At 54.4% G+C, this 57,671-nt stretch carries 51 protein-coding genes and 1 pseudogene (2 of these 52 running past the window's edge); 33 read left to right on the top strand and 19 right to left on the bottom strand.

From position 1 onward, the window contains the following. Together mrcB and hrpB are read right to left on the bottom strand one after the other, a co-directional pair. Window positions 1–740, bottom strand: partial view of a bifunctional glycosyl transferase/transpeptidase gene (mrcB, locus tag SK47_RS03640; RefSeq protein ID WP_003856245.1) — the start only. Its footprint begins 1,786 nt before the window's first position; only the first 740 of its 2,526 coding nucleotides appear in the window; its start codon is at window positions 738–740; its stop codon lies off the left edge, out of view. 144 nt (window positions 741–884) lie between these two features. Then, window positions 885–3,314, bottom strand: coding sequence for an ATP-dependent helicase HrpB (gene hrpB / locus SK47_RS03635; protein WP_048243518.1), 2,430 nt, complete (start codon window positions 3,312–3,314; stop codon window positions 885–887). Window positions 3,315–3,387: 73 nt separating this feature from the next. On the opposite strand from hrpB, the gene thpR reads away from it, so the two are divergent. From thpR to SK47_RS03555, 16 genes are all read left to right on the top strand, one after another. Beyond that, complete coding sequence (gene thpR / locus SK47_RS03630) at window positions 3,388–3,942, top strand: RNA 2',3'-cyclic phosphodiesterase (protein ID WP_003856249.1); 555 nt, start codon at window positions 3,388–3,390, stop codon at window positions 3,940–3,942. Further along, window positions 3,932–4,636: a DNA/RNA nuclease SfsA gene (sfsA, locus tag SK47_RS03625; RefSeq protein WP_003856251.1), complete on the top strand. Its 705-nt coding sequence runs from the start codon at window positions 3,932–3,934 to the stop codon at window positions 4,634–4,636. The genes thpR and sfsA overlap by 11 nt, the downstream gene beginning before the upstream one ends. A 176-nt stretch (window positions 4,637–4,812) precedes the next feature. Further along, entirely contained in the window at window positions 4,813–5,268 is a 456-nt protein-coding gene (gene dksA / locus SK47_RS03620) for an RNA polymerase-binding protein DksA (RefSeq protein ID WP_001155232.1), read from the top strand. A 59-nt stretch (window positions 5,269–5,327) separates the two neighbouring features. Further along, entirely contained in the window at window positions 5,328–6,218 is an 891-nt protein-coding gene (gene gluQRS / locus SK47_RS03615; RefSeq protein ID WP_048243517.1) for a tRNA glutamyl-Q(34) synthetase GluQRS, read from the top strand. A 42-nt stretch (window positions 6,219–6,260) separates the two neighbouring features. Beyond that, window positions 6,261–7,658 (top strand): polynucleotide adenylyltransferase PcnB, encoded by a 1,398-nt coding sequence (pcnB, locus tag SK47_RS03610; protein ID WP_071785222.1) that lies wholly within the window; start codon window positions 6,261–6,263, stop codon window positions 7,656–7,658. Further along, window positions 7,655–8,134, top strand: coding sequence for a 2-amino-4-hydroxy-6-hydroxymethyldihydropteridine diphosphokinase (gene folK, locus SK47_RS03605; protein WP_023315424.1), 480 nt, complete (start codon window positions 7,655–7,657; stop codon window positions 8,132–8,134). The genes pcnB and folK overlap by 4 nt, the downstream gene beginning before the upstream one ends. Before the next feature lie 123 nt (window positions 8,135–8,257). Then, on the top strand, window positions 8,258–9,049 hold the full coding sequence (gene panB / locus SK47_RS03600) for a 3-methyl-2-oxobutanoate hydroxymethyltransferase (protein ID WP_003856280.1): 792 nt from the start codon (window positions 8,258–8,260) through the stop codon (window positions 9,047–9,049). A gap of 11 nt (window positions 9,050–9,060) precedes the next feature. Beyond that, the gene (panC, locus tag SK47_RS03595) at window positions 9,061–9,912 is read left to right on the top strand and encodes a pantoate--beta-alanine ligase (RefSeq protein WP_048243515.1); all 852 of its coding nucleotides are present in this window, start codon (window positions 9,061–9,063) and stop codon (window positions 9,910–9,912) included. Window positions 9,913–9,943: 31 nt separating this feature from the next. Then, window positions 9,944–10,324, top strand: a complete 381-nt coding sequence (panD, locus tag SK47_RS03590; protein WP_003856284.1) for an aspartate 1-decarboxylase — start codon at window positions 9,944–9,946, stop codon at window positions 10,322–10,324. Between the two features lie 276 nt (window positions 10,325–10,600). Then, window positions 10,601–11,209 carry a fimbrial protein gene (locus tag SK47_RS03585; RefSeq protein WP_022650409.1) on the top strand — a complete coding sequence of 203 codons (609 nt, stop codon included), beginning with the start codon at window positions 10,601–10,603 and terminating at the stop codon, window positions 11,207–11,209. A gap of 80 nt (window positions 11,210–11,289) precedes the next feature. Then, window positions 11,290–12,033, top strand: a complete 744-nt coding sequence (locus SK47_RS03580; protein WP_003856286.1) for a fimbrial chaperone — start codon at window positions 11,290–11,292, stop codon at window positions 12,031–12,033. Window positions 12,034–12,112: 79 nt separating this feature from the next. After that, window positions 12,113–14,704 (top strand): outer membrane usher protein, encoded by a 2,592-nt coding sequence (locus tag SK47_RS03575; protein ID WP_048243514.1) that lies wholly within the window; start codon window positions 12,113–12,115, stop codon window positions 14,702–14,704. Between the two features lie 28 nt (window positions 14,705–14,732). Then, entirely contained in the window at window positions 14,733–15,305 is a 573-nt protein-coding gene (locus tag SK47_RS03570; protein WP_003856288.1) for a fimbrial protein, read from the top strand. Between the two features lie 26 nt (window positions 15,306–15,331). Continuing rightward, a complete protein-coding gene (locus tag SK47_RS03565) occupies window positions 15,332–15,895 on the top strand; it encodes a fimbrial protein (protein ID WP_045330980.1) in 564 nt (187 codons plus the stop codon). 14 nt (window positions 15,896–15,909) lie between these two features. Continuing rightward, complete coding sequence (locus SK47_RS03560; protein WP_022650406.1) at window positions 15,910–16,518, top strand: fimbrial-like protein; 609 nt, start codon at window positions 15,910–15,912, stop codon at window positions 16,516–16,518. A gap of 11 nt (window positions 16,519–16,529) precedes the next feature. Next, on the top strand, window positions 16,530–17,603 hold the full coding sequence (locus SK47_RS03555) for a fimbrial protein StkG (RefSeq protein WP_048243513.1): 1,074 nt from the start codon (window positions 16,530–16,532) through the stop codon (window positions 17,601–17,603). Between the two features lies 1 nt (window position 17,604). Here SK47_RS03555 and SK47_RS03550 read toward each other — a convergent pair whose 3' ends face one another. From SK47_RS03550 to SK47_RS03535, 4 genes are all read right to left on the bottom strand, one after another. Beyond that, entirely contained in the window at window positions 17,605–18,852 is a 1,248-nt protein-coding gene (locus SK47_RS03550; RefSeq protein ID WP_048243511.1) for a polysaccharide deacetylase family protein, read from the bottom strand. Between the two features lie 63 nt (window positions 18,853–18,915). Beyond that, complete coding sequence (locus tag SK47_RS03545) at window positions 18,916–19,356, bottom strand: PTS sugar transporter subunit IIA (RefSeq protein WP_048243510.1); 441 nt, start codon at window positions 19,354–19,356, stop codon at window positions 18,916–18,918. A gap of 112 nt (window positions 19,357–19,468) precedes the next feature. Continuing rightward, window positions 19,469–20,239, bottom strand: a complete 771-nt coding sequence (locus SK47_RS03540) for an ABC transporter permease (RefSeq protein ID WP_023324161.1) — start codon at window positions 20,237–20,239, stop codon at window positions 19,469–19,471. Continuing rightward, window positions 20,236–21,162 carry an ABC transporter ATP-binding protein gene (locus SK47_RS03535; RefSeq protein WP_003856300.1) on the bottom strand — a complete coding sequence of 309 codons (927 nt, stop codon included), beginning with the start codon at window positions 21,160–21,162 and terminating at the stop codon, window positions 20,236–20,238. Before SK47_RS03535 ends, SK47_RS03540 begins: the two co-directional genes overlap by 4 nt. A 107-nt stretch (window positions 21,163–21,269) precedes the next feature. Here SK47_RS03535 and can point away from each other — a divergent pair, with 107 nt between their 5' ends. After that, complete coding sequence (gene can / locus SK47_RS03530; protein ID WP_003856301.1) at window positions 21,270–21,932, top strand: carbonate dehydratase; 663 nt, start codon at window positions 21,270–21,272, stop codon at window positions 21,930–21,932. Between the two features lie 64 nt (window positions 21,933–21,996). On the opposite strand, the gene hpt is transcribed toward can, so the two are convergent. Then, a complete protein-coding gene (hpt, locus tag SK47_RS03525; RefSeq protein ID WP_003856303.1) occupies window positions 21,997–22,533 on the bottom strand; it encodes a hypoxanthine phosphoribosyltransferase in 537 nt (178 codons plus the stop codon). 206 nt (window positions 22,534–22,739) lie between these two features. Between hpt and SK47_RS03520 the strand changes: the two genes are divergently transcribed. Next, window positions 22,740–25,130 (top strand): glucose/quinate/shikimate family membrane-bound PQQ-dependent dehydrogenase, encoded by a 2,391-nt coding sequence (locus SK47_RS03520; RefSeq protein WP_003856304.1) that lies wholly within the window; start codon window positions 22,740–22,742, stop codon window positions 25,128–25,130. Between the two features lie 86 nt (window positions 25,131–25,216). On the opposite strand, the gene cueO is transcribed toward SK47_RS03520, so the two are convergent. Beyond that, window positions 25,217–26,776, bottom strand: a complete 1,560-nt coding sequence (gene cueO, locus SK47_RS03515) for a multicopper oxidase CueO (protein ID WP_048243508.1) — start codon at window positions 26,774–26,776, stop codon at window positions 25,217–25,219. A gap of 145 nt (window positions 26,777–26,921) precedes the next feature. Between cueO and SK47_RS03510 the strand changes: the two genes are divergently transcribed. The 3 genes from SK47_RS03510 to speD all read left to right on the top strand — a co-directional run bounded on the left by SK47_RS03510 (window position 26,922) and on the right by speD (window position 29,035). Next, window positions 26,922–27,269 carry a YacC family pilotin-like protein gene (locus SK47_RS03510; protein ID WP_003856306.1) on the top strand — a complete coding sequence of 116 codons (348 nt, stop codon included), beginning with the start codon at window positions 26,922–26,924 and terminating at the stop codon, window positions 27,267–27,269. Window positions 27,270–27,370: 101 nt separating this feature from the next. After that, window positions 27,371–28,240, top strand: a complete 870-nt coding sequence (gene speE / locus SK47_RS03505) for a polyamine aminopropyltransferase (protein ID WP_045330972.1) — start codon at window positions 27,371–27,373, stop codon at window positions 28,238–28,240. Further along, window positions 28,241–29,035 carry an adenosylmethionine decarboxylase gene (gene speD / locus SK47_RS03500; protein ID WP_003856308.1) on the top strand — a complete coding sequence of 265 codons (795 nt, stop codon included), beginning with the start codon at window positions 28,241–28,243 and terminating at the stop codon, window positions 29,033–29,035. A gap of 31 nt (window positions 29,036–29,066) precedes the next feature. Here the strand turns inward: speD and yacL are convergent, their stop codons facing one another. Then, entirely contained in the window at window positions 29,067–29,429 is a 363-nt protein-coding gene (gene yacL, locus SK47_RS03495; protein WP_032608514.1) for a protein YacL, read from the bottom strand. 189 nt (window positions 29,430–29,618) lie between these two features. Then, window positions 29,619–32,216, bottom strand: coding sequence for a bifunctional aconitate hydratase 2/2-methylisocitrate dehydratase (acnB, locus tag SK47_RS03490; protein ID WP_023315407.1), 2,598 nt, complete (start codon window positions 32,214–32,216; stop codon window positions 29,619–29,621). A 449-nt stretch (window positions 32,217–32,665) separates the two neighbouring features. Between acnB and SK47_RS03485 the strand changes: the two genes are divergently transcribed. Continuing rightward, window positions 32,666–34,162: a DUF3300 domain-containing protein gene (locus tag SK47_RS03485; protein ID WP_045346599.1), complete on the top strand. Its 1,497-nt coding sequence runs from the start codon at window positions 32,666–32,668 to the stop codon at window positions 34,160–34,162. Between the two features lie 10 nt (window positions 34,163–34,172). Continuing rightward, entirely contained in the window at window positions 34,173–34,964 is a 792-nt protein-coding gene (locus SK47_RS03480; RefSeq protein WP_022650403.1) for a DUF2950 family protein, read from the top strand. A 52-nt stretch (window positions 34,965–35,016) separates the two neighbouring features. Here the strand turns inward: SK47_RS03480 and lpdA are convergent, their stop codons facing one another. From lpdA to pdhR, 4 genes are all read right to left on the bottom strand, one after another. After that, entirely contained in the window at window positions 35,017–36,441 is a 1,425-nt protein-coding gene (gene lpdA, locus SK47_RS03475; RefSeq protein WP_003856313.1) for a dihydrolipoyl dehydrogenase, read from the bottom strand. Window positions 36,442–36,616: 175 nt separating this feature from the next. Next, window positions 36,617–38,509, bottom strand: a complete 1,893-nt coding sequence (aceF, locus tag SK47_RS03470) for a pyruvate dehydrogenase complex dihydrolipoyllysine-residue acetyltransferase (RefSeq protein ID WP_003856314.1) — start codon at window positions 38,507–38,509, stop codon at window positions 36,617–36,619. A gap of 14 nt (window positions 38,510–38,523) precedes the next feature. Continuing rightward, window positions 38,524–41,187, bottom strand: coding sequence for a pyruvate dehydrogenase (acetyl-transferring), homodimeric type (aceE, locus tag SK47_RS03465; RefSeq protein WP_003856315.1), 2,664 nt, complete (start codon window positions 41,185–41,187; stop codon window positions 38,524–38,526). 123 nt (window positions 41,188–41,310) lie between these two features. After that, the gene (gene pdhR, locus SK47_RS03460; protein WP_023315403.1) at window positions 41,311–42,075 is read right to left on the bottom strand and encodes a pyruvate dehydrogenase complex transcriptional repressor PdhR; all 765 of its coding nucleotides are present in this window, start codon (window positions 42,073–42,075) and stop codon (window positions 41,311–41,313) included. Between the two features lie 537 nt (window positions 42,076–42,612). On the opposite strand from pdhR, the gene aroP reads away from it, so the two are divergent. The 3 genes from aroP (at window position 42,613) to SK47_RS03440 (ending at window position 46,506) form a co-directional block, all read left to right on the top strand. Continuing rightward, entirely contained in the window at window positions 42,613–43,983 is a 1,371-nt protein-coding gene (gene aroP, locus SK47_RS03450) for an aromatic amino acid transporter AroP (protein ID WP_003856317.1), read from the top strand. 164 nt (window positions 43,984–44,147) lie between these two features. Continuing rightward, entirely contained in the window at window positions 44,148–45,545 is a 1,398-nt protein-coding gene (locus SK47_RS03445; RefSeq protein ID WP_047051305.1) for a glycoside-pentoside-hexuronide (GPH):cation symporter, read from the top strand. A gap of 10 nt (window positions 45,546–45,555) precedes the next feature. Then, complete coding sequence (locus SK47_RS03440) at window positions 45,556–46,506, top strand: glycoside hydrolase family 43 protein (protein WP_048243507.1); 951 nt, start codon at window positions 45,556–45,558, stop codon at window positions 46,504–46,506. 18 nt (window positions 46,507–46,524) lie between these two features. Here the strand turns inward: SK47_RS03440 and ampE are convergent, their stop codons facing one another. Then, entirely contained in the window at window positions 46,525–47,379 is an 855-nt protein-coding gene (ampE, locus tag SK47_RS03435; protein WP_003856320.1) for a beta-lactamase regulator AmpE, read from the bottom strand. After that, window positions 47,376–47,940, bottom strand: a pseudogene (ampD, locus tag SK47_RS03430) (1,6-anhydro-N-acetylmuramyl-L-alanine amidase AmpD). The gene ampE and the pseudogene ampD overlap by 4 nt, the downstream one beginning before the upstream one ends. A gap of 87 nt (window positions 47,941–48,027) precedes the next feature. Here ampD and nadC point away from each other — a divergent pair. The 4 genes from nadC to hofC all read left to right on the top strand — a co-directional run bounded on the left by nadC (window position 48,028) and on the right by hofC (window position 52,098). Beyond that, window positions 48,028–48,921, top strand: a complete 894-nt coding sequence (gene nadC / locus SK47_RS03425; protein WP_048243506.1) for a carboxylating nicotinate-nucleotide diphosphorylase — start codon at window positions 48,028–48,030, stop codon at window positions 48,919–48,921. Window positions 48,922–49,094: 173 nt separating this feature from the next. Then, on the top strand, window positions 49,095–49,532 hold the full coding sequence (ppdD, locus tag SK47_RS03420; protein ID WP_003856324.1) for a prepilin peptidase-dependent pilin: 438 nt from the start codon (window positions 49,095–49,097) through the stop codon (window positions 49,530–49,532). A gap of 12 nt (window positions 49,533–49,544) precedes the next feature. Further along, complete coding sequence (gene gspE, locus SK47_RS03415) at window positions 49,545–50,924, top strand: type II secretion system protein GspE (RefSeq protein WP_045342614.1); 1,380 nt, start codon at window positions 49,545–49,547, stop codon at window positions 50,922–50,924. Further along, the gene (gene hofC / locus SK47_RS03410) at window positions 50,914–52,098 is read left to right on the top strand and encodes a protein transport protein HofC (RefSeq protein ID WP_048243505.1); all 1,185 of its coding nucleotides are present in this window, start codon (window positions 50,914–50,916) and stop codon (window positions 52,096–52,098) included. Before gspE ends, hofC begins: the two co-directional genes overlap by 11 nt. A 33-nt stretch (window positions 52,099–52,131) precedes the next feature. Here the strand turns inward: hofC and SK47_RS03405 are convergent, their stop codons facing one another. Beyond that, a complete protein-coding gene (locus SK47_RS03405) occupies window positions 52,132–53,175 on the bottom strand; it encodes a GMP reductase (protein ID WP_003856327.1) in 1,044 nt (347 codons plus the stop codon). A gap of 228 nt (window positions 53,176–53,403) precedes the next feature. Between SK47_RS03405 and coaE the strand changes: the two genes are divergently transcribed. From coaE to yacG, 3 genes are read left to right on the top strand one after another with little or no spacing between them, the layout of a single operon-like run. Further along, window positions 53,404–54,024, top strand: a complete 621-nt coding sequence (gene coaE, locus SK47_RS03400; RefSeq protein ID WP_048243504.1) for a dephospho-CoA kinase — start codon at window positions 53,404–53,406, stop codon at window positions 54,022–54,024. Then, window positions 54,024–54,767, top strand: coding sequence for a cell division protein ZapD (zapD, locus tag SK47_RS03395; protein WP_045342610.1), 744 nt, complete (start codon window positions 54,024–54,026; stop codon window positions 54,765–54,767). The genes coaE and zapD overlap by 1 nt, the downstream gene beginning before the upstream one ends. A gap of 9 nt (window positions 54,768–54,776) precedes the next feature. Continuing rightward, window positions 54,777–54,971 carry a DNA gyrase inhibitor YacG gene (gene yacG / locus SK47_RS03390; RefSeq protein ID WP_003856332.1) on the top strand — a complete coding sequence of 65 codons (195 nt, stop codon included), beginning with the start codon at window positions 54,777–54,779 and terminating at the stop codon, window positions 54,969–54,971. Between the two features lie 34 nt (window positions 54,972–55,005). On the opposite strand, the gene mutT is transcribed toward yacG, so the two are convergent. Both mutT and secA read right to left on the bottom strand, forming a co-directional pair. Beyond that, a complete protein-coding gene (gene mutT, locus SK47_RS03385; protein WP_003856333.1) occupies window positions 55,006–55,398 on the bottom strand; it encodes an 8-oxo-dGTP diphosphatase MutT in 393 nt (130 codons plus the stop codon). A 57-nt stretch (window positions 55,399–55,455) separates the two neighbouring features. Beyond that, a protein-coding gene (gene secA, locus SK47_RS03380; protein ID WP_003856335.1) for a preprotein translocase subunit SecA crosses the window boundary here: on the bottom strand, window positions 55,456–57,671 show its 3' portion. It continues 490 nt past the right edge of the window; only the last 2,216 of its 2,706 coding nucleotides appear in the window; its start codon lies off the right edge, out of view; its stop codon occupies window positions 55,456–55,458.

Raw genomic sequence — 57,671 nt, 5'->3', positions numbered from 1 at the left:
ATGGAGTAAAGGCTAATACCGTCGTGCTCGTAGAAGTGGCGATCTTCGGTTGCCAGCAGGGTATCCACCAGCAAATCCGGGAAGCCGTTACGCGCCACGAACAGCCGCTGTTCGCCGTTTGCGGACGACAGCATGGTGATGAGACGCGGATCGAGACGGAAGAAACCGAACTGGCGATCGTTATCCATGTTCTCAATGGTTTCCAGACGATCGCCGTCAAAGGTCAGACGCGCGCGAACCTGCCCTTCTTTACTGTCCGGGAAGTCGAACGGACGGCGGATCATCTCAATACTTTTCGCCTGGACGGTAAATTCGCCTGGACGGGTCATTTTCGTGACCTGACGATACTGCGTGGCTTGCAGCAGCTTCACCATCTCGTTCTTGCTGATGGACATGTCCGGCTCAAGGTTCACCATGCGGCCGTATACTGCCGCAGGCAATTGCCAGACTTTCCCGTCAATACGGCTGCGGATCTTCTGATCCAGATAAACGCCGTAAATCGCGATCAGGACAACAAAAACAATGAACAGCTTCAGCAGCAGCCAGAACCAGCCGCGCTTACCACGAGGCTTACGCCCTTTGCCTTTCCCTTTACGCGGCATCGGTTCTTCATCCTCATAATCGTCTTCATAGTCATCGTCATACTCCTCATCTCTGAGGCGACGACGGCTTACCTTTTCTTTCGCCGGACGCGTCGGCTTTCCCTTACGTCCTATTGGCTCGCGGTCATTCCCCGCCATGCTTTTTCTCCGCAACATTCAGGCGCAAAGGCCAGATTTTCTTATCTTGCACAGGTCAGTGAAAGAAGAAATCTCTCAAAGTTTGTTTCTCCCTCTCCCTGTGGGAGAGGGCCGGGGTGAGGGCATCAGCCCGCACTTTCCCCATTACGAATATTTTTTCGTGCGCCGTGTCGGCGCGGTATTCGCCGGATCGTCCGGCCAGACGTGTTTGGGATATCGCCCTTTCATCTCTTTCTGCACTTCACGATAGCTCCCCGCCCAGAACGCTCCCAAGTCGCGGGTGATCTGCAAGGGACGATGCGCAGGCGAAAGCAGCTCAAGCACTAACGGCACACGGCCTTCAGCAATGGACGGCGTGGTGGCCTCACCAAACATCTCCTGCATCCGAACCGCCAGCGCCGGCGGATTATCCTCATGATAACGAATGGCAATCCGGCTCCCGGTTGGCACAGTGTAATGCCCAGGCAGTTCACTATCCAGACGTTGACGTAACGACCAGTCCAGTAAATTCTGTAACGCAGCCTTAACATCAAGCGCCTTCAGGGCGCGCAGCGAGTGTACGCCGCTCATCTGCGGCAACAGCCACTGTTCAAGCGTCGCGAGCAGCGTCTCATCATCCACAGCTGGCCACCCCTGTTCCGGCAGCCACTTCGCGGCGCAGTGCAGACGTATACGATATTGTTCAGCCTCCGGCGTCCAGTTCAGTACGCTCAGCCCTTTTTCCCGAATGCCATTCAGCATCGCCTGGTGTAACTCTTCCTCCGACGGCTTCGCCAGCGGTTTCGTCCCAAGCGTCAGTTTGCCAATCTGGCTACGACGGAACGCCTTCAGCGTGCCCTGGGTATCATCCCATTCCACGATGTCAGATTGCTGAAGCAGCTGCGGGCAGGTACGCGTCAGGACGTCAATATCCACGGCAACCGCCTGTAAAATACGCGCGTCCGGGGAGTGGCTCCCCTGGAGTAAGAGCGGCGCGATCAGCCATTCATGACGCGTCAGGGCGTCATCGCTGTCCACCATCGCGCCCATCCCATTTGCCAGCTGATAGCGACCATCCAGCCCGCGACGGCGCGCGATTCTGTCCGGGAAGACCTGGGCCAGCAGAGGGATAACTTTATCGCTGTCAGGCGAACCGCCCCGGCAATTCAGGCGTTTACACAGCTGCTGCGCCCGCTGTTGCCAGTTTCCCTGATGGCGTGAAAAGGCCTGTCCCAGATCGCTGCCGCCACCGCGCGGCGGCTCCTCAAGAATAGCCGCCAGTTTTGCCGCCGTGGCAATTTCATCGTCGCCCTGTGCTGCCACCAGCATTGCCGCCAGACGTGGATCGTTGCCCAGCGCCGCCATTTTCTGGCCGCGCGCCGTCAGTCGCTCGCCTTCCAGCGCGCCAAGCTGGGTCAGCAGGCTGCGCGCGGCGGAAAGGTTGACGACAGGCGGAGGATTAAGCCAGGTGAGCTGGTCAGGGTCCGGACAGCCCCACTGCATCAGATCCATCACCAGTCCGGAGAGATCGCTTTGTAAAATCTCAGGCGTGCTCTGGAATGCCGCACGCTCCGCCTGCTCGGCGCTGGTTAAATGCAGGCAAATACCCGGCTCAAGACGCCCTGCTCGCCCTGCGCGCTGCAACATTGAGGCCTGGCTGATGCGCTGCGTCAGCAGCCTGGTCAGCCCGGAACGCGGATCAAAACTGGCCACCCTCTCCAGCGTACTGTCCACCACCAGGCGAATGCCTTCGATGGTCAAACTGGTTTCCGCGATATTGGTTGCCAGCACCACTTTGCGCTGCCCCGCCGGTGCGGGAAGGATCGCCTTGCGCTGGTCAGCCAACGGCAGCGCGCCGTAGAGCGGGCACAGCATAACGTCACTGTTCACCCGGGATGCCAGCTGCTCCTGTACGCGCTGGATTTCGCCTACGCCGGGTAAAAACAGCAGCAGCGAGCCGGGCTCCTGGCGGAGCAATTCAGCGGTGGCGATGGCAACCGCTTCGTCAAAACGCTGATGGGCAGGCAGCGGCTGATAGCGGCGCTCGACCGGGAACGCACGCCCTTCAGAGGAGATCATCGGCGCGTCAGGGAGCGTCTGCCGGAGCCGCTCGTTATCCAGCGTCGCCGACATAATCAGCAGCCGAAGGTCGTCGCGCAGCCCCTGCTGAACGTCGAGCAGCAGCGCAAGGGCCAGATCGGCCTGGAGGCTGCGCTCGTGAAATTCATCAAGGATCACCAGCCCGACGCCGGTCAGCTCCGGATCGTTTTGCAACATACGGGTAAGAATACCTTCGGTGACCACTTCCAGCCGCGTGGATGGTCCAACACAGGTTTCGGCGCGCATCCGGTACCCTACCGTCTCGCCCGGTTTTTCATTCAGCAGTTCCGCCAGGCGCTGCGCCACATTGCGCGCCGCCAGCCTGCGCGGCTCCAGCAGGATAATTTTCCCGCTGATGTTCCCATCGCGCAGAATTTGCAGGGGCAGCCAGGTGGATTTACCCGCTCCGGTGGGCGCGCTGAGCAAAACCTGTGGCGCATGTTCTAAGGCTGCGAGTAGCTCAGGAAGGACGACGGCGACGGGCAAAGAGGACACTTACGGCTCCAGAGGGTTAACATTAATCGGCGTACATTGTAGCATCGGCGCATATCATTACCGAGTCTTGCGCATGTCTGAGTCTAAACGGCTATTCTTCGCCATTGAATTACCCACCACGCTTCAACGGCAGATTGTTCGCTGGCGCGCCAGCCACTTCCCCGCGGAAGCGGGCCGCCCCGTCGTCGCCGCCAATATGCACCTGACGTTAGCCTTTCTTGGTGAAGTAAGCGCTGAAAAGCAGCGCGCGTTAAGCGCAATGGCCGGACGCATTTCGCAGCCGGGGTTTACGCTGCATCTTGACGATGCCGGGCAATGGCTGCGCTCTCGGGTGGTCTGGCTGGGGACGCGGCAGCCCCCTCGCGGACTGCTACAGCTCGCCAACATGCTGCGGGCGCAGGCCGCGCGCAGCGGCTGTTATCAGAGCCCGCAGCCGTTTCATCCCCACATTACCCTGCTGCGCGATGCGGGTCAGGCCGTTGCCATCCCGCCACCGGGCTTTCACTGGTCCTTTCAGGTGAATGAATTTGCGCTGTACGAATCTGCCTTTGTACAAGGACGCACCCGCTATACTCCGCTCCAGCGCTGGACGCTGGGCGACACGTTAAGGAATCCTGATGAAGTTTAGTCCTGCACTCCAGCCCGCCACGCTGATCCAGCGTTACAAACGCTTTCTCGCTGATGTGATCACCCCTGCGGGCGAAACGCTCACGCTGCACTGCCCTAACACCGGCGCCATGACCGGTTGCGCCACGCCGGGTGACACGGTCTGGTATTCCACATCAGAAAATACTAAACGCAAATATCCCCATACCTGGGAAATGACCGAGACGCAAAGCGGGGCATTTATTTGCGTTAATACCCTGCGCGCAAATCAGCTGGTTAAGGAAGCTCTGACAAATGGAATGCTTCCTGAACTGGTGGGTTACGGCACGCAAAAAAGCGAAGTGAAATATGGCGATGAAGGCAGCAGAATTGATTTTATGTTACAGGCGGAAGACCGCCCTGAGTGCTATATTGAAGTGAAATCAGTGACATTAGCGGAACAGGAAAACGGCTTCTTTCCGGATGCGGTAACGCTACGTGGCCAGAAGCATCTGCGAGAGCTAATGAGTGTAGCGGCGGCGGGCAAGCGCGCCGTGTTGCTGTTTGCGGTTCTGCATTCAGCCATTGAACGGTTTTCCCCGGCCCGTCATATTGATCCTAAATACGCGCAATTGTTGAATGAGGCACAAAAGCAGGGGGTAGAGATTTTCGCTTATAAAGCGGAACTTTCTGCCGATAATATGACTCTGAGATCCTCTCTTCCCATTGTCTTATAAGGGATTAGACGATTGACTAATAAGTGTTCTGGCCGCGTGCGCAAATACGCTTTTCCTCACAGGGTTGTCAAGTGTTACGTTTAGATAATTGCCATACGGAAAAGCATCTGCTATTTATAGCGACCTGATTTTTCCCCCAACACGGGGATCGATAGTGCGTGTTAAGGAGAAGCAACATGCAAGAAGGGCAAAACCGTAAAACATCGTCCCTGAGTATTCTCGCCATCGCTGGGGTGGAGCCGTATCAAGAGAAGCCGGGCGAAGAGTATATGAACGAAGCCCAGCTGTCGCACTTCAAGCGTATTCTTGAAGCATGGCGTAATCAACTCAGGGATGAAGTCGATCGCACCGTTACACATATGCAGGACGAAGCTGCTAACTTCCCGGACCCGGTCGACCGTGCCGCTCAGGAAGAAGAGTTCAGCCTCGAACTGCGTAACCGTGACCGCGAGCGCAAACTGATCAAAAAGATCGAAAAAACGCTGAAGAAGGTCGAGGACGAAGATTTTGGCTACTGCGAATCCTGCGGTGTTGAAATCGGTATTCGTCGCCTGGAAGCGCGTCCAACAGCCGATCTGTGCATCGACTGTAAAACGCTGGCAGAAATCCGCGAAAAACAGATGGCTGGCTAACGCCTGCCCTCTCACTACTCTGCTAAGGCGGGAGTCTCTCCCGCCTTGTTACCGTAGATATGTCTGAATCTCACTATATCGGGCGCTTTGCGCCATCTCCCTCCGGTGAATTACACTTCGGCTCATTAATTGCCGCGCTTGGCAGCTACTTACAGGCTCGCGCCCGTCAGGGTCAATGGCTGGTCCGCATTGAAGATATCGATCCTCCGCGTGAAGTTCCCGGTGCAGCAGAAACTATTCTGCGTCAGCTGGAACATTACGGTCTTCACTGGGACGGCGACGTACTCTGGCAGTCTCAACGCCATGATGCCTACCGTGAACGTCTGGCGTGGCTTGCTGAACAGGGCCTTTCCTATAACTGCACCTGCACGCGGGCGCGTATTCAGAGCGTGGGTGGCGTTTACGACGGCCACTGTCGTACGCGGCACAACGGTCCTGAGAATGCTGCCGTACGGCTGATACAGCGTTCTCCGGTGACGCAGTTTACCGACGTTCTCTCAGGAACCATTCAGGCGGATGAACGCCTGGCGCGTGAAGATTTTATTATTCACCGTCGTGATGGTTTGTTTGCCTATAACCTGGCGGTGGTTGTCGATGACCATTTCCAGGGCGTCACGGAAATCGTGCGCGGGGCGGATCTGGTTGAGCCTACCGTGCGGCAAATATCGCTTTACCGGCAGTTTGGCTGGACGGTGCCGGATTACATCCATCTGCCGCTGGCGGTCAATGAACAGGGAAATAAGCTGTCGAAACAGAATCATGCCCCGGCGCTGCCTGACGGCGATCCGCGCCCGGTTTTGATCGACGCGCTGCGATTTCTCAACCAGAATGTAACGCAGGAATGGCAGGATCTGAGTCTGGATGAATTGCTGAAAACGGCCATTGCTGACTGGGCGCTTATGGCCGTGCCAAAAATCCAGCATTCTCAAATGCGTTGCGCTGAGCTATGATTAGCCGCTTTTTTGATAACAAAACACACTACGAGGTGTACTATTTTTACCCGAGTCGCTAATTTTTGCCGTAAAGTGCTGAGCCGCGAAGAGAGCATGGCGAACGACGCTATTGCACAGCCACACATGTCGGTCATTCCGCGTGAGCAGCACAATATTTCCCGCAAAGATATCAGTGAAAATGCCCTCAAGGTGCTCTATCGTCTGAATAAAGCAGGCTACGAGGCCTATCTCGTCGGCGGCGGGGTGCGCGATTTACTGCTGGGCAAAAAACCAAAAGATTTCGACGTGACGACCAGCGCCACACCTGAGCAGGTGCGTAAATTATTCCGCAACTGCCGTCTGGTTGGCCGCCGTTTCCGTCTGGCGCACGTGATGTTTGGACCAGAAATCATTGAAGTGGCGACCTTCCGCGGTCACCACGAAGCGGGCGTCAACGATCGCACGACTTCCCAGCGCGGCCAAAACGGCATGCTGCTGCGCGACAACATCTTCGGCTCTATTGAAGAAGATGCTCAGCGTCGCGATTTCACCATCAACAGCCTTTACTACAGCGTGGCGGATTTTACCGTGCGCGATTACGTCGGCGGTATGCAGGATCTGAAAGACGGCCTGATTCGCCTGATCGGTACGCCGGAAACGCGCTATCGCGAAGACCCGGTCCGAATGCTGCGCGCCGTGCGTTTCGCCGCCAAGCTGAACATGCGTATCAGTCCGGAAACCGCAGAGCCGATCCCGCGCCTGGCGACGCTGATTAACGACGTCCCCCCTGCCCGTCTGTTTGAGGAGTCGTTAAAGCTGCTCCAGGCAGGCTACGGGTTTGAAACCTACAATTTGCTGCGTGAATACAACCTGTTCCAGCCGCTGTTCCCGACCATTACCCGCTACTTCACCGAAAACGGTGACAGCGCAATGGAGCGGATGATTGCACAGGTGCTGAAGAACACAGATACCCGTATTCATAACGATATGCGCGTGAATCCGGCGTTCCTGTTCGCGGCCATGTTCTGGTATCCGCTGCTGGAAACGGCGCAGCGCATCACTCAGGAGAGCGGTCTCGCCTATTATGATGCGTTCGCGCTGGCGGCAAACGACGTGCTGGACGAAGGCTGTCGCACGCTGGCGATCCCGAAACGTATTACCACGCTGGTGCGTGATATCTGGCAGCTTCAGCTGCGTATGTCCCGCCGTCAGGGTAAACGCGCCTGGAAGCTGATGGAGCATCCTAAGTTCCGCGCCGCGTTCGATTTGCTCTCTCTGCGTGCTGAAGTCGAAAGAAACCAGGAGCTACAGCGCCTGGCGCAGTGGTGGGGAGAATTTCAGGTCTCTGCACCACCAGAGCAGAAAGATATGCTTACGGATCTCGATGATGAGCCGGCACCGCGCCGTCGTCACCGTCGCCCGCGCAAACGCGCACCGCGTCGTGAAGGCACGGCATGACCCTTGCGTATATCGCCATCGGCAGCAATCTGGCCTCTCCGCTGGAGCAGGTTAACGCTGCCGTGCAGGCGCTGGGGGAGATCCCGCAAAGCCGCATCGTCGCGCTGTCCTCATTTTACCGTACGCCGCCGCTCGGCCCGCAGGATCAGCCTGATTATCTGAACGCCGCCGTGGTGCTGGAAACGACCCTTGACGCAGAAACGCTGCTGGATAATACCCAGCGTATTGAGCTACAGCAGGGTCGCGTCCGCAAAGCCGAACGCTGGGGACCGCGCACCCTCGATCTCGATATTATGCTTTTCGGCCACGAGGTGATTAACACCGAACGCCTCACCGTTCCGCATTACGACATGAAAAACCGCGGGTTTATGCTCTGGCCGCTGTTTGAAGTCGCGCCCGATCTCACCTTCCCTGACGGCGCCTCGCTGCAAGCCGTTCTGCAAAATCTCAACGCGGATAAACCGGCCCGCTGGTAATCCCGCCTCCGCATCGATTAACCATTCCTTATTTGCGGTTAATCGATTGCCTAAAATCATTGTTCCCTCGAATGTTACTGTTAGAATGCGCAAAGATTCGCTATTGGGCCATCAGGAAACAGTATGAAACCAACCACCATCTCCTTATTGCAGAAATGCAAACAGGAAAAAAAACGCTTCGCCACTATCACCGCGTATGATTACAGCTTCGCAAAACTGTTTGCCGAAGAAGGGATCAACGTCATGCTGGTCGGGGACTCGTTAGGGATGACGGTACAAGGACATGATTCCACGCTGCCGGTCACGGTCGAGGATATTGCTTACCATACCCGCGCCGTGCGCCGGGGTGCGCCCGCCTGCCTGCTGCTTTCCGATCTGCCGTTTATGGCGTATGCCACCCCGGAACAGGCCTTTGAAAATGCGGCGACAGTGATGCGTGCTGGCGCCAATATGGTCAAAATCGAAGGCGGCGCCTGGCTGGTCGATACGGTAAAAATGCTTACCGAACGCGCCGTGCCGGTTTGTGGTCATTTGGGGCTAACGCCGCAGTCTGTCAACATCTTTGGCGGATATAAGGTGCAGGGCCGAGGCGATGCGGCGCAGACGCTGTTTGATGATGCCGTGGCGCTGGAAGCCGCGGGCGCACAGCTGCTGGTGCTGGAGTGTGTGCCGGTTGAGCTGGCTAAGCGTATCACTGAGGCGCTGTCGATTCCGGTGATCGGCATCGGCGCGGGCAACGTCACCGATGGCCAGATTCTGGTCATGCACGACGCCTTCGGGATCACCGGCGGCCACATTCCAAAATTTGCTAAAAATTTCCTGACAGAAGCAGGCGACATGCGTGCTGCTGTGCGGCAGTATATTGCCGAGGTTGAGTCCGGCGTTTATCCGGGCGAAGAACACAGTTTCCATTAAGGAGTCCAGGTGTGCTAATCATAGAAACTCTGCCGCTGCTGCGCCAGCATATCCGCCGTGCACGTCAGGAAGGTAAACGTATCGCCCTTGTTCCAACCATGGGCAACCTGCACGACGGCCATATGAAGCTGGTCGATGAAGCGAGAGCCCGTGCAGATATTGTGGTAGTCAGTATCTTCGTTAACCCGATGCAGTTCGATCGCGAAGACGATCTGGCGCGCTACCCACGTACCTTGCAGGAAGATTGCGAGAAGCTCAAAAAACGTCATGCGGATATCGTCTTCGCTCCGGCCCCCGCAGATGTATATCCCCAGGGCACCACTGAATCGACCTACGTCGATGTGCCGGGTATTTCGACCATGCTGGAGGGCGCCAGCCGCCCGGGCCATTTCCGTGGCGTTTCTACCATCGTCAGCAAGCTGTTTAACCTGGTGCAGCCGGACATCGCCTGTTTTGGCGAGAAAGATTTCCAGCAGCTGGCGCTGATCCGCAAAATGGTTGCCGATATGGGCTACGACATTGAGATAGTCGGCGTACCGATTGTGCGTGCGAAAGATGGCCTGGCGCTCAGCTCCCGTAACGGCTATCTGACCGCCGAACAGCGTAAAATTGCGCCGGGTTTAAGCAAAGTCATGAATACCATGGCAGAGCAACTGCTGGCAAAAGAGTTAACCCCAGAAGAAATTATCGCTCTGGCTGAACAGGCGCTGAACGAGAAAGGTCTTCGTGCTGACGACGTTCAAATTCGGGATGCCGATACGCTTCTGGCGCTTACAGAGACCAGCAAACGTGCGGTAATTCTGGTGGCGGCATGGCTCGGCCAGGCCCGCCTTATCGATAACAAAGTGGTTGAACTGGCGTAGTTTTACTACCCGGAAGTGAAAGGTAAACGTAATGATTCGCAAAATGCTACAAGGTAAGCTTCACCGTGTGAAAGTCACCCAGGCCGACCTGCACTATGAAGGCTCCTGCGCGATCGACCAGGATTTTCTCGACGCGGCGGGTATTCTCGAAAACGAAGCTATTGATATCTGGAACGTTAATAACGGCAAACGCTTTTCAACGTACGCGATTGCCGCTGAACGCGGATCTAAAATCATCTCCGTTAATGGGGCAGCAGCGCACTGCGCGGACGTAGGCGATATCGTCATTATTGCCAGCTTTGTGATGATGTCTGACGAAGAAGCACGTCGCTGGCAGCCTAAAGTGGCCTACTTTGAAGGCGATAATGAGATGAAACGTACCGCGAAGGCGATTCCGGTGCAGGTTGCCTGATAATATTTATCCCACGACCCATTCTTGTGCATTTATTAAATGAATGGGTCTTTAAAAAGCATTTATTGAATTAATATCCAGCTCTTCCCGCTCCACCAGACAAACACATCATATTGATAACAAATAACTTTAAATTTACTAAACTATTCTTTTAGTTTAAATCACGCACAATATCTACATTTCATTGAGATTAACAATATAATTCGCCACGAAATTTAATTTCAAATAAAAGCTTTACGGGCACTTATTATTTACTCAACGAATATGGATATTGAAATGATTTCTAAAAAATATGGTTTGTCAATTGCACTAGCAAGCGTTCTGGCTGCGGGTTCAGCGGTAGCAGCAGATTCTGACACCGGGACTATTACTTTCCACGGCATGGTTTCTAACAATACTTGCCAGGTCTCCCTTGACCAGAAAATCGATCAAAACGGTAACGATTTTGACGTAACCCTGGACACTGTATTTGTACGTGATTTTTCAACCGCACTGGGTACCACCAGCACCTTGGGTGAAAAGAAATTCTCCCTTTCTCTGACCGGTTGTGATACCGAGACTGCGAAGAAAGCGTCTGCCCAGTTCTCTTCATGGGCGGGTTCTTCTTCTACAGAAGGCGGTCTGCTGGTGCCACCAAGCAATGCACAGGGTTCTGCTAAGAACGTTAACCTGGTGCTGTCAAACGACGGTAACTCAGCTACCGATCAGATTAAAATTGACCAGACCAACAACACTCAGAAAGCAACTATTGATGCGACTTCTGGCGCAGGAAACCTGTACTACCGCGTAGCATACACCCAGGGTCAGGGCTGGAATGCAACAAGCAACCCAGTATCTGCTGGTACCGTGCAGGCACAGGTTGCCTTCACCATGATTTACGAATAAGAGATTCGTAAACTTTAAATTAAGCAATCCTTCATGATAAATGAGGGATTGCTTGTGTAATTCCAAAAGGAAGTGGAAAAATGTCTCATTCAATCTTTATTAAAAATTTTAAAGCCGCATTGCTCGCAACTGCTTTTTTGGCCGCATCGAATGCAAGTGCGGACATTGTTATTTCCGGCACCCGTATTATCTACCCACAGTCATCGAAGGATGTCGTCGTTAATCTCGATAACCATGGAACCAAACCGCTTTTGGTTCAAACCTGGCTTGATGATGGGCGTGATGGCGTAAACCCGGAAGAGTTGAAGCTTCCTTTTATCATTACCCCTCCGGTATCCCGCATTGACCCGAAAAAAGGCCAATCCGTACGTATTACCTACACAGGTATACCTTTACCACAGGATCGTGAATCGCTTTTCTGGTTCAATGTCCTGGAGATTCCGCCAAAATCAAAAGCTGCGGATAAAGAGAATCTTAACCAGCTTCAGCTGGCATTCAGAACGCGTATTAAATTCTTTTACCGACCAGACGGGTTAAAAGGCTCGGCAGGTGAAGCCGCTGAGCATTTGACATGGACGCAGAAAAAAGAGGGGAACGCAGTTAAGCTTGTTGCCCATAATAACTCACCCTATAACGTCTCCGTTTCAGCGGTCACCATTAAAGCCAGTCAAAAAACATACGACGTTGATCATAAGGCCGTTCCACCGTTTAGTGATACCACAATGACGGTGAAAGGCTTAGCTTCTGCCGTAAATGGTAAAGTCGAGTTTGATACCATTAATGATTATGGCGGCACAGACCATCACGAAGCTGGACTTAAATAGAACACGCTTTAATACACATAATAATTGATAGCATTAACTCTGTAGAGAGTTCTCTCTACACTGATTAAGTGGATGTGCCATGTTATTTAAACGTTCTCTTTTATGTCTTGCGATAAGCGCAGCATTGCCTTTTTATGCTTGCGCAGAAAATATCACGCCAGCAAAAGATCTGCCTGATAATGAAGAAGAGGTCGAGTTTAACGATCAATTTCTTTTAAATGGCAGTGCTAGTATTGATATTAATCGTTTTTCACATGGCAACCCGGTTTTACCGGGGACCTATCGCACTAAGATCAACCTGAACGGTAAACTGAAGTCTACCGTGGAGGTCACGTTTAAAGATAACGGAACACCTCGTGCGACACCGTGCATAACAAAACTGCTGCTGTCACAATCGGGTGTCGACACCAGCACATTGCCTGACGGACCGGAAGACGATGAAACCTGCGTCGATATTAAAAAATCCTTCCCTGGCGCTACGGTTAGCTATGACAGTGGCAAGCAGGCAATGGATTTTAATTTTCCGCAGATTTATGTGCTGAAACGCCCGGCAGGCTATGTCGATCCATCGTTGTGGGATAATGGGATCCCTGCCGCTCTGCTCTCTTATGACATGAACGGGTGGCGTAGCGAGAACAACGGCAGTACATCAGAAAGTGCATATGTAGGATTACGCTATGGTCTGAATATGGGGCCATGGCGTCTGCGCTCGCGTGGCAATTTTAACTGGGACAAAGATAGTGGCACAAAATATTCCAGTCAGGATGTCTATTTGCAGCGCGATATTACACCGTTGAGCGCCCAGTTTGTCATCGGCGACTCTTACACGCGTGGCGAGGCATTTAACTCTATGAGCCTTCGCGGTGCACGCATGTACAGTGACGATCGCATGTTGCCAATGGGGTCCACAGGCTACGCTCCTGTCATCCGGGGTGTCGCGAACAGTAACGCGAAGGTCAGCGTCACGCAGAGCGGCAATAAGATCTATGAAACCTCGGTGCCACCAGGCGCGTTTGAAATAAACGACCTGAGTACCACAGGTTACGGTAATGATTTACTGGTAACGATTGAAGAAGCGGACGGCAGCAAACGCTCCTTTACCGTACCCTTTTCATCCGTTACTCAGATGCTCCGTCCGGGAGCCTCTCGCTGGGACGTCGGTTTAGGTGAATTAAATGACGATTCACTGATTGATGCGCCTAAAGTGGGTTACGGTACCCTTTACTATGGCCTGAATAATACGTTCACGGGTTATATTGGCGCACAATATACCGATATGGATTTTTATGCCGGTATTCTCGGCGTGGCAATGAATACCCCTGTTGGTGCGTTTGCATTCGACGTTACGCAATCATATGCAGATATTGAGGGGCTGGATAAATTAAGCGGTCAAAGTTATCGTTTAACGTACAGTAAAATGATTGAGTCGACGAATACTTCCTTTAACGTTGCGGCTTATCGTTTCTCGACGGAAGACTACCTGACGCTTAACGATGCGGCGCAACTTCAGGACAGTATTAAGCACCAGAAATACTCAAACCGTAGCTATGACTCAAACGAAGCGTTATATGCAGACTATCAGCGCACCAAAAATCAGGTGCAAATTAGTCTTAACCAACCGCTAACATCCGGAGAGGACAATTATGGCTCCCTGTATGTAAGCGGCACCTGGCAGGATTACTGGAACGCTACGGGCTCAACTTCCAATTATAATATTGGTTATAACAATAGCTTCACCTATGGCAGCTACAGCCTGTCATTACAGCGAACCTATGATCAGAACGGCAAGAAAGACGACAGCGTTTATTTAAGCCTGAGCATTCCATTAAGTGTATTCTCAAAAGATAGAGGGAATTCTGGTGGATTCTCGAACATTAACATGGGATTACGTTCCGACCTTAAAGGCGGCACAAGCTTTAACACGTCCGCGGGTGGAAATACGCAAGATAATAAGGTGAGTTATTCCGTTAGCGCCTCGTCAAACAGCGGTAATTATGGTGACCTGAATCAGATAAGCGGCTACGGGTCCTATAACAGTGAATATGGCCCGCTGGGTTTATCTGCCTCTTTTGGCGATGACAACAGTAAACAATATTCTGCCTCCTATAGCGGTGGCATGGTATTGCATTCAGAGGGCATCGCATTTGCGCCAGGGAGTATTGGTGACAACGATGCGCTGGCGCTGGTCAAAGCGAGTGGCGCGAAAGGTGCCGGTATCGGCTTTGGTAACAGTGAAATAGGCAGTTCCGGCTATGGCATTCTGCCTTATATGTCTGCCTACCGTGAAAACCGCGTATACCTTGATATCAGCACGCTGGAAAACGATGTTGAAATTAAAAACACCAGTGAAATTACGGTTCCCCGCAGTGGTTCCGTTGTGCTGGTTGATTTTGTAACCGATGAAGGTCGTTCATTAATTTTAGAACTTAAGCGCACCGATAACGGATTTATTCCTTTAGGCGCTGATGTTTTAAATGAAAAAAATGAATCAATTGGCACCGTAGGGCAGGCGGGGCAAGCCTATGTCCGCGGCGTTGAAGATGAAGGCACGCTTCATGTTGTCTGGGGAAGCGATAAAGACAGTAAGTGTGACGTGCATTATAACGTCTCATCACATGCTCAAAAAGTAGGACTTACAACGGTACTCAGCAATCAAGTGTGCCAGATGTAATTATTCGGGAAAATAGACGAGAGTTTGTATGAAAAAAAATCTTTATAGCCTGTCAGCCGTTGCCATGACGATGCTGGCGTTATCAGGTGCAGCGCTCGCCGAGGGCACGAATCTCGATGTTAACTTCACGGCTAATATCCGTGAAACCACTTGTGATATGAAACTGGTTGGTGGTGAGGGTTCCGATACTCAGCAAACGCTGAAAATCGGTGGCGGTCAGGTGCGCCTTGACGATGTCAAAGCTGGCACCGCAAATGCCAATTTCAAAATCGTGATCGTTGAGTGCCCGGCATCTCTGACCTCATTGAAAACCACAGTATCGGGAACACGCTCTGGTTATTTATTCTCCGGGCTTGTTAACTCAATATTAAAAACCGCCGGAGGCGCAGACTACTCTGCTGTTGAAATTGCCAGAGCCAGCACACCGGATGCCCCGTTTATCATTAACTCCAAAGACGATTCGGAGCGCCTGGTCTGGACCCCTACAGAAATCCAGAATAAAGAAGTTCAATTGGTAGCCACATTGCGTGAAACCAAAGCTAACAGCATGACAGTTGGTGATTTCCAGGCCGTGGCAACTTTCGAGTTTAGCTACGAGTAATTGGCGCAGGAAAACGGAGCAATATTATGAAATTTAAATCAACTTTAATCGCCCTGTCCGTTTCTACCCTTCTCTTCTCTGGAGTGGTAAGCGCTGCAATTACAGGCACCGATAGTGTCAGTATGACGATTCAAACAAAGGTAGTTTCAGGCACCTGTACAGCAAAAGTGCTCAACGGCGCAGGTACTGCATCCACTGAAATTGCATTTGGCGATGTATACAAATCGGATCTGGTGAATAAAACCCGCGTCGAGCCGCTCAAAATAAGCTTCACTAACTGTTCTGGGGTAACGAAGGCAACGGTCGCTGCCGCGAAAGGCGCTGGCGGAGAATGTAGTGGTATAGCCAAAAATGGTGACTCTTTCTCTGGCGGCTTAGCAACGGGCTTTGAAATCTGGTCCGGCACTGTCGATACAGGCTTGTTGATGAGCTGTAACACGCCTCCGGCGGCTCAGGAAGTCACCATTACTGACGGCGCGGGTGAATTCCCGATGAACTCTCGTATTGTCATAGGCCAAGGCATGGCGATTAGTGATGTTGGCACAGGTGCGGTTACCGCTCCGGTAACGTTTACCGTCACCTATCAATAATTCCAGGTACCATCATGCAACAATCACCGTTTAATTTACACCAGCCCGGTCTTGTGTTGCTTATCGGTCTGGCTGGTAGCACTCTGCCTGGCATATGCCAGGCAGGTTCAGGTGTGGATGTAAACCTGACAGCAAATATTGTTAATAATACCTGTCGGCTAAGCGTCGAAAACGGCGGAGAGATCACTTTGCCGACCGTGACACGAGACTGGTTTTATAACAGCGACAAGAGCGATCGTCTATCGCCAACCGATGATGAAGCAGGAACGCCTTTTACGATCCACGTAGATGACTGCTACGCGAGCAGTACAGAAGGCGCAACGATTAACAAACTGAAATTTAGTTTTGCTCCGCAAAATGGTTTCTGGAGTAATCACAACCAGGTCTTTAAAAACGATGCCACAGCCGGTGCGGCTGAAAATGTGGGTATCGTTATTTTTTCAGATGCGTTCAAAACTAACGTCCTGAACAGCGACGGGACATCAAACGTTATTTACGATGTCAGTGGAAGTAGCGAGAACTATATAAAGGATTATGGATTTTACGCGCGTTATCAGAACGTTGGAACTATCACCAGCGGCGCTGTGATGAGTAATGTTCTGGTTAACGTAAGCTATGAATAAAGGGATTTAGGATGAAAAAATATCTTACTATATTAGCGTTAGCGGCGTTCGGGCTGTCTGGCGCAGCGCATTCCGCGTTAGAATGTAAATTTAACAGTAATGATACGCTGCTCATTATGTCTCCGGGCACACAGCCGGTCATTACACCTCTGCCTGTTGGTACGGTAACGACACCCGTGCAGATCAGTAACACTATTATTATGGAAACAACCCCAGCATTAACATCAAGTTGCGAAGTGGGTGACGATGGTGAAAATGTTTACCAGATGACGAACAATGCAATGCTTTGGGGGGAGATCGATGGCAAAGCCACTTTTCGTACAAACATCCCCGGGATTGTTTACACGCTGGCATTCTATCCTGATGGCAATGGTGTAACGGCCTGGTTCCCACCCAATCCAAATGAGTTTTATCTCACGGGTAACGATCATGATAACGAAGATGCTGTAAAAGGAAAAACCTGGCACGTTCGTATGGAGTTCTGGCAGACAAACGGATTCACCGGTGTTCCCAACGACGAAGACTTCCTGACCGCAAGCAGTGGTCCAATCGGTCAAATTATCCTCGGTAATTCAAATGGAACGACAGTAGAAGATCACCCTCGCCCTCTGGTGAATATGTCTCAGATGTCGTTCAGTATTCCATTAAATCGCCCGACCTGTGCCTTACGTGCGCCCACAACGGTAAACCTTGGTGACTGGTATCCCGCGGAGGTCGAAAGCGGGAATACCAGCAAAGTCGAGTTCCATGTGACGGGTACATGCGTGAATACCATCGGCGTTTACTATACGCTATCCTCCACGCACACCACCGCAGATAAGAAATATTTTACCAATACCGTGGAGAGTTCAGGTGGTGTGACTGCGGCAGGTGGCGTTGGCGTTATGATTCTGGATAGCCAGAACGATAATTATCCTGTGCCAGCGAATGGCAGCAAGCACGTCATCGCGGTGGGTGAAGTGTACGGCGATCCCGTGAGTATTGTAGACAAATCAATTTGGGCCAAACTGGTTAAGATCGGCAGCGATCCGGTAACCGTCGGTGTTTTCGGCACCACCGTGACCATTCAGACCACGTACGAATAACCTACCCCTGCGGCTGATTACTGATCAGCCGCGACATGGTCTCCAGCGAATCCGTTCTTAATATATACAAACGCTTCAGCAGGAACGGATTATCCCCCGGCTTCACCTTCCCTTTCACCGTGGTCACCGCCAGATGAAACCCCGCATCGTTCGCCGCTTTAATCGCTTTATTGTCATAGCCGCCAAACGGATACGACACATACAACACGCGCGGGTTGAACTGCGCCAGTGCACGACGTGATCGTTCAAAATCAAACAGGATCACGTGATAGCTACGGCTCAACAGGATGGGGTGTTTATAGCCATCCACGCGATGCAGGAAATGGGTGTGAGACTGAATGTCGAACACATCCTGGATGCCCTTGATTTCCTGAACGCTCATAAACTGTAGCGATTTTGGATCCCACTTCTGCGGATGGCCTTTGATACGTGATGAAATTATAAACGCCGTCGCGTTGAAGCCATATTCTTTCAGAACAGGGTACGCGTAGCGGCTCACCGATTTGAGACCATCATCAAAGGTGATCACCACTGCTTTCGCGGGTAGGTTCATCTTGTTACGCACGTACCCTTCAAGCTGGTACATCGTCAGCGTGGTATAGCCTTGATCGCGTAACCAGGCCATCTGATTATTAAACGCACGTACGCTGGTCGTCGTGGAGGTATGTCGAAAACGGGTGTTCTCTTCATCACGCAAAATATGATGGTAAGTCAGAACCGGTAGCCCGTTATCTTCCTGTGCATCGAGGCTGCTGATCCACGCCAGACGATTACCGATACGGATCTGAAACCATGTCTGGTTCAGGCGGTCTTTCAGCTTATTCAGAATCGGATAGCGAAGATTGGCGCTTAAGGTGCCAAAAGGCGCGCTTCCGCTGCTGGGGGCGTTATACACCGTCGTGTCTTTCCAGGTGATGAGGTTTTGATTACTGAGCGGCTTATTCAAGTCACCCAGGCTATCCTCAACGCGTTGTTTGCCCTGCACTTTTTCAAGGTGGTCTTTATCAATAAACCCCGTGCCGAATCCGAAACGAAATTCATAGTAATCCGCCGCGGCCGGAAAGACAGCGAGGATCTGCCCGGCGCGGACATTCCCCACATTCACAACGGCATTTCCCACCTGCGCCCAGATGGCCGCATCTTCGGTGGTTTGCATATATTGGGCAGGAAGGCCTTGCTGACTGGTCAGGCTGGCAGACGCACCACCGGAAACCAGCACCAGAAGGATAAAGATAACGCGCATGAGCATGGGATATAAATCGATACGGAAAATCAGTCGCCATTGTAGCAAAAGCGACATCAATACCAATGTTTAATGCTTATACAGATCGTGAAGCAGAACGAAAGGCGGGTTCTTCTGCTGCTGGTGCCACAGGCTGCTCACGCCCGGGGAGCCCTGCGCCACAATGGCGTGGCGAAACTCAGCGCTGCTCAACGTTGCGCGCAGCGGATACATCGCTTCGAGTAAAGGCAGGCTGATACCGGAGATCACTTCACAATTATCATGCTTATGGCTCATTAACGCTGCTGAACGGTAAGGCGCCGCGCCCGATTTGTCGGTGAGAAAAATCACGCCATCACCGGTGTCGGTTTCATGCAGCGCGTCGCACATCATCCGGCTGAGCATATTGGTGCTCAGCCCTCGCCAGTAATTTACCGCACGACATTGCGTCAGAGGGCCAAATCGGGCCTCCAGCTTCAGCAGCATTTCCTGCGCCACTTCATCGTGGCAGGTGATCACCCATCCCAGCATAACGTCTCTCCTTAGCAGGCGAGTAGTTTACCGAAGTGAAGGTTAGTTTACGGTGATAACTGTCAAAGAAAGCGCCCGGCAGACGGTACGTCGCCGGGCAGAAGGCAGAAGGTTAGCTACGCAGCCCACGTCCACGCTGGATCAGATACCAGCACAGCAGGTAGAAGGCGATAATGAACACCACCAGCACCACCACCGTGGTAAACAGCGGGACATCGGTAATGCCGAGGAAACCAAAGCGGAAGCCGCTGATCATGTAGACAATCGGGTTCAGGTGCGAGAGTGCCTGCCAGAACGGCGGCAGCAGCGTCAGGGAGTAAAACACCCCGCCGAGGTAGGTCAGCGGCGTCAGCACAAAGGTCGGGATCAGGCTGATGTCGTCAAAGGTTTTAGCGAACACCGCATTCAGCAAGCCGGCCAGCGAGAACAGAATCGCGGTGAGCAGCAGCGTCAGCGCCACGAAAAGCCAGGAGTGAACCTGAAACGGCACGAAGAACAGCGAAATGGCCGTTACCAGGATACCCACGCACAGCCCGCGCGCCACGCCGCCGCCCACGTAACCGGCGATGATGACGTGCGTTGGCACCGGCGCCACCAGCAGCTCTTCAATGTTGCGCTGGAACTTGGCGCTGAAGAATGAGGACGCCACGTTCGCGTAGGCGTTGGTGATCACCGCCATCATGATCAGGCCCGGCACGATAAACTGCATATAGGTGAAGCCGTGCATCTCACCAATGCGGGAGCCAATAAGGTTGCCGAAAATGATGAAGTAGAGCGTCATGGTGATCACCGGCGGCACCAGGGTTTGCACCCAGATACGCATAAAGCGGTTAATCTCTTTCGCCCAGATGCTTTTCAGCGCGACCCAGTAAAGATGCGTCATGCCTTGTCTCCTTGTTTGTCGTGCACCAGAGAGACAAACAGCTCTTCCAGTCGGTTTGCTTTGTTACGCATGCTTAATACCTGAATGCCCTGCGCACTCAACTGTGAGAACACGCTGTTAATACCCTGCTCGCGCAGCACTTCTACCTCCAGCGTCGAGGTATCGACCAGGCGATAGTTGTAGCCCTCCAGTTTCGGCAGCGCGCTTTTCGCCGCCAGATCGAGGATAAAGGTCTCTGATTTGAGCTTGGAGAGCAGATTCTTCATCGAGGTGTTTTCCACCAGCTCACCGTGCTGAATGATGCCGATATTGCGGCACAGCATTTCCGCCTCTTCCAGGTAGTGCGTGGTCAGAATGATGGTGGTGCCTTTGTCGTTCAGATCTTTCAGGAAACCCCACATGGAGCGACGCAGTTCAATATCCACACCAGCGGTCGGCTCATCAAGGATAAGCAGCTTTGGCTCGTGCATCAGCGCGCGGGCAATCATCAGGCGGCGCTTCATCCCTCCGGACAACATCCGCGCGCGCTCGTTACGTTTCTCCCACAGATCAAGCTGTTTCAGGTACTTTTCGCTGCGCTCAAGCGCCTCTTTGCGCTCCACGCCATAGTAACCCGCCTGGTTAACAACAATCTGCTGTACCGTCTCAAACGGGTTAAAGTTGAACTCCTGCGGCACCAGCCCCAGCTGGCGCTTGGCGTTGACCACATCTTTTTGCAGATCGTAGCCAAACACGCTGACGCGGCCCGAGGTTTTATTGACCAGTGAACTGATGATCCCGATGGTGGTGGATTTCCCTGCCCCGTTCGGCCCCAGAAGCGCGTAGAAATCTCCCGCTTCGACTTTAAGATCTATCCCGCGCAGCGCCTGAACGCCCCCCGGGTAGGTTTTTTTGAGCTGTTCAAGCTCCAGTGCAATCGCCATGAATTCAACTTACCTTAAGTTCTGACACACGTTGTGTGGTTTCATTAAAAGTCGGGTTACCCTATAGTAGCGCAACGCAATCACTTGGTTACAGGTCGCTAACCTCCATGAACGACATAGATACACTCATCAGCAACAATGCACTATGGTCAAAAATGCTGGTGGAGGAAGACCCCGGATTTTTTGGAAAACTCGCGCAAGCGCAGAACCCACGCTTTCTCTGGATTGGATGTTCTGACAGCCGCGTCCCCGCCGAACGTCTGACTGGTCTTGAACCTGGCGAACTGTTTGTTCACCGCAATGTGGCTAACCTGGTTATTCATACCGATCTCAACTGCCTTTCGGTTGTTCAGTATGCCGTCGACGTTCTTGAGGTTGAGCACATCATTATTTGTGGTCACTACGGCTGCGGCGGCGTGCAGGCGGCGGTCGAAAATACAGAGCTGGGGTTAATCGATAACTGGCTGCTGCACATTCGTGATATCTGGTTCAAACATAGCTCACTGCTGGGCGAAATGCCGCAGGAGCGCCGTCTCGACACGCTGTGTGAGCTGAACGTGATGGAGCAGGTGTATAACCTGGGCCATTCGACGATTATGCAGTCTGCCTGGAAACGCGGGCAGAAGGTCTCCATCCACGGCTGGGCGTACGGTATTCACGACGGCCTGCTGCGCAATCTGGAAGTGACCGCCACCAACCGCGAAACGCTGGAACAGCGTTACCGCTCGGGAATTGCCAACCTCAAGCTTAAGCACGTTAACCATAAATAACAAAGCCGGGGGTTTTCACCCTCTCCCTGTGGGAGAGGGCTGGGGTGAGGGCATCAGCCCGAAATTATTCGTCAAGAATCACCACTTTCCCAACATACGGCAGATGGCGATAACGCTGTGCGTAATCAATGCCGTAACCCACCACGAATTCGTCCGGGATGGAGAAACCAACGAACTCCACCGGCACCTGCACTTCACGGCGCTCAGGCTTATCCAGCAGGGTACAAATCGCCAGTGATTTTGGTTCACGCAGGCTCAGGATCTCACGCACTTTAGAGAGCGTGTTGCCGGAGTCGATGATGTCCTCAACAATCAACACATCTTTGCCACGAATATCTTCATCCAGATCTTTCAGGATTTTCACATCACGGGTTGTGGACATGCCGCTGCCGTAACTGGAGGCGGTCATAAAATCGACCTCGTGCGGCACCTGCACTTCACGACACAGGTCTGCCATGAACATGAAAGAGCCACGCAACAAACCGACCAGCACCATTTCGCTGCCGCTGTCCTTGTAATGTTCGGTGATTTGACGACCCAGTTCGGCGATACGCGCTTTGATCTCGGCTTCCGGGATCATCACTTCAACAGTATGTTTCATATTACTAACCAAATGATTTTAGTGAAAATCTCTCAATGCGGATGACTCTCGCTCCGGCATCGATACGCAAGCCAGCCATTATACCAGTAAATGGATAAGCCTGGCGTATGAGTTATAAAAAGCAATATTTGTGATTCCGATCACAGTTGTTAATACCTATAATTAATTGCTAGCAAATAATTAACAAAACTGACGAGTACTTTTCTATGGCTGAAACAAAAACTAAACAGCCGCGTCTACTGGTGACATTAACAGCCGCGTTTGCCGCATTCTGCGCGCTGTATTTGTTAATCGGTGGCGTATGGCTGGTCGCGATTGGCGGCTCCTGGTACTACCCGATTGCGGGTCTGGTTATGGTTGGCGTAACCGTCCTGCTTTTACGCAGAAAACAATCTGCTCTGTGGTTGTACGCAGCGTTACTGCTCGCAACCATGATCTGGGGCGTCTGGGAAGTCGGGTTCGACTTCTGGGCGCTGACGCCGCGCAGCGACATTCTGGTCTTCTTCGGTATCTGGCTGATCCTGCCGTTTGTCTGGCGTCGTCTGATTGTCCCTTCCAGTGGCGCCGTGGCCGGTCTGGTCGTTGCTCTGCTGATTAGTGGCGGCATCCTGACCTGGGCCGGTTTTAACGACCCGCAGGAGATCAATGGCACGCTGAACGCGGAATCCACGCCGGCTGCGGCTATTTCGCAGGTGGCGGACGGTGACTGGCCTGCTTATGGTCGTAACCAGGAAGGTCAACGCTACTCCCCGCTGAAGCAGATCAACGCGGACAACGTGAAAAACCTGAAGGAAGCCTGGGTATTCCGTACCGGCGACCTGAAGATGCCAAACGATCCGGGTGAGCTGACCAACGAAGTGACCCCGATTAAAGTGGGCAACATGCTCTACCTGTGTACGGCGCACCAGCGCCTGTTCGCGCTCGACGCGGCCACCGGTAAAGAGAAATGGCACTTTGATCCACAGCTGAACTCCAACCCGTCGTTCCAGCACATCACCTGCCGCGGCGTCTCTTACCACGAAGCGCGCGCAGATAATGCCAGCCCGGAAGTCATTGCCGACTGTCCTCGCCGCATTATGCTGCCGGTGAACGATGGCCGCCTGTTTGCCATCAACGCTGAGACCGGTAAGCTGTGCGAAACCTTCGCTAACAAAGGCATTCTGAATCTTCAGACCAACATGCCGGACACTACGCCGGGTCTGTATGAGCCGACCTCCCCGCCAATCATCACTGATAAAACCATCGTGATTGCCGGTTCGGTAACGGATAACTTCTCTACCCGCGAAACCTCCGGCGTTATCCGTGGTTTCGACGTGAACACCGGTAAACTGCTGTGGGCCTTCGACCCGGGCGCGAAAGATCCTAACGCGATCCCATCCGATGAACACACCTTTACCTTTAACTCACCGAACTCCTGGGCACCGGCAGCTTATGACGCGAAGCTGGACCTGGTTTACCTGCCGATGGGCGTGACCACGCCGGATATCTGGGGCGGTAACCGCACGCCGGAGCAGGAACGTTACGCCAGCTCCATCGTGGCGCTGAACGCAACGACCGGTAAACTGGCATGGAGCTACCAGACCGTTCACCACGATCTGTGGGATATGGATATGCCGTCCCAGCCGACGCTGGCGGACATTACCGTTAACGGTAAAACCGTTCCGGTGATTTACGCCCCGGCCAAAACCGGCAACATCTTCGTGCTGGATCGCAGCAACGGTAAGCTGGTTGTTCCTGCGCCAGAAAAACCGGTTCCGCAGGGCGCGGCCAAAGGCGACTACGTCACCAAAACGCAGCCGTTCTCTGACCTGAGCTTCCGTCCGAAGAAAGATCTCAGCGGTGCAGACATGTGGGGTGCCACCATGTTTGACCAGCTGGTGTGCCGCGTGATGTTCCATCAACTGCGCTATGAAGGCATCTTCACGCCGCCTTCAGAGCAGGGCACGCTGGTCTTCCCGGGTAACCTGGGGATGTTCGAGTGGGGTGGGATCTCCGTTGACCCTAACCGTCAGGTCGCCATCGCTAACCCAATGGCGCTGCCGTTCGTTTCCCGTCTGATCCCACGCGGTCCGGGTAACCCAATGGAGCAGCCGAAAGATGCGAAAGGCAGCGGTACCGAAGCCGGTATCCAGCCGCAGTATGGCGTTCCTTATGGTGTGACTCTGAATCCGTTCCTTTCTCCGTTCGGTCTGCCGTGTAAACAGCCTGCCTGGGGTTATATCTCCGGTCTGGATCTGAAGACCAATAAGATCGTCTGGAAAAAACGTATTGGTACGCCACAGGACAGCATGCCGTTCCCGATGCCTGTTCCAGTGCCGTTCAATATGGGTATGCCAATGCTGGGTGGCCCAATCTCCACCGCCGGTAACGTGCTGTTTATCGCGGCAACCGCAGATAACTACCTGCGCGCGTACAACATGACCAACGGTGAAAAACTGTGGCAAGGCCGTCTGCCAGCCGGTGGACAGGCAACGCCGATGACCTATGAAGTGAATGGCAAACAGTATGTTGTCATCTCCGCGGGTGGTCACGGTTCGTTTGGCACGAAGATGGGCGACTATATTGTCGCGTATGCACTGCCTGACGACGCTAAGTAACGAAAAAGCCCGGTGGCGCTAACGCTTACCGGGCCTACGATTTCCATATGTAGGCCGGGTAAGGCGAAGCCGCCACCCGGCTTTTTTTATACGGTAAAACCGAGCATCATCCCCGTATCTTCATGCTCCAGCAGATGACAGTGGGCCATATAGGCAAACTCTTTCGGTGCCTCGTGGTCGAACTTCACCAGTACCTCGCTGACGCCGCCTTCCACCCTCACCGTATCTTTCCAGCCCGCGCGATGCGGCTCCGGCGCTTTACCATTTTCAGACAGAATACGGAACTGCGTGCCGTGGATATGGAACGGGTGCAGCATCATGTCCCCTTCGCCTGAAATCATCCAGCGTTCAAACTGCCCTTTCGTGGCGGCGAACATGGGCGTATTCATATCGAACGCTTTGCCGTTGATGCGGTTGGCATTGTGGAAATCGAAACCATGGCCGCCGTGATTCATGCCGCCCATATTGCCGTGGTCCATATTCATATGGCCCATCATCTGGCCGTGATGCATTCCCGCCATGGCCTGATTGCCGTACTTCTTCATCAGCGCCTGCATGCCCATCATGTCGAGCATCGGGTCCATGGAGAGCTGAAGTTTACGCTGCGTAAGCCCATCCAGCGACGGGAGTGCTGGCAGAGTGGTGAGGGTCTCCGGCAGCGTACCGGAGGCGGTGATCTGTAGTGGCTGAATGCGCAGGACCGGATGCGGCTTATCAAACGGCGCAACGGCCATCCCCATCTGGCTGACCGGCAGGGTCACCAGGTCAAACGCTTTGCCATCGCTGATATCCACCAACACCTCGAAGCGCTCGCCCATCAGCATCGGCAGCTCGCTCACCTTCACCGGCTCCGGCAGCAGGCCGCCGTCGCTTGCCACTACGTAAAGCGGGCGTTTATCGCTGGTGGCGAAGTTCAGCGAGCGGGCGTTACAGCCGTTAAGCAGACGTAAGCGCAGCCAGCCTTTTGGCGCGGCATGCTGCGGGTAGATCGCGCCGTTGGTCAGCAGCGTATCGCCAAACCAGCCTACCGCCGCGCTCATTACGTCCAGCTGATAGTCAATTTGCCCGTCAGCGCTGAATTTTTTGTCCTGCACAATCACCGGGACATCGTCGATACCCCACTGTTTCGGCAGGCGCAGCAGGCGGCTTTCATCGTCTTCAATCAGCACCAGCCCGGCCAGCCCCATCGCCACCTGATGGCCCGTTTTGCCATGCTGATGCGGGTGGAACCAGCAGGTCGCCGCGCGTTGTTCCGGGGTAAAGGTTACGCTGCGTTTACCACCAGGCCTGATGACGCCCTGAGGCCCCCCATCCACTTCGCCCGGGACTTCCAGCCCGTGCCAGTGCAGCGTGGTCTCTTCCGCAAGCGTGTTATGAATGTCTACCGTCACCGCCTTCCCTTTGCGTAACTGCAACGCCGGGCCGAGCAGATTGCCGTTATACCCCCACGTCGTGGCGGCGTGCTGACCGAACGTGGTTTTACCGGCCTGCACCACAAGCTGAATGCGGCTGCGGGCATCTGGGGCGAGTAATTCAGGAATGGGTAAAGCCGGTCTGTCGGCGGCAAAAACGGCGCGGCTCCAGAGAGGTATCGCGCTGGCAACCCCCAGCGCGGCAGAAAATTTTAAAAAATCACGACGTTGCATGTGCATTTCCTTATTTTCAGCAGGCGATCTTTTGAGCATAAACCCTCCCCTTACCGGAAGGTCAAGCACGGCGGCAATAATAAAGATCGTCGGCCTGGCATCAAGTATGCTAACGTTAATTTTCCGTGATGCAGTGGTAAAGGCAATGAAGACGTTTTTCAGAACAATTTTGTTCGCCAGCCTGATGGCGATGTGTGCGAACAGTTACGCGCTAAGTGAAAACGAAGCGGAAGATATGGCCGATCTGACGGCAGTTTTTGTTTTTCTGAAAAACGATTGTGGTTACCAGAATTTACCCAATGGGCAAATTCGTCGCGCACTGGTCTTTTTTGCCCAGCAGAATCAATGGGACCTCAGCAACTACGACAGCTTCGACATGAAGGCGCTCGGTGAAGACAGCTACCGTGATTTAAGCGGTATTGGCATTCCCACTGCTAAAAAATGCAAAGCGCTGGCTCGCGATTCACTCAGCCTGCTCGCCTACGTGAAGTAACCTTCCCGACGCCCCTTGTTGACCCGCTAACCGCCTCACGGTGGTGTTGTGTTGCGCCCATCTGCCGGATGTAATGGATGTTAACGAAGGAGGTGCTCCCCATGACCGAAAAAACGGTATGGCAAGAAACGCTGCACGACCATTTTGGTCAGTATTTTGCCGTGGATAACGTGCTCTATCATGAGAAAACCGATCATCAGGATTTGATAATATTCGAAAACGCCGCTTTTGGCCGCGTGATGGCGCTGGACGGCGTGGTGCAAACCACCGAGCGCGACGAGTTTATCTATCACGAAATGATGACCCACGTCCCGCTGCTGGCCCACGGCCACGCGAAGGACGTGCTGATTATCGGCGGCGGCGACGGCGCGATGCTGCGTGAAGTCTCTCGCCATCAGAATGTCGAAACCATCACCATGGTGGAAATTGACGCCGGGGTCGTGTCGTTCTGCCGCCAGTATCTGCCCAACCATAATGCCGGCAGCTATGACGATCCGCGGTTTAATCTGGTTATCGACGATGGTGTCAATTTTGTTAACCAGACCACGCAAACGTTTGATGTCATTATCTCTGACTGTACCGACCCTATCGGTCCGGGCGCGTCGCTGTTTACCTCGTCGTTTTACGAAGGCTGCAAGCGCTGCCTGAAGCCTGGCGGAATTTTTGTGGCGCAAAACGGCGTTTGCTTCCTGCAACAGGATGAAGCGCTTGATAGCCACCGTAAGCTGAGCACCTATTTTGCTGACGTCAGCTTCTATCAGGCGGCCATTCCGACGTACTACGGCGGTATCATGACCTTTGCCTGGGCGACGGATAACGACGTATTACGTCATCTCTCCACCGAAATTATTCAGGCCCGCTTCCATCAGGCAGGTCTACAGTGCCGATACTACAATCCGGCTATTCATACCGCAGCCTTTGCGTTGCCTCAATATCTGCAAGACGCGCTGTCCTCAAAGGAGGTGAACTAATTGAAAAAGCTTAAACTGCATGGCTTTAACAATCTGACCAAAAGCCTGAGTTTTTGTATTTACGATATCTGCTACGCCAAAACAGCAGAAGAGCGCGATGGTTACATCGCCTATATCGATGAACTCTACAACGCCAACCGTCTGACCGAGATCCTGACAGAGACCTGCTCGATTATCGGCGCGAACATCCTCAATATCGCGCGCCAGGATTATGAGCCTCAGGGTGCGAGCGTCACCATTCTGGTGAGTGAAGAGCCGGTTGACCCACAGCTTATCGACAAAACCGAACACCCCGGCCCGCTGCCGGAAGTGGTGGTTGCTCACCTGGATAAAAGCCACATCTGCGTGCACACCTACCCGGAAAGCCACCCGGAAGGCGGGCTGTGTACCTTCCGCGCGGATATTGAAGTGTCCACCTGCGGCGTGATTTCACCGCTGAATGCGTTGAATTATTTAATCCACCAGCTGGAATCGGACATCGTCACCATTGATTATCGCGTACGCGGTTTTACCCGTGATATCAACGGCATGAAGCACTTCATTGATCATGAGATCAACTCCATTCAGAACTTCATGTCCGAGGACATGAAGTCGCTGTACGACATGATGGATGTGAACGTCTATCAGGAGAATATCTTCCACACCAAAATGTTACTTAAGGAATTCGACCTTAAGCACTACATGTTCCACACGAAGCCGGAAGATTTAAGTGAGGAAGAGCGAAAGGTCATTACCGACCTGCTCTGGAAAGAGATGCGCGAAATTTACTACGGCCGTAACATTCCGACCGTGTAAACGTGACCCGGAGCAGGGACGCTTCGGGAAGTTACTTCTGTTTCATAAAGTCGCGGTAGGCATTCACCACACTCAGGAAGTCTTCCACGCCGCACAGCGACAGGCTCTCTTCGTCGTAGTAGCTCATCCCCTCTTCAATTTCATCACCCGAGAACTCAAGCTGGTTGGCGCGCACCATCACCTCTTCGCCATCCATCCACAGGGTGTATTCGTGCCCGGCGCGTTGCCAGGAGCGTTCACTGCCTTTCACCGTTTCCGCCGCCTGCTCAACTTCATCCAGCAGCGCGAGGTTCTCTTTCACCTCTTCGTTAAACCAGTGTCCAACGGCTTCGTGCCCCATCGACATTCGCACTTTCACCACGCCGGTGATGTCGCGCAGAAATTCGTAATCCATAGTGTTTTCCTCTGCAAAGCCATTAAGGTAATTATCGCAGCAGCGAGGAAGAAAAAAAGCGTGGGAGGTGGGAGAAATGAAAATAAAAAGGTGAGAGCAAGACCTGCGGCCTGATGCCCTCACCCCGTCCCTCTCCCACGGGAGAGGGTGCAAACACTAAAAACCGTCTCGTAGAGACGGTTTTGCTGTTTATACCGCCGTCTGGAAGATCACCCCGTCTGCCTTCTCGGTGTACTGAGAGAGCTGGTCGAAGTTCAGGTAGCGATAGGTATCCACCGCCGTCTTATCCACCTGAGCCACAAAGGTCTGGTACTCTTCCGGCGTTGGCAGTTTGCCAATCAGCGCCGCAACCGCCGCCAGTTCCGCAGAGGCCAGGAAGACGTTCGCACCGGTACCTAAACGGTTCGGGAAGTTACGGGTCGAGGTGGAGACCACCGTCGCGCCGTCGGCTACGCGCGCCTGGTTGCCCATACACAGGGAACAGCCAGGAATTTCGATACGCGCACCGCTCTTACCAAACACGCTGTAGTAGCCCTCTTCGGTCAGTTGAGCCGCGTCCATACGGGTTGGCGGCGCCACCCACAGACGGGTTGGCAGCTGGCCTTTGTGGGTATCCAGCAGCTTGCCGGCTGCACGGAAGTGGCCGATGTTGGTCATGCACGAACCGATGAACACTTCGTCGATCTTCTCGCCCTGAACTTCGGACAGCGGACGCGCGTCGTCCGGATCGTTCGGTGCACACAGGATTGGCTCTTTGATATCCGCCAGATCGATGTCGATCACCGCCGCGTACTCTGCGTCAGCATCGGCTTCCAGCAGCTGCGGATCGGCCAGCCATTTTTCCATGCCCTGGATACGACGCTCCAGCGTACGACGGTCGCCGTAGCCTTCTGCAATCATCCACTTCAGCAGCACGATGTTAGAGTTCAGATACTCAATAATCGGCTCTTTGTTCAGCTTGATGGTACAGCCCGCAGCCGAACGCTCAGCGGAGGCATCGGTCAGCTCGAAAGCCTGCTCAACTTTCAGATCCGGCAGACCTTCAATTTCCAGAATGCGGCCAGAGAAGATGTTTTTCTTCCCTTTTTTCTCAACGGTCAGCAGACCCTGTTTGATGGCATACAGCGGGATCGCGTGAACCAGGTCGCGCAGGGTAATACCCGGCTGCATTTTACCTTTGAAGCGCACCAGCACCGATTCCGGCATATCCAGCGGCATCACGCCGGTCGCGGCAGCAAACGCCACCAGACCGGAACCCGCCGGGAAGGAGATACCGATTGGGAAACGGGTATGGGAGTCACCGCCGGTACCGACGGTATCCGGCAGCAGCATGCGGTTCAGCCAGGAGTGGATAACGCCGTCGCCCGGACGCAGAGACACGCCACCGCGGTTCATGATGAAATCTGGCAGCGTGTGGTGCGTGGTCACGTCAACCGGCTTCGGATACGCCGCAGTGTGGCAGAAGGACTGCATCACCAGATCGGAAGAGAAGCCCAGGCACGCCAGGTCTTTCAGCTCATCACGGGTCATCGGACCGGTGGTGTCCTGAGAGCCGACGGAGGTCATCTTCGGCTCGCAGTACGCGCCAGGACGGATACCAGCGACGCCGCAGGCGCGACCGACCATTTTTTGTGCCAGCGAGAAGCCACGGTTGCTTTCCGCCACGTCTTTCGCCTGACGGAACACGTCGCTGTGCGGCAGACCCAGCGCTTCACGCGCTTTGGTGGTCAGGCCACGGCCGATGATCAGCGGAATGCGGCCACCAGCACGTACTTCGTCGATCAGCACGTCGGTTTTCAGCTCAAAGCTTGCCAGCAGCTCATTAGTTTCGTGATTACGCACTTCACCTTTGTACGGGTAAACGTCAATCACGTCGCCCATGTTCAGGTTAGAGACATCCACTTCGATCGGCAGCGCGCCAGCATCTTCCATGGTGTTAAAGAAGATTGGTGCAATTTTGCCGCCGAGGCACAGGCCGCCGCCGCGCTTGTTTGGCACGTGCGGAATGTCGTCGCCCATGAACCACAGGACGGAGTTGGTGGCGGACTTACGGGAAGAGCCGGTACCCACAACGTCACCCACGTAAGCCAGCGGGAAACCTTTTTGTTGCAGGGCTTCGATCTGTTTGATCGGGCCAACGCTGCCCGGCTGGTCCGGCTCAATGCCTTCACGGGCGTTTTTCAGCATCGCCAGGGCGTGCAGAGGGATATCAGGACGAGACCACGCGTCCGGTGCCGGGGAGAGGTCATCGGTGTTGGTTTCACCGGTCACTTTGAAGACGGTAACGGTAATTTTTTCAGCAAGCTGAGGGCGGTTCAGGAACCATTCGGCATCGGCCCAGGACTGCATCACCTGCTTCGCATAGACGTTGCCTGCTTTGGCTTTTTCTTCCACATCGTAGAAGTTATCGAACATCAGCAGCGTTGAAGAGAGCGCTTTAGCGGCAATCGGTGCCAGCTTGTCGTTATCCAGCGCGTCAATCAGCGGATGAATGTTATAGCCACCCTGCATGGTGCCGAGCAGTTCAATCGCTTTTTCAGGAGTAACCAGTGGGGAGGTGGCTTCGCCTTTGGCAACGGCGGCAAGGAATCCGGCTTTTACGTAGGCAGCTTCATCTACGCCAGGCGGTACACGGTTGATCAGCAGATCTAACAGGAATTCTTCTTCGCCCTCAGGCGGGTTCTTCAGCAGCTCGACGAGCGCGGCCATTTGGGTTGCATCTAACGGTTTGGGTACAATTCCCTCGGCGGCACGTTCTGCTACGTGCTTACGGTATTCTTCTAGCACGACGGTTCTCCTCGCTCTCATTGTCATATGCGGCGGGCGTTCTCTTCACGCTCCTGTGAGACAGCAGTTTGTAGGGTAAATGCCCGATACCGCGTCGGGCAGCATAGCAGGATTTCTGCACAGTGTTAATCTGTTTACAAAAAAGCAACATTAAAAAATTTGCTGAATCGTTAAGCATGATGTAGCACCCCGTCACCGGGCCCGGAAGCAGTTCCGTAAGTCTGTCGTCCCCCCGGCAACGCGCTGCTGGTCGCTCGCAAGAGCGGCCTTCTGAATTTCCGTCGCCTGCTCAGCCATCCGATATAATTGTGTAATAAATACTCACACTCTTTATCCGGATGCTTCAGAGTTTTTCCCAACAAAAGTCAAAACTGTAAAACACGGGTGAATGATACTCGCGGCAACAGCAACGCCTCACGGCACTGCACTCGTCTCGTTGGAGTCAATCTATGAAGTTGCCTTTTAAACCACATCTTCTTGTTCTGCTTTGCAGTGCGGGGCTGTTTGCCGCCTCGGGCGTCATGTTCGTTAAAAGCCGCGCAACGGAACCCGCTCCCGCACCTGCGCCGGTAGCCCCGCAGCTCCCCGACCCGGCAGCACAGCCTGCCCCGGTGGCCACCCCTGCCTATACCGCCGCGCAGATCGATCAGTGGACCGCGCCCATTGCGCTCTACCCCGACGCGCTGCTGTCGCAAATTCTGATGGCCTCAACCTATCCGGCGAGCGTGATTCAGGCCGCCCAGTGGTCAAAGGACAACCCTAAAATGCAGGGCGATGCCGCCATTCAGGCGGTCAGCGGGCAGCCATGGGATGCCAGCGTGAAATCGCTGGTCGCCTTTCCGCAGTTAATGTCGCTGATGGGGGAAAACCCGTCGTGGGTACAAAGCCTCGGCGACGCCTTTCTGGCCCAGCCAAAGGATGTGATGGATTCCGTGCAGCGTCTGCGCCTGCTGGCGAAGCAGACAGGCACATTGCAATCCACCCCGCAGCAGACCGTCACCACCGTGAAAAAATCTGCGCCAGCCTCCGCCAGTACAGCCGCGACGTCAACGTCGGCTAGTCCGACGGTGATTAAAATTGAGCCAGCCGATCCACAGGTGGTTTATGTCCCTACCTACAACCCTTCCACCGTTTACGGCACGTGGCCAAATGCCAGCTATCCGCCGGTGTATCTGCCTCCGTCTCCCGGCCAGCAGTTTACCAATAGTTTTGTCAGAGGCTTTGGCTATAGCCTCGGCGTAGCCACCACCTATGCGCTGTTCAGTAACATCGACTGGGACGATGACGACGATCATCATCACGATCATGATGACGATCACCACGGCGGTTATTCGCATAACGGCGATAACATTAATATTAATGTTAATAACTTCAATAAGATCACCGGCGAGCACCGTACCGATAATCACCAGGTCTGGCAGCATAATCCGGCCTACCGCAACGGCGTGCCCTACGCCAATAGCCAGCTTGCCAGCCGCTATCATCAGACTTCAGTGCCGGGCGGGTTGAGCGCTACCCGGCAGCAGCCGGTCAACCGCGATAGCCAGCGGCAGGCCGCGATGGCGCAGGTACAGCAGTCGACGGGCAAAACTCTCACACAGCTACAGCATGGCGACGCGCATTTCCCGCAACATTCAGCGTCCGCGCAGCAACTGAAGCAGCTCTCTCAGCGCAGCAACTATCGCGGCTACGACAGCGCGCGGCCCCACGCACAACAGATGAATAATACTCTTGCGCAAACCAGACGCCCGACGCAGGTTCAGCATCAGCCGCTGCGGGCAAACGCCCTGAGCGGCAACGACAGCCGTTCGGCCAGCTGGCAGGCCCAGCACCAGCGCGGGCTGCAAAGCCGCCAGCACGCGTCGCTGAACAGTGAGCAGCGTGCCAGCTTCCGCCAGCAGCTGTCCGAACACCATACCGAACACCATGAATTCCACCGTCGTTAAGGGAGCCGCTATGAACATGAAACCGATCGGTGGAATGCTGTTGTTGATGGTATCCACCTTCGCCTTCGCCCAGCAATCTTTCTCCACACCTGAGCAGGCGGCCAATGCCCTGACGAAGGCCATCAGCGAGCAGAATGAGAGCGCGATGGCCGACCTGCTGGGGGATAACTGGCGCGACTATCTGCCACCTGAAGGGGTTGATCCGGAGGCGGTGGCTCGATTCCTGCGTGACTGGAAGATAAACCATCGTACCGAAATCAGCGGCGATATTGCCCATCTGTCAGTTGGCGATAACGGCTGGCAACTCCCCATACCGGTAGTGAAGAAAAAAGAGGGCTGGCAATTTGATATGCAGAAAGCGGCTGATGAGATCCTGACCCGCGAAATCGGCCGCAACGAACTCGCGGCTATCGAAGCGCTGCACGCCTACGTCGACGCACAGCGGAGCTACTACGCCATGAACCACCGCTATGCGCAGAAGATTGTCAGCACGCCAGGGCTAAAAGACGGCCTGTACTGGCCCATCTCGCCGGGCGAAGCGCCAAGCCCGCTGGGTCCCGCCTTTAGCCCGCCGGAGCCTGGTATGGGCTATCACGGCTATCGGTTCCGCATTCTGTCGGATAAAAATGGCTTTGCGATGGTTGCCTGGCCCGTAAGCTATGGTCAGACGGGGGTAATGAGCTTTGTCGTTAACCAGGAAGACAAGGTTTATCAGGCAAATCTCGGCAACGATTCGGCGCAGAAAGCGCAGGCGCTCGCTGCATACCACCCGGATAAAACCTGGCAGCCTGTCATCCCCTGAACGCAGTGCATAAAAAAAGCGGCCTGAGGCCGCTTTTTTCATCTGAAGAAACTTATTTCTTCTTCGCTTTCGCGTTTGGCAGGTCGGTGATGCTACCTTCAAACACTTCTGCCGCCAGGCCCACGGACTCGTGCAGAGTCGGGTGAGCGTGGATGGTCAGCGCGATGTCTTCCGCGTCACAGCCCATTTCGATAGCCAGACCGATTTCACCCAGCAGCTCGCCGCCGTTGGTACCGACAATCGCACCACCGATTACACGGTGAGTTTCTTTGTCGAAGATCAGTTTGGTCATACCGTCTGCGCAGTCGGACGCGATAGCACGGCCAGAAGCAGCCCACGGGAAGGTGGCGGTTTCGTAGCTGATGCCTTTCTCTTTCGCTTCTTTCTCAGTCAGACCAACCCATGCAACTTCTGGCTCGGTGTAGGCGATAGATGGGATCACTTTCGGATCGAAGTAGTGCTTCATGCCGGCGATAACTTCAGCGGCAACGTGACCTTCGTGAACACCTTTGTGCGCCAGCATTGGCTGACCGACGATATCGCCGATAGCAAAGATGTGCGGCACGTTGGTACGCAGCTGTTTGTCAACGCGGATGAAGCCACGGTCGTCCACTTCCACGCCAGCTTTGCCCGCGTCGAGGTTTTTACCGTTCGGCACACGGCCGATAGCCACCAGTACGGCGTCGTAACGCTGTGGTTCGGATGGGGCTTTTTTGCCTTCCATGGAAACGTAAATACCGTCTTCTTTCGCTTCAACGGCAGTCACTTTGGTTTCCAGCATCAGGTTGAATTTCTTGCTGATGCGTTTGGTGAAGACTTTAACGATGTCTTTGTCGGCAGCCGGGATAACCTGGTCGAACATTTCAACCACGTCGATCTCTGAACCCAGCGCATGGTACACGGTACCCATTTCCAGACCGATGATACCGCCGCCCATAACCAGCAGACGCTTAGGAACGGTTTTCAGCTCCAGCGCATCGGTGGAATCCCACACGCGTGGATCTTCATGTGGAATGAATGGCAGTTCGATTGGGCGAGAGCCTGCCGCGATGATCGCGTTGTCGAAGTTAATCACGGTTTTACCGTTTTCACCTTCCACTTCCAGGGTGTTCGCACCGGTGAATTTACCCAGACCGTTTACCACTTTCACTTTACGGCCTTTGGCCATACCCGCCAGACCGCCGGTCAGCTGAGTGATAACTTTCTCTTTCCAGGTACGAATTTTGTCGATGTCGGTCTTCGGCTCGCCGAAGACGATACCGTGTTCAGCCAGCGCTTTGGCTTCTTCGATAACTTTCGCTACGTGCAGCAGCGCTTTAGAAGGGATACAGCCGACGTTCAGACAAACACCGCCGAGGGTGCTGTAACGTTCTACGATGACGGTTTCCAGACCTAAATCCGCGGCGCGAAATGCTGCGGAATAACCTGCCGGGCCTGCCCCAAGTACTACGACCTGAGTTTTGATTTCTGTGCTCATCATGACCTCTTAATGTATACCCGTCGTCCACCGGGTCGTTCTATCCGCCCGTATTTTACAAAATTGTTAACAATTTTGAAACAACAAACGGCTCACGAATTATCGCTTTCACCAATAACCTCAAAAACCCCATGAGATTATCAGAAAAAAGCCGGCCGATTGGCCGGCTTTTCGATTACATCACCAGGCGGCGAATGTCGCTCAGCATGTTGTTAATGATGGTGATGAAACGCGCACCATCAGCCCCGTCGATCACGCGGTGGTCGAAGGACAGAGAGATTGGCATCATCAGACGCGGTACGAACTCTTTGCCATTCCACACCGGCTCCATCGCGGACTTGGACACACCGAGGATAGCCACTTCCGGCGCGTTCACAATCGGCGCGAAGTGGGTGGTACCCAGGCCGCCGATGCTGGAGATGGTGAAGCAGCCGCCCTGCATTTCGCCGGCAGTCAGCTTACCATCACGCGCTTTCTTGGAGATGGTGGTCAGTTCACGGGACAGCTCTGTGACGCTCTTCTTGTTCACGTCTTTGAAGACCGGAACAACCAGACCATTTGGCGTATCAACCGCAACACCGATGTTGATGTATTTCTTCAGCGTCAGCTTCTGGCCGTCTTCGGACAGGGAGCTGTTGAAGCGTGGCATCTGTTCCAGCGCCGCCGCAACCGCTTTCATGATGAAGACCACTGGGGTGAACTTCACGTCCAGCTTACGCTTCTCAGCTTCGGCGTTCTGCTGTTTACGGAACGCTTCCAGATCGGTGATATCGGTCTTATCGAAGTGGGTAACGTGCGGGATCATCACCCAGTTACGGCTCAGGTTAGCACCGGAGATTTTCTGGATACGGCCCAGTTCCACTTCTTCGATTTCGCCGAACTTGCTGAAGTCCACTTTCGGCCATGGCAGCATACCCGGGATACCGCCGCCAGCGGCTGCCGCAGGTGCAGCTTCGGCGCGTTTCACCGCGTCTTTCACGTAAGCCTGAACGTCTTCGCGCAGGATACGTCCTTTACGGCCGGTGCCCTTCACTTTCGCCAGGTTCACGCCGAATTCGCGCGCCAGGCGACGGATCAGCGGAGTTGCGTGGACGTAAGCGTCGTTTTCAGCGAACTCAGATTTTTCTGCTTTAGCAGCAGGGGCAGCAGCCGGTTTAGCAGCCTGAGCCGGTGCAGCAGCCGGTGCCGGAGCAGCAGCAGGAGCGGCGGCAGGTGCAGCGCCTTCCACTTCGAAGACCATGATCAGAGAGCCGGTAGAGACTTTGTCGCCGGTGCTGATTTTGATCTCTTTAACGGTACCCGCGAACGGCGCAGGCACTTCCATGGAAGCTTTGTCGCCTTCAACGGTGATCAGTGACTGTTCAGCGGCAACTTTGTCGCCCACTTTCACCATCACTTCGGTCACTTCAACTTCGTCACCGCCGATGTCTGGTACGTTAACGTCTTTCACGCCGCCAGCAGCCGCTGGTGCAGCAGCCGGAGCCGGAGCAGCTTCCGCTTTCGCTGGAGCCGCAGCGCCTTCAGAGCCCGCCACTTCGAAAATCATGATCAGGGAACCCGTAGACACTTTGTCACCGGTGTTGATCTTGATCTCTTTAACGGTACCGGCGAATGGCGCTGGTACTTCCATAGAGGCTTTATCGCCTTCTACGGTGATCAGTGACTGCTCAGCCGCAACGGTATCGCCCACTTTCACCAGGATTTCAGTGACTTCAACTTCGTCACCGCCGATGTCAGGCACGTTCACTTCTTTCGCTGCCGCGGCCGCCGCTGGAGCAGCAGCAGGAGCGGCTTCTTTCTTCTCTTCCTGCGCAGGTGCAGCAGCTGCTGCACCGTCGGCGGAATCGAAAATCATGATCAGTTTGCCAGTCTCGGTTTTATCGCCAACAGAGACTTTGATCTCTTTAACGATGCCAGCCTGAGGAGACGGGACTTCCATAGAAGCTTTGTCGCCTTCTACGGTGATCAGCGACTGTTCAGCTTCAACTTTGTCGCCCACTTTGACCAGGATCTCGGTGATTTCAACTTCATCAGCCCCGATGTCCGGTACATTGATTTCGATAGCCATTATTCTTTTACCTCTTACGCCAGACGCGGGTTAACTTTATCTGCATCGATGTTGAATTTAGTAATTGCGTCTGCAACCACTTTCTTATCGATTTCGCCACGTTTAGCCAGTTCGCCCAGTGCTGCTACAACCACGTAGGAAGCATCAACTTCGAAGTGGTGACGCAGGTTTTCGCGGCTGTCAGAACGACCGAAGCCGTCAGTACCCAGTACGCGATAATCATCAGCTGGAACGTAAGTACGAACCTGCTCAGCGAACAGTTTCATATAGTCAGTAGACGCCACCGCTGGCGCGTCGTTCATCACCTGAGCGATGTACGGAACGCGTGGGGTTTCCATTGGGTGCAGCATGTTCCAGCGCTCACAATCCTGGCCATCACGCGCCAGTTCAGTGAAGGAGGTAACAGAGTACACATCGGAACCCACACCGTAGTCTTTCGCCAGGATCTGCGCTGCTTCACGAACGTGACGCAGGATAGAACCGGAGCCCAGCAGCTGAACTTTACCTTTGCTACCTTCGATGGTTTCGAGTTTGTAGATACCTTTACGGATACCTTCCTCGGCACCTGCTGGCATTGCCGGCATGTGGTAGTTTTCGTTCAGGGTGGTGATGTAGTAGTAAATATTCTCTTGCGCTTCACCGTACATGCGCTGCAAGCCGTCATGCATGATGACTGCCACTTCGTACGCGTAAGACGGATCGTAAGAGATACAGTTAGGGATAGTCAGAGACTGAATGTGGCTATGACCATCTTCGTGCTGTAGACCTTCACCGTTCAGGGTCGTACGACCGGAAGTACCACCGATCAGGAAGCCGCGAGCCTGCTGGTCGCCTGCCTGCCAGCACAGGTCACCGATACGCTGGAACCCGAACATGGAGTAGTAAATGTAGAACGGGATCATCGGCAGGTTGTTGGTGCTGTAAGAGGTCGCAGCGGCCAGCCAGGATGCGCCTGCACCCAGTTCGTTGATACCTTCCTGAAGGATCTGGCCTTTCTCGTCTTCTTTGTAGTATGCAACCTGCTCACGGTCCTGCGGGGTGTACTGCTGGCCGTTCGGGCTGTAGATACCGATCTGACGGAACAGACCTTCCATACCGAAAGTACGCGCTTCGTCGGCGATGATTGGAACCAGACGATCTTTGATCGACTTGTTCTTCAGCATCACGTTCAGGGCACGAACGAAAGCGATAGTGGTAGAGATCTCTTTGTTCTGCTCTTCCAGCAGCTGAGAGAAATCTTCCAGCGCTGGCAGTTCCAGCTTCTCGGTGAAGTTAGGCTGACGAGCAGGCAGGTAGCCTTTCAGCGCCTGACGACGTTCGTGCAGGTACTTGTGTTCTTCAGACCCTTCCGGGAAGGTGATGTAAGACAGTTTTTCTACCTGCTCATCGGTCACTGGAACGTTGAAACGGTCGCGGATATAACGCACGCCGTCCATGTTCATTTTCTTAACCTGGTGAGCGATGTTCTTACCTTCTGCGGTATCACCCATGCCGTAACCTTTGATGGTGTGGGCCAGGATCACAGTCGCTTTACCTTTGGTTTCACGCGCTTTTTTCAGTGCAGCGTAAACTTTCTTCGGATCGTGACCACCGCGGTTCAGCGCCCAGATCTGCTCGTCAGTCCAGTCTGCAACCAGGGCTGCGGTTTCAGGATATTTGCCGAAGAAGTGCTCACGAACGTAGGCACCGTCTTTGGATTTGAAGGTCTGGTAGTCGCCGTCAACGGTTTCGTTCATCAGCTGGATCAGTTTACCGCTGGTGTCTTTACGCAGCAGTTCATCCCAACGACCGCCCCACATCACTTTGATCACGTTCCAGCCAGCACCTGCGAAGATGCCTTCCAGTTCGTTGATGATCTTGCCGTTACCGGTTACCGGACCATCCAGACGTTGCAGGTTACAGTTGATGATGAAGCACAGGTTGTCCAGCTTCTCACGGGTCGCGATGGTGATCGCGCCTTTAGATTCTGGCTCATCCATTTCACCGTCGCCCAGGAAGGCGTAAACGGTCTGCTCAGAGGTGTCTTTCAGACCACGGTGTTCCAGGTACTTCAGGAATTTAGCCTGATAGATCGCACCGATTGGACCCAGACCCATAGATACGGTCGGGAACTGCCAGAACTCAGGCATCAGTTTAGGGTGCGGGTAAGAAGACAGACCCTTACCGTGAACTTCCTGACGGAAGTTGTTCATCTGCTCTTCAGTCAGACGACCTTCCAGGAAGGCACGTGCATAGATGCCCGGAGAGATGTGGCCCTGGAAGTACACCAGATCGCCGCCGTCTTTCTCGTTAGCTGCACGGAAGAAGTGGTTGAAGCACACTTCGTAAATGGTCGCAGAAGACTGGAAGGACGCCATGTGGCCACCCAGTTCCAGGTCTTTCTTAGATGCGCGCAGAACGGTCATGATGGCGTTCCAGCGGATAGCAGAACGGATACGGCGTTCCAGATCCAGATTGCCCGGGTATTCCGGTTCGTCTTCGACGGCAATCGTGTTTACGTAGTTGCTAGCCCCTGCACCTGAAGCCACTTTCACGCCGCCTTTGCGTGCTTCAGAAAGCAGCTGATCAATCAGATACTGAGCGCGCTCAACACCTTCTTCACGGATGACCGATTCGATCGCCTGTAGCCAGTCGCGAGTTTCGATCGGATCCACGTCATTTTGGAGACGTTCTGACATGGGGGTATTCCTTATCTATCTAATACGTTGATTTGTCTGGAACCTGTCCCATTGTATTTTCGCCAGAAAACACAATAAGACAGGTTCTGCGTTTAGTTGCCGCGCTCTAAAAGTACCTGGCGCTTAATCCTTTCGTTGCTGTATGCGGCGTAATGAACGTTCGCGACGCGATTGTTCACGGCTGCGGTCCAGCAAGATTTCCTCAATGAAAGCCAGATGGCGGTGCGACGCTTCGCGCGCCTGCTCCGGTTCCCCGGCCATTATCGCCTCGAATACTCGGGTGCGATGGTTGCTTACCAGCGGGAGCATCTCCCGACGGGCATACAACAATTCAAAATTCTGACGAACGTTCTGGGCCAGCATCGGCTCCATGCAGCGTAGCAGATGGAGGAGCACCACGTTGTGCGCCGCTTCGGTGACGGCAATTTGATACTGGACGACGGCGCTGGACTCGGCGTCTAAATCGCCGGACTGCTGTGCCCGTTCAATGGCCTGATGCAGCTCGCGAATACGTATGCGGTCTTCATCAGTGCTGCGAAGGGCGGCGTAATAGGCCGCGATACCTTCCAGCGCGTGACGGGTCTCAAGCAGATCAAACTGGGATTCTGGGTGGTCAGAGAGAAGTTCTACCAGCGGGTCGCTGAAGCTCTGCCACAGGCTGTTTTGCACAAAGGTTCCGCCACCCTGGCGACGGAGCAACAGGCCCTTTGCTTCGAGACGTTGAATCGCCTCACGCAGAGAGGGACGTGAAACGTCGAACTGTTTTGCCAGCTCGCGTTCTGGCGGGAGCTTCTCGCCCGGGCGCAGTGTCCCTTCGAGAATTAAAAACTCCAGCTGCTGCTCAATCACATCGGAAAGTTTTGGTTGGCGAATTTTGCTGTAGGCCATATTCCCTGTCTTACGCCTTTTTGCCCGGAGTCAATTGGTCTTACCAATTTCATGTTCGTATCGCTAAAGTAACAAAGTATTCACCTTCTGTCCATATTGGTTTTGATTGAAATCAGTAAACCCGGCACATTTTAACAACCTTACAGAACTAACGTTTCAGGAATGTAACTTTGCACAAATGAAATGGTTACTACCAAAGAGGCAGTTTTAACCATAATGAAACGAGGGTTTTTGCAATCTGAAGCGATTCAACAAGGCAAAAAATGAAAATTTGCCCTCTTATGATGAATTTCTATTCTATAGGTTGGGGTATGAGGGGTTAACGTACCGATTTACAATTGGTTTCTTTTTATTCAAGTCGTCATCGCCCCTTCATAAAGCAGGTGCATTCGCTGGCGCTTACCACTATTCTGGCGCTAACGGAAGCCATCTCCGCTTTTTTCGGTATCGTTAACCGTAAAGAAATAAATACAGAATATGGACTTTCATAATTACATACGCACAGCGTGAACATAACAACCACACACGAGGTTTCAAATGGAAGCTCAACAGCATGGCGATCAGCTAAAGCGCGGCCTTAAAAACCGCCATATACAGCTCATCGCCCTGGGCGGTGCTATTGGTACTGGCCTGTTTCTGGGCAGTGCATCGGTTATCCAGTCGGCCGGTCCGGGCATTATTTTGGGGTACGCGATAGCGGGTTTCATTGCATTTCTGATTATGCGTCAGTTAGGGGAAATGGTTGTTGAGGAGCCGGTCGCAGGCTCATTCAGCCACTTCGCCTATAAATACTGGGGCAGCTTCGCAGGTTTCGCCTCGGGCTGGAACTACTGGGTTCTGTACGTTCTGGTTGCCATGGCCGAGCTGACCGCCGTCGGGAAATACATTCAGTTCTGGTACCCGGAGATCCCTACCTGGGCGTCTGCGGCGGCCTTCTTCGTCCTGATTAACGCCATTAACCTCACCAACGTAAAAGTGTTCGGTGAGATGGAGTTCTGGTTTGCCATCATCAAAGTGATTGCCGTTGTAGCGATGATCATCTTCGGCGGCTGGCTGCTGTTCAGCGGCAACGGCGGCCCGCAGGCCACCGTGCGCAACCTTTGGGAGCAAGGCGGGTTCTTGCCTCACGGCATGACCGGCCTGGTGATGATGATGGCGATCATTATGTTCTCCTTCGGCGGTCTGGAGCTGGTGGGCATCACCGCCGCGGAAGCCGACAACCCGGAACAGAGCATCCCGAAAGCCACAAATCAGGTTATCTACCGCATCCTGATCTTCTATGTGGGCTCCCTGGCGGTGCTGCTCTCGCTGCTGCCATGGACGCGCGTCACGGCGGATACCAGCCCGTTTGTGCTCATCTTCCACGAGCTGGGCGATACCTTCGTGGCGAACGCGCTCAACGTCGTGGTGCTGACCGCTGCGCTCTCCGTTTATAACAGCTGCGTTTACTGCAACAGCCGTATGCTGTTCGGCCTGGCGCAACAGGGCAACGCACCGAAAGCGCTGCTCACCGTTGATAAGCGTGGCGTACCGGTTAATACCATCATCGTGTCGGCGGTCGTGACGGCGCTGTGCGTGCTGATTAACTACCTGGCCCCGGAATCAGCCTTCGGTCTGCTGATGGCGCTGGTGGTTTCCGCCCTGGTGATTAACTGGGCAATGATTAGCCTCGCGCACATCAAGTTCCGCCGCGCCAAGCAGCAGCAGGGCGTAACCACGCGCTTCCCTGCCCTGCTCTATCCGCTGGGGAACTGGGTTTGCCTGCTGTTCATGGCAGCTGTACTGGTCATCATGCTCATCACCCCAGGCATGGCGATTTCCGTCTACCTGATCCCGGTCTGGATTGCGATCCTCGGCGTGGGTTATATGGTGAAACAGAAAAATGCCAAAACGGTGAAAGCGCACTAAATGTTTTCTCGCTGTACTCGCGGTTGCGGGTACAGCGTCTTGTTACCTTCCTCACAAATTCGCGCCAACAGCAAAATCCTCCATATCACCGCCTTTATATTGCAACGCATATATTCGTTTGCCAGCGAATAATTCTCTCCATACCGAAACCCGGAGAGCTGTCGATGAATAACAACAAACTGTCAGTAAAAGAAAAGATCGGCTATGGCATGGGTGACGCCGGATGCAACATTATCTTTGGCGCCATCATGTTATTTGTTAACTATTTTTATACGGATATTTTTGGTCTGGCTCCTGCACTGGTTGGCGTTTTACTCCTGTCCGTGCGCGTCATTGATGCCGTAACGGACCCGATCATGGGCGCGATTGCTGACCGTACCCGCAGCAAATATGGCCGGTTTCGTCCATGGCTGCTGTGGATTGCCTTCCCCTATGCGCTGTTCAGCATTCTGATGTTCACCACGCCAGAGTGGAGCTATAACAGCAAAGTTATCTATGCCTTTGTCACCTACTTCCTGCTGTCGCTGACCTATACCGCCATCAATATTCCGTACTGCTCGCTCGGCGGCGTGATCACCAACGACCCGAAAGAGCGCGTTGCCTGCCAGTCCTACCGTTTTGTTATGGTTGGTATCGCCACGCTGCTGCTGTCGCTAACGCTCCTGCCAATGGCCGACTGGTTCGGTGGGGATAACAAAGCCAAAGGCTACCAGATGGCGATGACCGTGCTGGCGCTGATTGGTACCTGCATGTTCCTGTTCTGCTTCGCCACGGTGCGCGAGCGTGTGCGTCCGGCGGTGCAAACCCATGACGAACTGAAAAACGACCTGAAAGACGTGTGGAAGAACGACCAGTGGGTGCGGATCCTGCTGTTAACCCTGTGCAACGTCTGCCCTGGCTTTATCCGCATGGCGGCCACCATGTATTACGTCACCTGGGTCATGGGGCAAAGCACCCATTTCGCCACGCTGTTTATCAGCCTGGGCGTTGTCGGCATGATGTTCGGCAGTATGCTGGCGAAAGTGCTGACCGACCGCTGGTGCAAGCTGAAGGTCTTCTTCTGGACCAACATCGTGCTGGCGATTTTCTCCTGCGCCTTCTACTTCTTCGACCCGAAAGCGACGACAACCATTGTTGTGCTTTACGTCCTGCTGAACATCCTGCACCAGATCCCATCCCCGCTGCACTGGTCCCTGATGGCCGACGTGGACGACTACGGTGAATGGAAAACCGGGAAACGTATCACCGGGATCAGCTTCTCCGGCAACATCTTCTTCCTGAAACTGGGTCTGGCGATTGCCGGGGCAATGGTCGGTTTCCTGCTCTCCTGGTACGGCTACGATGCGGGCGCAAAAGCGCAGAGCGCGGATGCCATCAACGGGATCGTGCTGCTCTTTACCGTCATTCCTGGCATTGGATACTTAATTACCGCGGGCGTAGTACGTCTGCTGAAAGTGGACCGTGAGACCATGAAGCAGATCCAGTCCGATCTGGAAAAGCGTCGCACCAACTATCGCGAGCTGAACGATTATCAGGAACTCAAAGCCGCTGAGACTAAATAAGGAAAGCCGAATGCAAACCTGGCCAAACCCGTTTATTGAACAACGCGCCGACCCGTATATCCTGCGTCACGATGGGCAATATTACTTTATCGCCTCCGTACCGGAGTACGATCGGCTGGCGATCCGCCGCGCGGGCTCGCTGGAAGGTTTACGCGATGCCGAAGAGGTGGTTGTCTGGCGCAAGCCCGACACCGGCCCGATGAGCCAGCTGATCTGGGCACCGGAACTGCATCATATCGACGGCAGTTGGTACATCTATTTTGCCGCCACGCATACCCAGGCGCTCGATCATCTCGGGATGTTCCAGCATCGCATGTTTGCCATTGAATGCGCAGATCGCGATCCGCTCACCGGTACGTGGGTAGAAAAAGGGCAAATCAAAACCCCGTTTGACACCTTCGCGCTGGATGCCACCACCTTTGTTCATCAGGGTAAACGCTGGTATCTGTGGGCGCAAAAAGCCCCGGATATTTCCGGTAACTCGAATCTTTACCTGTGTGAAATGGAAAATCCGTGGACGCTGAAAGGCGAGCCGGTGATGCTCAGTAAACCGGAATATGACTGGGAGTGCCGCGGGTTCTGGGTCAATGAAGGCCCGGCGGTGCTGTTCCATGGCGATAAGCTGTTTATCAGCTATTCCGCCAGCGCCACCGACGAGAACTACTGCATGGGATTACTGTGGGCAGACCTGAATGCCGATCCGCAAAACCCGGCTAACTGGCATAAATCCCCGCGCCCGGTGTTCGTCACCAGCTACGAAAACCGTCAGTATGGGCCAGGCCATAACAGCTTTACGCAGACGCCGGAAGGCGAAGATGTGCTGGTCTACCACGCGCGAAACTACACTGAAATTGAAGGCGATCCGCTTTACGATCCCAATCGCCATACTCGCCTGAAACTCATCCGCTGGAACGAAAACGGGATGCCTGAATTCGGCATCCCGCCCGCAGATACACCGTAACGGCTTCGGCGCGCTGGCTTAAACCAGCGTGCCGTAAATCGTCAGCAGCGCCACAATCACCACCACCACAAACGACGTTTTCTTCGCCATCGAGACGGCAGCCTTTGGCGTTGCGACTTTGTCCGTGTGCGGCTCACGCGCCAGCGAGAACTGTGCCAGTCGGGTTAAAACCTGATACTGCGAGGTATGACGGTCAGCAAGGGAGACAAACCACGCGGGCAGCGCCTTTTCACCGTGACCGATGAGGGCATAGACCACGCCTACCAGACGCACCGGAAGCCAGTCGAGCACGTGCAGGATGGCATCAATGCCGGACTGTAGACGTTCATGCGGCGTAAGATAGCGGGCAAGCCAGGTCTGCCAGGCGCGCAGGAACGCGTAACCCATCAGCAGTACCGGCCCCCAGGGTCCGCCCACCACGAACCAGAACAGCGGCGCCAGGTAGTAACGGAAGTTAATCCACAGCAGCGCGTTTTGCAGCTCCCGCAGAAACTCGCGTTCATCGCAGTCCGGCGGTACGCCGTGGATCATCGTCAACTCGCTCGCCATCGCGCCGCGCGCGTGGGCATCATCCCGGGAAGCGGCTTTCAGATACGCGTGATAGTGCAAACGCACCTTGCCCGCGCCAATACACAACACACCGAGCAGGATCCACACCACCAGCAGCGGCACGTTGAAAAAGAGGCCGTAAAGCGAGCGCAGCAACAGGAACGTAATGGCCATCACGCCTGCCGCCATCAGCAGCGTGCGCAGCATGGAAAAATGCCTGATGCGGCGGAATAACACCTCCAGCCGATGATCCAGATGCCAGTGCTCGCCGAGCTTAAACAGGCGTTCAGCGATCATAACCAGCAGCATGGTAAACAACGTCATGTTATCTCCTTATCTGACGACGTGGTAAGCATGGCGTGAAACCGGGACCAGTCAAACGCCGGGCCGGGGTCGGTTTTTCTTTCGGGGGGCGATGTCGCTGTGCCCTGTAATATTGTCTGCAATGGCGGGATAGCGCCCGATTAACGTTTGCGTTACAGCAACCAGTTTCTCATATTGCGCATCGGTGTAAGGCGTGGTGTCCGTTCCTTCCAGTTCAATTCCAATGGAGAAATCATTGCACCGCTCGCGCCCCTGATACTTCGACACGCCGGCATGCCAGGCACGCTTATCAAAAGGAACATACTGAACCACTTCGCCATCACGACGGATCAGACAGTGCGCCGATACGCGCAGATGCGCAATCTCAGCAAAGAAGGGGTGGGCATCGGGATCTATCGTTCCAGTGAATAACGCATCGATCCACGGACCGCCAAACTCACCCGGCGGGAGACTAATATTGTGAACCACCAGCAGTGTGGGCTTTTCATCCTCCGGGCGGCAGTCGTGGTGCGGCGACGGTACATGCCGCGCGTCCACCAGCCATCCGTTTTCTAACAACATGCTGGAACTCCTTATCTATGGTGCTGTTACTCGGTTCAGAGTAGCATGTTTCAATATTATGATTCGTTACCAATTTGGAGTTTTATCATGCCGCCTCGCCGCTATAACCCCGACCACCGACGTGACGCGCTTCTGGAACGTATTAATAGTGATATCCCGGCAAGCGTTGCCCATGCCCTGAGAGAAGACCTCGGCGGTGACGTCAGCGCCGATAACGATATTACCGCCCAATTGTTGCCAAAAGAGACACGCTCGCATGCGGTGATTATCACCCGTGAAGCAGGGGTTTTCTGCGGCAAACGCTGGGTTGAGGAGGTCTTTACCCAGCTGGCGGGCGACGAGGTGCAGGTAACATGGCACGTGGAGGACGGCGATGCGGTCACGGCGAATCAGCCACTGTTCGAACTGGACGGCCCGTCCCGCGTCTTGCTGACTGGTGAACGCACCGCGCTCAATTTTGTGCAAACGCTCTCTGGCGTTGCCAGTGAAGTACGCCGCTACGTTGACCTGCTGGCAGGCACCCGCACGCAGCTGCTGGATACCCGTAAAACCCTGCCGGGCCTGCGCACCGCGCTGAAATACGCGGTACTCTGCGGTGGCGGCGCCAACCATCGTCTGGGGCTATCCGATGCCTTCCTGATCAAAGAAAACCACATTATTGCCTCTGGCTCGGTGCGTCAGGCCGTGGAAAAAGCCTTCTGGCTGCATCCGGATGTGCCCGTCGAAGTGGAAGTGGAAACGCTGGAGGAGCTGGACGAGGCCATTAAAGCGGGGGCTGACATCATCATGCTCGATAACTTCGACACGGAGCAGATGCGTGAAGCGGTCAAACGCACAAACGGCCAGGCGCAGCTTGAGGTGTCCGGCAACGTGACGTTCGACACCATCCGCGAATTTGCTGAAACCGGCGTCGATTACATCTCCGTAGGCGCCCTGACCAAGCACGTCCGCGCCCTCGACCTCTCGATGCGCTTCAAATAAATTATCCCCCCTCTCCGCCCGGAGAGGGGAAATACGAAACCGCTCGCAATTACGCTGTCCTTCTCTGCAACACTGAATCATTTCCCTGAAAGCCCCTTCACGTTCACGCTTTTGCCCCTCGTTTCTGCGCGCAGTCACTGCCACAGTAGCGCCACTTAACATAAGGAGCAGACATGAACAGACAACAAGGATTTACCCTGATTGAGCTAATGGTGGTCATTGGCATTATTGCCATCCTGAGCGCGATTGGCGTCCCGGCCTATCAGAACTACCTGCGAAAAGCGGCGCTCACCGATATGCTGCAAACGTTCATCCCCTACCGCACCGCCATTGAGCTTTGCGCCCTGGATCGTGGTGGTGTGGATCGCTGCGACGCAGGCACCAATGGCATCCCCTCCCCGACAACCACACGTTACGTTTCAGCGATGAGCGTGGCGAAGGGGATCGTATCGTTAACAGGGCAGGAAAGCCTTAACGGACTTGAAGTGCTCGTGACACCGATCTGGAGCGACGGTAACGGTATGACGGGCTGGACGCGTGACTGCAAAATTGCGTCCGACACGGCGCTCAGACAAGCCTGTGAAGATGTTTTCCGCTTCGACAACAACTGACAGGAGTGGACAATGAATACCGAGCAGCTTATGACGCTCTGTCAGCGCCATCACGCACTGCTACTCGCAAGCGACACCGAGATGATCAGCATTGCGGTGGTGGGTAATCCTGCCTCTGAGCTGATGGAAGCGTTACGCTTCGCCACGCAGAAACGTATTGATATTGAGTGCTGGACGGCTGAACGGATGGAAAAAAGGCTTCAGTCCCTCTCATCATCACACCTGCCGGGCATCGCGCCAAACTCAGCCGCTGACGTGCTCAGTACAACCTTGCAGCAGGCAGTAAACCAGCGGGCTTCTGACATCCATATTGAACCGACGGAGCACGGCTACCAGATCCGTTTGCGAATCGACGGTGTTCTCTACCCGCAACCGTCGATCTCTGCCGCCCTCGGGACGACGCTTGCCGCACGCCTGAAGGTGCTGGGTCAACTGGATATTGCGGAGCGCCGCCTGCCGCAGGACGGTCAGTTTACGGTGGAGCTGGCAAGCGTCCCCGTCTCTTTTCGTATCGCAACCCTTCCCTGTAGCGGTGGAGAAAAAATCGTGCTTCGTCTGCTTCACCAGGTACAGCAGGCTCTGGAGCTTGAACAGCTGGGGATGAGCGCAGACCAGCAGGCCCGTTTTGCCGAGGCGCTTAACAGCCCTCAGGGGTTGATTCTGGTCACCGGCCCGACCGGTAGCGGGAAAACAGTGACGCTGTACAGCGCGTTACAGGCGCGAAATACACCTGACGTTAATATTTGCAGCGTGGAAGATCCCGTTGAAATCCCGCTTGCAGGCTTAAACCAGACGCAGATTAATCCGCGTGCGGGGCTGACCTTCCAGAGCGTGCTGCGCGCCCTGCTCAGGCAGGATCCTGACATCATTATGGTAGGTGAAATTCGTGACGGCGAAACGGCAGAAATTGCCATTAAGGCGGCACAAACCGGGCATCTGGTGCTGTCCACCCTCCATACTAATTCGACGACTGAAACGCTGGTACGGCTGCAACAGATGGGTGTCGCGCGCTGGATGATCTCTTCGGCGCTCTCGATGGTGATTGCCCAGCGGCTGGTGCGCCGTTTATGCCCGTACTGCCGACAGGAAGCCAGCCGCCACACCGAATTACCCCGCACGCTGTGGCCCCGGCCGCTTCCTCGCTGGCAACCCACCGGCTGCGATCGCTGCTACCACGGTTTTTATGGTCGCGTAGCCATTTTTGAAGTGCTCGTCATCGACGACACGCTGCGGCAGGCCATCGCCAGCGGAGCAAGCACGGAGGTGATTGGGTCCAGCGCTCGTCAGGCGGGAATGACCTCTTTGTTTGAGCATGGCTGCATGGCCGTAGAGCAAGGGCTGACTACGCTCGAAGAGTTGTTGCGCGTCCTGGGAATGCCAGATGGCTGCTAATTCGCTCTGGCGCTGGCGTGCCCTGACCACCGAGGGGGAGGTGCAAACCGGCACCCTCTGGGCCATCGACCGTAACGCAGCTTACACGGCTCTGGTGCTTAAACAGCTGCACCCGCTGGCGCTAAAACGCTGCCAGCAGCGCCACCGATGGCAGGTGCAGCACTGCTACGATATTTTTCGCCAGCTCGCCACGCTGCTACAGGCCGGACTCACGCTGTCCCAAAGCCTGCACATGCTGGCGGAACAGCATCCTTTGCAGCACTGGCAGGCGCTGCTGCACAGTCTTGCTGATGACCTGAGCGAAGGTTTCGCTCTGTCAGAGGCCATGAAGAAATGGCCAGAGGTGTTTAGCCCCCTTTATGTCTCGATGGTGAAGACGGGTGAACTGACGGGTAAGCTCGAAGCCTGCTGCCGTCAGCTTGCGCAGCAACAAAAATCCCAGCAGCAGCTCAGTGCAAAGGTGAAGAAAGCGCTGCGCTATCCGCTGATCATCCTGACGCTGGCCGTTTTCGTGGTGCTGGCGATGGTCACGCTGGTTTTGCCTGAGTTTGCTGCAATCTACAAAACGTTCAACACCCCGCTCCCTTTGCTCACGCAGGCAGTCATGGGGCTGGCGGCCTTGGTTCAGGCGCATATCCTCACCCTTTTGGCCCTGCTCGTGGCAATGGTTGTCATCGCCTGTAAGCTGCGGCGGCATCCGCGCTGGCAGTACGTCCTGTTACATGTACCGGTGATGGGCACGCTGATGCGCGGGCAAAAACTGGGGCAAATTTTTACCGTGCTGTCATTAACCCAGCAGGCCGGAATTGCCTTTTTACAAGGACTGGAGAGTGTGGAGGAGACCGTTGAGTGTGGCTACTGGCAGGAGAAACTCCGTGAGATACGCAGCGATATCGAACAGGGGATGCCCGTGTGGTGCTCCTTCCAGAAGGCCTCTGTTTTTACGCCAATGTGTATTCAGCTCATTCGCACCGGAGAAGTGTCGGGTTCACTGGATGTCATGCTGATGAATCTGGCCCGCCATCATACGGAACAGACATTTCAGCAGGCAGACAATCTGGCGGCGCTTCTTGAGCCTTTGCTACTGGTCGTGACAGGTCTGATTATTGGCACGCTGGTGGTGGCAATGTATCTGCCGATTTTCCATCTGGGGGATGCAATGAGCGCGGGGTAACGCTGGCGCACGGACGCGCGCCAGCCGTAGCCGTCAGAGGCTATTGAAAACGCGGTTTTCCTGCTCCTGAACGCGGATAAACGTCGTGCGTTTAGTCAGCTCTTTCAGGCGGGAAGCCCCAACGTAGGTGCAGGCAGAACGCAGTCCGCCGAGGATATCGCGCGCCGTGTTTTCGACCGGACCACGCAGTGGTAGCTTAACGGTTTTGCCTTCCGCCGCACGGTATTTCGCGACACCACCCACGTGACGGGTCATCGCGGATTCAGAGCTCATTCCGTAGAATAGCATGAATTTCTCGCCGTTCTCTTCCACCACGGTACCGCCGCTCTCTTCGTGGCCTGCCAGCATGCCGCCGAGCATCACGAAATCCGCGCCGCCGCCGAAGGCTTTCGCGACATCGCCTGGCATGGTGCAGCCACCGTCGCTGATGATCTGGCCGCCCAGACCGTGCGCAGCGTCAGCGCATTCAATTACCGCAGACAGCTGCGGATAACCCACACCGGTTTTCACGCGCGTGGTGCAAACGGAGCCCGGGCCAATGCCTACTTTCACAATGTCGGCTCCGGAGAGGATCAGCTCTTCACACATTTCACCGGTCACCACATTGCCCGCGATGATGGTTTTGGTTGGCCAGGCTTCACGCGCCTTGCTGACGAACTGGACGAAATGTTCGGAATAACCATTTGCCACGTCAATGCAGACAAAATTCAGCGCCGGATTGGCGTTCAGGATCTGTTTGGTTTTCTCGAAATCTGCATCAGACGTACCGGTCGAGACCATCACATGCTTCACCACTTCAGCCGAGGCGGAGGCGACAAACGCATCCCACTCTTCAGCGCTGTAGTGTTTGTGTACCGCAGTAAGGATGTCGAATTGCGCCAGTGCGGTCGCCATCTCGAAGGTCCCGACGGTGTCCATGTTGGCCGCGATAATCGGCACGCCAGACCACGTCTGACCGGAATGCTTAAAGGTGAATTGACGTTCGAGTTCAACGTCTGAGCGACTTTTCAGTGTAGAGCGTTTAGGGCGGATAAGAACGTCTTTGAAACCTAACTTCAGATCTTCTTCGATACGCATGTGCGGATTCCTGGGGTTAGAGGCAAATATATTAAAAGCACAACTCCAGTGACGCTATCATACGCACTAATACCTGCTCCGCAAGACTGCGAAATTCTCTTTTTTTACGCTACAATCCTATAAATTTACCTGGTAAAAAGCGGGTAAAGAGAGCTAAACATTGGCTGTTGTAAGTTTGAATTTTAAGCAACTGATTTTAAAACTGAATAATTCCCAGGATCTGATTTAATGGGGTATATCGTCGCATTAACCGGCGGCATCGGTAGTGGTAAAAGCACCGTTGCGCACGCGTTTGCTCGTCTCGGCATCACGATTATCGACGCCGATATCATTGCCCGTCATGTGGTAGAACCCAATACACCCGCCTTAAACGTCATCGAAGCGCATTTTGGTCGCCGTGTGATACAGGCTGACGGCACCCTGAATCGTCGGCAGCTGCGTGAGTGCATATTTTCCGATCCAGCGGAAAAAGCCTGGCTTAATGCCCTGCTCCACCCCATTATCCACCAGGAAACTCAGCGTCAAATTGCCGCAGCCCGTTCGCCCTATGTGTTGTGGGTCGTCCCGTTACTGGTGGAAAATCAGCTTCAGAATAAAGCAGACAGAACGCTGGTGATTGACGTTTCCCGCGAAACGCAAATCCAGAGAACCATGGCGCGTGACCATGTTTCACGCGAACATGCTGAACAAATTCTTGCCGCACAGGCCACGCGCGAAGCGCGCCTCGCCGTTGCGGATGATGTTATTGATAATAACGGCGCACCAGATGCCATTGCATCGGATGTTGCTCGTCTGCACGCGCAGTATCTGACCTTCGCCGCGCAGGCCGTTGCACAGGAAAAACCATAATGTCGACTCATATCCTTTTTGAGCACCCGCTTAACGAAAAAATGCGTACCTGGCTACGCATAGAATTTCTTATTCAACAGCTTTCACAACATCTGCCTGTCGACGATCACGCCACCGCGCTGCATTTTTTCCGCAACGTGGGCGATCTGCTGGATGTGATTGAACGCGGTGACGTCCGCACTGAGCTGTTGAAAGAGCTGGAGCGCCAGCAGCGTAAATTACAGGCCTGGGCCGAAGTACCGGGCGTGGATCAAAGTCGAATTGACGCTTTACGCCAGCAGCTGAAAAACAGCAGCACGACGCTGATGGCCGCGCCGCGCGTTGGCCAGTTTTTACGAGAGGATCGTCTGATTGCGCTGGTGCGCCAGCGCCTGAGCATACCGGGCGGTTGCTGTAGCTTTGACCTGCCAACGCTGCATATGTGGTTGCACATGCCGCAGGAACAGCGCGATCGCCAGGTGAACAGCTGGCTGGGCAGCCTGGAGCCGATGAATCAGACGTTATCCTTGATCCTCGATCTTGTGCGTAACTCTGCCCCGTTCCGCAAACAAACCAGTCTCAACGGTTTCTATCAGGATAACGGCGACGACGCCGATCTTCTGCGCCTGAATCTGTCTCTTAGCGAGCAGCTTTACCCGCAAATTTCCGGACATAAAAGCCGTTTCGCGATCCGCTTTATGCCGCTGGACAGTGAACATGGCACCGTGCCGGAACGCCTCGATTTTGAACTGGCCTGTTGTTAAGGAGTGCCGATGTCTGACGTAACCACCGTAAACTGCCCAACCTGTGGGAAAACTGTCGTCTGGGGAGAAGTGAGTCCATTTCGCCCATTCTGCTGCAAGCGCTGTCAGCTTATAGACCTAGGCGAATGGGCGGCGGAAGAGAAACGCATTCCGAGCGAAGGCGATCTCTCGGATAGCGATGACTGGAGCGAAAACCAGCAGTAACGTTCAAAGCCTGCTGGCGCTTCGCTTAGCAGGCCTACGGTTGTGCAACCAGCCGGAGTATCACAGGCTCATTGGCGGGCGGGAATTTTTCCGCATCGCTGGCCTGAAGCTCAATCCAGTTACCCGGCTGCCCCTCTTTACCCCACGGTTCACCTTCCCAGCTTTCCACCAGCCAGAACCACAGCGTGATGTGACGATCCGGAAACTGGTACTCCAGCTTATCGAACAGCGTTGCGCCAAGCGGGGTGATCCCCACCTCTTCCTGAAGCTCACGCACCAGCGCCTGCTCCGGCGTTTCACCTGATTCGATTTTCCCGCCGGGGAATTCCCATTTGTTGGCCATGTGCGCATCGGCGGCACGTTGGGTAATGAAGATCTGGTTTTGCGGGTTGCGAATGATCCCGACAGCAATTTGCAGTGTTTTCATCATGTCACTTCCATAAAAAAGGCGCAGATATCTGCGCCTTTTCAGTTTGTTATGTTCTTAGCTCAGACGGCCGTGGCACGCCTTGTATTTTTTGCCGGAACCGCATGGGCACGGATCGTTACGACCAACTTTACGATCGCCCGTCTGCGCTGCGATTGCTGCTGCGGCTTCGCTCTCATCGGTCTGATGGCTCAACTGCTGCATCTGTGCCAGACGCTCAGCTTCTTCACGACGCTGCTGCTCCATCGCTTCCACTTCTTCCGGCATACGCACCTGAACTTTGCTCAGAGTGCTGATAACTTCATACTTCAGCGACTCCAGCATGGCAGCAAACATGGAGAAGGATTCACGCTTGTACTCCTGCTTCGGATCTTTCTGCGCATAACCTCGCAGGTGGATACCCTGACGCAGGTAGTCCATTGCCGCCAGGTGCTCTTTCCACAGGGAGTCCAGGGTCTGCAACATTACGCCTTTCTCGAAGTGACGCATCATCTCTGCGCCAACCACTTCTTCCTTACGCTTGTAGACGTCCAGCGCGGTTTCGTAGATACGCTCGCGCAGGGTCTCTTCGTGCAGCTCAGGCTCTTTGTCCAGCCACTCTTTGATTGGCAGTTCGAGATCGAAGTCGTTTTTCAGACGTTCCTGCAAGCCTTCGATATCCCACATTTCTTCCAGAGACTGCGGTGGAATATGAGCGTCGATAGTGGCTTTGAACACATCTTCGCGAATGCTGTTGATGGTTTCGCTCACGTCGGACACGTCCAGCAGTTCGTTACGCTGGGTGTAGATCGCACGACGCTGGTCGTTGGCAACGTCATCATATTCCAGCAGCTGCTTACGAATATCGAAGTTGCGGCTTTCCACTTTACGCTGGGCGTTGGCAATCGCTTTGGTAACCCACGGGTGCTCGATCGCTTCGCCAGGTTTCATGCCCAGTTTACGCATCATGCCGGACACACGGTCAGAGGCGAAAATACGCATCAGCGCATCTTCCATAGACAGATAGAAGCGGGAAGAACCGGCATCACCCTGACGACCCGCACGACCGCGCAGCTGGTTATCGATACGACGAGATTCGTGACGCTCGGTACCAATGATGTGCAGACCACCGGATGCCAGCACCGCGTCGTGACGCACTTGCCAGTCGGCTTTGATCTGCGCGATTTGCTCTGGGGTTGGGTTTTCCAGCTCCGCCACTTCAGCCTGCCAGCTACCGCCGAGCATAATATCGGTACCACGACCCGCCATGTTGGTGGCGATGGTTACGGCTGCCGGGTAACCCGCCTGCGCAACGATATCTGCTTCTTTAGCGTGGAACTTGGCGTTCAGAACGTTGTGTTTGATGCCTGCTTTAGTCAGCTCGTTAGACACCACTTCGGACTTCTCGATGGAGATGGTCCCCACCAGTACCGGCTGGCCCTTCGCGGTACGTTCGCGAATATCTTCGATGATCGCCTGAATTTTTTCCGCTTCAGTCATGTATACCAGGTCCGGCATATCCTTACGGATCATCGGACGGTTGGTAGGTACTACCACGGTATCCAGCTTATAGATGGAGCTAAACTCAAACGCTTCGGTATCTGCGGTACCGGTCATCCCCGCCAGCTTCTCGTACAGACGGAAGTAGTTCTGGAAGGTGATGGATGCCAGCGTCTGGTTTTCGTTCTGAATATCCACGCCTTCTTTGGCTTCCACGGCCTGGTGCAGGCCATCGGACCAGCGACGTCCCTGCATGGTACGGCCGGTGTGTTCATCGACGATGATGACTTCCCCGTCTTTAACGATGTAGTCAACGTCGCGGGTGAACAGCGCGTGCGCGCGCAGTGCAGCCGTTACGTGGTGCATCAGCATGATGTTGCTCGGGGAGTACAGAGACTCGCCCTCTTCCATAATGCCTTCAGCAACCAGCAGCTCTTCGATTTTCACCAGGCCGCGTTCGGTCAGGTTGACCTGACGCGCTTTTTCATCCACGGAGAAGTGACCTTCACCCTGGAAGGTATCGGAGTCTTCTTTCTCCTGACGCAGCAGGTGAGGAATGATTTTGTCGACTTTACGGTACATCTCGGAGCTGTCTTCGGCAGGGCCGGAGATGATCAGCGGGGTACGCGCTTCATCGATCAGAATGGAGTCAACCTCATCCACCAGCGCATAGTGCAGTTTACGCTGGACGCGCTCTTCCGGGCTGAACGCCATGTTGTCACGCAGGTAGTCGAAGCCGTATTCGTTGTTGGTGCCGTAGGTGATGTCCGCGTTGTAGGCTTCACGCTTGGCAG

Source organism: Enterobacter sp. BWH52, assembly GCF_001037565.1.
In the GTDB taxonomy this organism is placed as follows: Bacteria; Pseudomonadota; Gammaproteobacteria; order Enterobacterales; family Enterobacteriaceae; genus Enterobacter; species Enterobacter hormaechei_C.
Note: the sequence above shows the minus strand (reverse complement) of the source record. Positions and strands in the feature narration are given on the sequence as shown.

Excerpts from the sequence above, each read along its gene's own strand:
- hpt (WP_003856303.1), bottom strand. The coding sequence starts at position 22,533 with ATGAAACATACTGTTGAAGTGATGATCCCGGAAGCCGAGATCAAAGCG.
- pdhR (WP_023315403.1), bottom strand. The coding sequence starts at position 42,075 with ATGGCCTACAGCAAAATTCGCCAACCAAAACTTTCCGATGTGATTGAG.
- SK47_RS03540 (WP_023324161.1), bottom strand. The coding sequence starts at position 20,239 with ATGACGCATCTTTACTGGGTCGCGCTGAAAAGCATCTGGGCGAAAGAG.
- SK47_RS03440 (WP_048243507.1), top strand. The coding sequence starts at position 45,556 with ATGCAAACCTGGCCAAACCCGTTTATTGAACAACGCGCCGACCCGTAT.
- nadC (WP_048243506.1), top strand. The coding sequence starts at position 48,028 with ATGCCGCCTCGCCGCTATAACCCCGACCACCGACGTGACGCGCTTCTG.
- SK47_RS03480 (WP_022650403.1), top strand. The coding sequence starts at position 34,173 with ATGAACATGAAACCGATCGGTGGAATGCTGTTGTTGATGGTATCCACC.
- SK47_RS03545 (WP_048243510.1), bottom strand. The coding sequence starts at position 19,356 with ATGCTGGGATGGGTGATCACCTGCCACGATGAAGTGGCGCAGGAAATG.
- dksA (WP_001155232.1), top strand. The coding sequence starts at position 4,813 with ATGCAAGAAGGGCAAAACCGTAAAACATCGTCCCTGAGTATTCTCGCC.
- SK47_RS03555 (WP_048243513.1), top strand. The coding sequence starts at position 16,530 with ATGAAAAAATATCTTACTATATTAGCGTTAGCGGCGTTCGGGCTGTCT.
- SK47_RS03510 (WP_003856306.1), top strand. The coding sequence starts at position 26,922 with ATGAAGACGTTTTTCAGAACAATTTTGTTCGCCAGCCTGATGGCGATG.
- aroP (WP_003856317.1), top strand. The coding sequence starts at position 42,613 with ATGGAAGCTCAACAGCATGGCGATCAGCTAAAGCGCGGCCTTAAAAAC.
- mutT (WP_003856333.1), bottom strand. The coding sequence starts at position 55,398 with ATGAAAACACTGCAAATTGCTGTCGGGATCATTCGCAACCCGCAAAAC.
- yacG (WP_003856332.1), top strand. The coding sequence starts at position 54,777 with ATGTCTGACGTAACCACCGTAAACTGCCCAACCTGTGGGAAAACTGTC.
- SK47_RS03405 (WP_003856327.1), bottom strand. The coding sequence starts at position 53,175 with ATGCGTATCGAAGAAGATCTGAAGTTAGGTTTCAAAGACGTTCTTATC.
- yacL (WP_032608514.1), bottom strand. The coding sequence starts at position 29,429 with ATGGATTACGAATTTCTGCGCGACATCACCGGCGTGGTGAAAGTGCGA.
- coaE (WP_048243504.1), top strand. The coding sequence starts at position 53,404 with ATGGGGTATATCGTCGCATTAACCGGCGGCATCGGTAGTGGTAAAAGC.
- SK47_RS03585 (WP_022650409.1), top strand. The coding sequence starts at position 10,601 with ATGATTTCTAAAAAATATGGTTTGTCAATTGCACTAGCAAGCGTTCTG.
- lpdA (WP_003856313.1), bottom strand. The coding sequence starts at position 36,441 with ATGAGCACAGAAATCAAAACTCAGGTCGTAGTACTTGGGGCAGGCCCG.
- SK47_RS03565 (WP_045330980.1), top strand. The coding sequence starts at position 15,332 with ATGAAATTTAAATCAACTTTAATCGCCCTGTCCGTTTCTACCCTTCTC.
- SK47_RS03485 (WP_045346599.1), top strand. The coding sequence starts at position 32,666 with ATGAAGTTGCCTTTTAAACCACATCTTCTTGTTCTGCTTTGCAGTGCG.
- hofC (WP_048243505.1), top strand. The coding sequence starts at position 50,914 with ATGGCTGCTAATTCGCTCTGGCGCTGGCGTGCCCTGACCACCGAGGGG.
- sfsA (WP_003856251.1), top strand. The coding sequence starts at position 3,932 with ATGAAGTTTAGTCCTGCACTCCAGCCCGCCACGCTGATCCAGCGTTAC.
- SK47_RS03570 (WP_003856288.1), top strand. The coding sequence starts at position 14,733 with ATGAAAAAAAATCTTTATAGCCTGTCAGCCGTTGCCATGACGATGCTG.
- SK47_RS03560 (WP_022650406.1), top strand. The coding sequence starts at position 15,910 with ATGCAACAATCACCGTTTAATTTACACCAGCCCGGTCTTGTGTTGCTT.
- speE (WP_045330972.1), top strand. The coding sequence starts at position 27,371 with ATGACCGAAAAAACGGTATGGCAAGAAACGCTGCACGACCATTTTGGT.
- SK47_RS03520 (WP_003856304.1), top strand. The coding sequence starts at position 22,740 with ATGGCTGAAACAAAAACTAAACAGCCGCGTCTACTGGTGACATTAACA.
- SK47_RS03535 (WP_003856300.1), bottom strand. The coding sequence starts at position 21,162 with ATGGCGATTGCACTGGAGCTTGAACAGCTCAAAAAAACCTACCCGGGG.
- SK47_RS03580 (WP_003856286.1), top strand. The coding sequence starts at position 11,290 with ATGTCTCATTCAATCTTTATTAAAAATTTTAAAGCCGCATTGCTCGCA.
- cueO (WP_048243508.1), bottom strand. The coding sequence starts at position 26,776 with ATGCAACGTCGTGATTTTTTAAAATTTTCTGCCGCGCTGGGGGTTGCC.
- panB (WP_003856280.1), top strand. The coding sequence starts at position 8,258 with ATGAAACCAACCACCATCTCCTTATTGCAGAAATGCAAACAGGAAAAA.
- gluQRS (WP_048243517.1), top strand. The coding sequence starts at position 5,328 with ATGTCTGAATCTCACTATATCGGGCGCTTTGCGCCATCTCCCTCCGGT.
- panD (WP_003856284.1), top strand. The coding sequence starts at position 9,944 with ATGATTCGCAAAATGCTACAAGGTAAGCTTCACCGTGTGAAAGTCACC.
- SK47_RS03550 (WP_048243511.1), bottom strand. The coding sequence starts at position 18,852 with ATGCTCATGCGCGTTATCTTTATCCTTCTGGTGCTGGTTTCCGGTGGT.
- SK47_RS03575 (WP_048243514.1), top strand. The coding sequence starts at position 12,113 with ATGTTATTTAAACGTTCTCTTTTATGTCTTGCGATAAGCGCAGCATTG.
- ampE (WP_003856320.1), bottom strand. The coding sequence starts at position 47,379 with ATGACGTTGTTTACCATGCTGCTGGTTATGATCGCTGAACGCCTGTTT.
- folK (WP_023315424.1), top strand. The coding sequence starts at position 7,655 with ATGACCCTTGCGTATATCGCCATCGGCAGCAATCTGGCCTCTCCGCTG.
- thpR (WP_003856249.1), top strand. The coding sequence starts at position 3,388 with ATGTCTGAGTCTAAACGGCTATTCTTCGCCATTGAATTACCCACCACG.
- gspE (WP_045342614.1), top strand. The coding sequence starts at position 49,545 with ATGAATACCGAGCAGCTTATGACGCTCTGTCAGCGCCATCACGCACTG.
- zapD (WP_045342610.1), top strand. The coding sequence starts at position 54,024 with ATGTCGACTCATATCCTTTTTGAGCACCCGCTTAACGAAAAAATGCGT.
- can (WP_003856301.1), top strand. The coding sequence starts at position 21,270 with ATGAACGACATAGATACACTCATCAGCAACAATGCACTATGGTCAAAA.
- aceF (WP_003856314.1), bottom strand. The coding sequence starts at position 38,509 with ATGGCTATCGAAATCAATGTACCGGACATCGGGGCTGATGAAGTTGAA.
- ppdD (WP_003856324.1), top strand. The coding sequence starts at position 49,095 with ATGAACAGACAACAAGGATTTACCCTGATTGAGCTAATGGTGGTCATT.
- SK47_RS03445 (WP_047051305.1), top strand. The coding sequence starts at position 44,148 with ATGAATAACAACAAACTGTCAGTAAAAGAAAAGATCGGCTATGGCATG.
- aceE (WP_003856315.1), bottom strand. The coding sequence starts at position 41,187 with ATGTCAGAACGTCTCCAAAATGACGTGGATCCGATCGAAACTCGCGAC.